51 protein-coding genes (2 of these 51 cut by a window edge) are annotated in these 57,671 nt (G+C 42.3%); 31 read left to right on the top strand and 20 right to left on the bottom strand.

All coding sequences use genetic code 11. The features are described 5' to 3' along the window. Together LDO51_RS10025 and yaaA are read right to left on the bottom strand one after the other, a co-directional pair. Positions 1 to 462, bottom strand: partial view of an aldo/keto reductase gene (locus LDO51_RS10025; protein WP_225574440.1) — the beginning only. It extends 534 nt beyond the left edge of the window; only the first 462 of its 996 coding nucleotides appear in the window; the start codon lies at positions 460 to 462; its stop codon lies beyond the left edge, outside the window. A 207-nt stretch (positions 463 to 669) separates the two neighbouring features. After that, positions 670 to 1,446, bottom strand: a complete 777-nt coding sequence (yaaA, locus tag LDO51_RS10030; protein ID WP_225574441.1) for a peroxide stress protein YaaA — start codon at positions 1,444 to 1,446, stop codon at positions 670 to 672. 489 nt (positions 1,447 to 1,935) lie between these two features. On the opposite strand from yaaA, the gene tal reads away from it, so the two are divergent. Beyond that, a complete protein-coding gene (tal, locus tag LDO51_RS10035; RefSeq protein WP_225574442.1) occupies positions 1,936 to 2,889 on the top strand; it encodes a transaldolase in 954 nt (317 codons plus the stop codon). A gap of 233 nt (positions 2,890 to 3,122) precedes the next feature. Beyond that, a complete protein-coding gene (gene mog, locus LDO51_RS10040; protein ID WP_225574443.1) occupies positions 3,123 to 3,707 on the top strand; it encodes a molybdopterin adenylyltransferase in 585 nt (194 codons plus the stop codon). A 74-nt stretch (positions 3,708 to 3,781) separates the two neighbouring features. Here the strand turns inward: mog and satP are convergent, their stop codons facing one another. After that, positions 3,782 to 4,348, bottom strand: coding sequence for an acetate uptake transporter (satP, locus tag LDO51_RS10045; RefSeq protein ID WP_225574444.1), 567 nt, complete (start codon positions 4,346 to 4,348; stop codon positions 3,782 to 3,784). 353 nt (positions 4,349 to 4,701) lie between these two features. Between satP and dnaK the strand changes: the two genes are divergently transcribed. Together dnaK and dnaJ are read left to right on the top strand one after the other, a co-directional pair. Then, positions 4,702 to 6,615, top strand: a complete 1,914-nt coding sequence (gene dnaK, locus LDO51_RS10050) for a molecular chaperone DnaK (protein WP_225574445.1) — start codon at positions 4,702 to 4,704, stop codon at positions 6,613 to 6,615. Between the two features lie 110 nt (positions 6,616 to 6,725). Further along, positions 6,726 to 7,874 carry a molecular chaperone DnaJ gene (gene dnaJ / locus LDO51_RS10055; protein WP_225574446.1) on the top strand — a complete coding sequence of 383 codons (1,149 nt, stop codon included), beginning with the start codon at positions 6,726 to 6,728 and terminating at the stop codon, positions 7,872 to 7,874. A 61-nt stretch (positions 7,875 to 7,935) separates the two neighbouring features. On the opposite strand, the gene LDO51_RS10060 is transcribed toward dnaJ, so the two are convergent. Both LDO51_RS10060 and LDO51_RS10065 read right to left on the bottom strand, forming a co-directional pair. Continuing rightward, positions 7,936 to 9,303 (bottom strand): amidohydrolase, encoded by a 1,368-nt coding sequence (locus tag LDO51_RS10060; protein ID WP_423810976.1) that lies wholly within the window; start codon positions 9,301 to 9,303, stop codon positions 7,936 to 7,938. Between the two features lie 137 nt (positions 9,304 to 9,440). Next, on the bottom strand, positions 9,441 to 10,289 hold the full coding sequence (locus LDO51_RS10065; RefSeq protein WP_225574448.1) for an EamA family transporter: 849 nt from the start codon (positions 10,287 to 10,289) through the stop codon (positions 9,441 to 9,443). Between the two features lie 392 nt (positions 10,290 to 10,681). On the opposite strand from LDO51_RS10065, the gene nhaA reads away from it, so the two are divergent. Both nhaA and nhaR read left to right on the top strand, forming a co-directional pair. Next, the gene (nhaA, locus tag LDO51_RS10070; RefSeq protein WP_225574449.1) at positions 10,682 to 11,869 is read left to right on the top strand and encodes a Na+/H+ antiporter NhaA; all 1,188 of its coding nucleotides are present in this window, start codon (positions 10,682 to 10,684) and stop codon (positions 11,867 to 11,869) included. Between the two features lie 190 nt (positions 11,870 to 12,059). Further along, entirely contained in the window at positions 12,060 to 12,983 is a 924-nt protein-coding gene (gene nhaR / locus LDO51_RS10075) for a transcriptional activator NhaR (RefSeq protein WP_225577254.1), read from the top strand. A gap of 82 nt (positions 12,984 to 13,065) precedes the next feature. Here nhaR and rpsT read toward each other — a convergent pair whose 3' ends face one another. Then, on the bottom strand, positions 13,066 to 13,326 hold the full coding sequence (gene rpsT / locus LDO51_RS10080) for a 30S ribosomal protein S20 (RefSeq protein ID WP_036950300.1): 261 nt from the start codon (positions 13,324 to 13,326) through the stop codon (positions 13,066 to 13,068). A 599-nt stretch (positions 13,327 to 13,925) separates the two neighbouring features. On the opposite strand from rpsT, the gene ribF reads away from it, so the two are divergent. The 6 genes from ribF (at position 13,926) to dapB (ending at position 20,759) form a co-directional block, all read left to right on the top strand. Beyond that, positions 13,926 to 14,864: a bifunctional riboflavin kinase/FAD synthetase gene (gene ribF, locus LDO51_RS10085; protein ID WP_225574450.1), complete on the top strand. Its 939-nt coding sequence runs from the start codon at positions 13,926 to 13,928 to the stop codon at positions 14,862 to 14,864. 28 nt (positions 14,865 to 14,892) lie between these two features. Continuing rightward, positions 14,893 to 17,703: an isoleucine--tRNA ligase gene (gene ileS, locus LDO51_RS10090; protein ID WP_225574451.1), complete on the top strand. Its 2,811-nt coding sequence runs from the start codon at positions 14,893 to 14,895 to the stop codon at positions 17,701 to 17,703. Further along, positions 17,703 to 18,206, top strand: coding sequence for a signal peptidase II (lspA, locus tag LDO51_RS10095; RefSeq protein WP_225574452.1), 504 nt, complete (start codon positions 17,703 to 17,705; stop codon positions 18,204 to 18,206). The genes ileS and lspA overlap by 1 nt, the downstream gene beginning before the upstream one ends. 102 nt (positions 18,207 to 18,308) lie before the next feature. Continuing rightward, positions 18,309 to 18,779 (top strand): FKBP-type peptidyl-prolyl cis-trans isomerase, encoded by a 471-nt coding sequence (gene fkpB / locus LDO51_RS10100; RefSeq protein ID WP_036950308.1) that lies wholly within the window; start codon positions 18,309 to 18,311, stop codon positions 18,777 to 18,779. Further along, positions 18,760 to 19,713 (top strand): 4-hydroxy-3-methylbut-2-enyl diphosphate reductase, encoded by a 954-nt coding sequence (gene ispH, locus LDO51_RS10105; RefSeq protein WP_225574453.1) that lies wholly within the window; start codon positions 18,760 to 18,762, stop codon positions 19,711 to 19,713. Before fkpB ends, ispH begins: the two co-directional genes overlap by 20 nt. Positions 19,714 to 19,937: 224 nt before the next feature. After that, complete coding sequence (gene dapB, locus LDO51_RS10110) at positions 19,938 to 20,759, top strand: 4-hydroxy-tetrahydrodipicolinate reductase (protein WP_225574454.1); 822 nt, start codon at positions 19,938 to 19,940, stop codon at positions 20,757 to 20,759. Between the two features lie 56 nt (positions 20,760 to 20,815). Here the strand turns inward: dapB and LDO51_RS19445 are convergent, their stop codons facing one another. Next, complete coding sequence (locus LDO51_RS19445) at positions 20,816 to 20,938, bottom strand: hypothetical protein (RefSeq protein ID WP_263869875.1); 123 nt, start codon at positions 20,936 to 20,938, stop codon at positions 20,816 to 20,818. Positions 20,939 to 21,206: 268 nt separating this feature from the next. On the opposite strand from LDO51_RS19445, the gene carA reads away from it, so the two are divergent. Beyond that, a complete protein-coding gene (gene carA, locus LDO51_RS10115; protein WP_225574455.1) occupies positions 21,207 to 22,370 on the top strand; it encodes a glutamine-hydrolyzing carbamoyl-phosphate synthase small subunit in 1,164 nt (387 codons plus the stop codon). A gap of 14 nt (positions 22,371 to 22,384) precedes the next feature. Continuing rightward, on the top strand, positions 22,385 to 25,606 hold the full coding sequence (gene carB / locus LDO51_RS10120; protein ID WP_225574456.1) for a carbamoyl-phosphate synthase large subunit: 3,222 nt from the start codon (positions 22,385 to 22,387) through the stop codon (positions 25,604 to 25,606). A gap of 93 nt (positions 25,607 to 25,699) precedes the next feature. On the opposite strand, the gene LDO51_RS10125 is transcribed toward carB, so the two are convergent. From LDO51_RS10125 to LDO51_RS10155, 7 genes are all read right to left on the bottom strand, one after another. Then, the gene (locus LDO51_RS10125; protein ID WP_225574457.1) at positions 25,700 to 26,317 is read right to left on the bottom strand and encodes a bifunctional 4-hydroxy-2-oxoglutarate aldolase/2-dehydro-3-deoxy-phosphogluconate aldolase; all 618 of its coding nucleotides are present in this window, start codon (positions 26,315 to 26,317) and stop codon (positions 25,700 to 25,702) included. Positions 26,318 to 26,340: 23 nt separating this feature from the next. After that, positions 26,341 to 27,273, bottom strand: a complete 933-nt coding sequence (locus LDO51_RS10130; protein ID WP_225574458.1) for a sugar kinase — start codon at positions 27,271 to 27,273, stop codon at positions 26,341 to 26,343. Positions 27,274 to 27,371: 98 nt separating this feature from the next. Then, on the bottom strand, positions 27,372 to 27,950 hold the full coding sequence (locus LDO51_RS10135; RefSeq protein WP_225574459.1) for a DJ-1/PfpI family protein: 579 nt from the start codon (positions 27,948 to 27,950) through the stop codon (positions 27,372 to 27,374). 47 nt (positions 27,951 to 27,997) lie between these two features. Next, positions 27,998 to 28,852, bottom strand: a complete 855-nt coding sequence (locus LDO51_RS10140) for a tagatose bisphosphate family class II aldolase (RefSeq protein ID WP_225574460.1) — start codon at positions 28,850 to 28,852, stop codon at positions 27,998 to 28,000. A gap of 113 nt (positions 28,853 to 28,965) precedes the next feature. Continuing rightward, positions 28,966 to 30,441: a DUF2264 domain-containing protein gene (locus LDO51_RS10145; protein ID WP_225574461.1), complete on the bottom strand. Its 1,476-nt coding sequence runs from the start codon at positions 30,439 to 30,441 to the stop codon at positions 28,966 to 28,968. 52 nt (positions 30,442 to 30,493) lie between these two features. Further along, a complete protein-coding gene (locus LDO51_RS10150) occupies positions 30,494 to 32,101 on the bottom strand; it encodes a sulfatase family protein (RefSeq protein WP_225574462.1) in 1,608 nt (535 codons plus the stop codon). A 24-nt stretch (positions 32,102 to 32,125) separates the two neighbouring features. Next, positions 32,126 to 33,361, bottom strand: coding sequence for an anaerobic sulfatase maturase (locus LDO51_RS10155; protein WP_225574463.1), 1,236 nt, complete (start codon positions 33,359 to 33,361; stop codon positions 32,126 to 32,128). A gap of 514 nt (positions 33,362 to 33,875) precedes the next feature. Between LDO51_RS10155 and agaR the strand changes: the two genes are divergently transcribed. The 11 genes from agaR to LDO51_RS10210 all read left to right on the top strand — a co-directional run bounded on the left by agaR (position 33,876) and on the right by LDO51_RS10210 (position 43,850). Then, positions 33,876 to 34,652: a transcriptional repressor AgaR gene (gene agaR, locus LDO51_RS10160; RefSeq protein WP_225574464.1), complete on the top strand. Its 777-nt coding sequence runs from the start codon at positions 33,876 to 33,878 to the stop codon at positions 34,650 to 34,652. Positions 34,653 to 34,703: 51 nt separating this feature from the next. Beyond that, positions 34,704 to 35,987: a tagatose-bisphosphate aldolase subunit KbaZ gene (gene kbaZ / locus LDO51_RS10165; RefSeq protein WP_225574465.1), complete on the top strand. Its 1,284-nt coding sequence runs from the start codon at positions 34,704 to 34,706 to the stop codon at positions 35,985 to 35,987. An 8-nt stretch (positions 35,988 to 35,995) separates the two neighbouring features. Then, positions 35,996 to 37,180, top strand: coding sequence for an SIS domain-containing protein (locus LDO51_RS10170; RefSeq protein WP_225574466.1), 1,185 nt, complete (start codon positions 35,996 to 35,998; stop codon positions 37,178 to 37,180). Positions 37,181 to 37,213: 33 nt separating this feature from the next. Further along, complete coding sequence (gene agaV / locus LDO51_RS10175) at positions 37,214 to 37,708, top strand: PTS N-acetylgalactosamine transporter subunit IIB (RefSeq protein WP_225574467.1); 495 nt, start codon at positions 37,214 to 37,216, stop codon at positions 37,706 to 37,708. 49 nt (positions 37,709 to 37,757) lie between these two features. Further along, entirely contained in the window at positions 37,758 to 38,528 is a 771-nt protein-coding gene (gene agaW / locus LDO51_RS10180) for a PTS N-acetylgalactosamine transporter subunit IIC (protein WP_225574468.1), read from the top strand. Continuing rightward, positions 38,518 to 39,405 (top strand): PTS system mannose/fructose/sorbose family transporter subunit IID, encoded by an 888-nt coding sequence (locus LDO51_RS10185; protein WP_225574469.1) that lies wholly within the window; start codon positions 38,518 to 38,520, stop codon positions 39,403 to 39,405. Before agaW ends, LDO51_RS10185 begins: the two co-directional genes overlap by 11 nt. A gap of 57 nt (positions 39,406 to 39,462) precedes the next feature. Further along, entirely contained in the window at positions 39,463 to 39,894 is a 432-nt protein-coding gene (agaF, locus tag LDO51_RS10190; RefSeq protein WP_225574470.1) for a PTS galactosamine/N-acetylgalactosamine transporter subunit IIA, read from the top strand. Then, positions 39,891 to 41,063 (top strand): N-acetylglucosamine-6-phosphate deacetylase, encoded by a 1,173-nt coding sequence (nagA, locus tag LDO51_RS10195; protein WP_225574471.1) that lies wholly within the window; start codon positions 39,891 to 39,893, stop codon positions 41,061 to 41,063. The genes agaF and nagA overlap by 4 nt, the downstream gene beginning before the upstream one ends. Positions 41,064 to 41,099: 36 nt before the next feature. Continuing rightward, positions 41,100 to 41,930, top strand: coding sequence for a 5-dehydro-4-deoxy-D-glucuronate isomerase (gene kduI / locus LDO51_RS10200; RefSeq protein WP_225574473.1), 831 nt, complete (start codon positions 41,100 to 41,102; stop codon positions 41,928 to 41,930). A 78-nt stretch (positions 41,931 to 42,008) separates the two neighbouring features. Next, positions 42,009 to 42,764 (top strand): 2-dehydro-3-deoxy-D-gluconate 5-dehydrogenase KduD, encoded by a 756-nt coding sequence (kduD, locus tag LDO51_RS10205; protein WP_225574474.1) that lies wholly within the window; start codon positions 42,009 to 42,011, stop codon positions 42,762 to 42,764. An 18-nt stretch (positions 42,765 to 42,782) separates the two neighbouring features. Further along, a complete protein-coding gene (locus LDO51_RS10210; RefSeq protein WP_225574476.1) occupies positions 42,783 to 43,850 on the top strand; it encodes a glycoside hydrolase family 88/105 protein in 1,068 nt (355 codons plus the stop codon). Between the two features lie 160 nt (positions 43,851 to 44,010). Here LDO51_RS10210 and LDO51_RS10215 read toward each other — a convergent pair whose 3' ends face one another. From LDO51_RS10215 to metC, 4 genes are all read right to left on the bottom strand, one after another. Next, the gene (locus LDO51_RS10215) at positions 44,011 to 44,730 is read right to left on the bottom strand and encodes an oligogalacturonate-specific porin KdgM family protein (protein WP_225574478.1); all 720 of its coding nucleotides are present in this window, start codon (positions 44,728 to 44,730) and stop codon (positions 44,011 to 44,013) included. Positions 44,731 to 44,846: 116 nt separating this feature from the next. Then, positions 44,847 to 46,406 (bottom strand): sulfatase-like hydrolase/transferase, encoded by a 1,560-nt coding sequence (locus tag LDO51_RS10220; protein WP_225574480.1) that lies wholly within the window; start codon positions 46,404 to 46,406, stop codon positions 44,847 to 44,849. Positions 46,407 to 46,839: 433 nt separating this feature from the next. After that, positions 46,840 to 47,514, bottom strand: a complete 675-nt coding sequence (locus tag LDO51_RS10225; protein ID WP_225574481.1) for a DedA family protein — start codon at positions 47,512 to 47,514, stop codon at positions 46,840 to 46,842. Positions 47,515 to 47,651: 137 nt separating this feature from the next. Then, entirely contained in the window at positions 47,652 to 48,836 is a 1,185-nt protein-coding gene (gene metC, locus LDO51_RS10230) for a cystathionine beta-lyase (RefSeq protein WP_225574482.1), read from the bottom strand. A gap of 363 nt (positions 48,837 to 49,199) precedes the next feature. Here metC and exbB point away from each other — a divergent pair, with 363 nt between their 5' ends. The 4 genes from exbB (at position 49,200) to yedF (ending at position 53,386) form a co-directional block, all read left to right on the top strand. Continuing rightward, complete coding sequence (gene exbB / locus LDO51_RS10235; protein WP_225574483.1) at positions 49,200 to 50,144, top strand: tonB-system energizer ExbB; 945 nt, start codon at positions 49,200 to 49,202, stop codon at positions 50,142 to 50,144. A 5-nt stretch (positions 50,145 to 50,149) separates the two neighbouring features. After that, positions 50,150 to 50,581 carry a TonB system transport protein ExbD gene (gene exbD, locus LDO51_RS10240; protein WP_225574484.1) on the top strand — a complete coding sequence of 144 codons (432 nt, stop codon included), beginning with the start codon at positions 50,150 to 50,152 and terminating at the stop codon, positions 50,579 to 50,581. A gap of 1,354 nt (positions 50,582 to 51,935) precedes the next feature. After that, positions 51,936 to 53,150 (top strand): selenium metabolism membrane protein YedE/FdhT, encoded by a 1,215-nt coding sequence (gene yedE, locus LDO51_RS10245; protein ID WP_225574485.1) that lies wholly within the window; start codon positions 51,936 to 51,938, stop codon positions 53,148 to 53,150. Continuing rightward, the gene (gene yedF, locus LDO51_RS10250) at positions 53,147 to 53,386 is read left to right on the top strand and encodes a sulfurtransferase-like selenium metabolism protein YedF (RefSeq protein WP_006657165.1); all 240 of its coding nucleotides are present in this window, start codon (positions 53,147 to 53,149) and stop codon (positions 53,384 to 53,386) included. The genes yedE and yedF overlap by 4 nt, the downstream gene beginning before the upstream one ends. 39 nt (positions 53,387 to 53,425) lie before the next feature. On the opposite strand, the gene LDO51_RS10255 is transcribed toward yedF, so the two are convergent. Further along, positions 53,426 to 53,941 (bottom strand): GNAT family N-acetyltransferase, encoded by a 516-nt coding sequence (locus LDO51_RS10255; protein ID WP_225574486.1) that lies wholly within the window; start codon positions 53,939 to 53,941, stop codon positions 53,426 to 53,428. A 236-nt stretch (positions 53,942 to 54,177) separates the two neighbouring features. Beyond that, a complete protein-coding gene (rdgC, locus tag LDO51_RS10260) occupies positions 54,178 to 55,083 on the bottom strand; it encodes a recombination-associated protein RdgC (protein ID WP_225574487.1) in 906 nt (301 codons plus the stop codon). A 176-nt stretch (positions 55,084 to 55,259) separates the two neighbouring features. Between rdgC and mak the strand changes: the two genes are divergently transcribed. Both mak and LDO51_RS10270 read left to right on the top strand, forming a co-directional pair. Beyond that, positions 55,260 to 56,165: a fructokinase gene (gene mak / locus LDO51_RS10265; protein WP_225574488.1), complete on the top strand. Its 906-nt coding sequence runs from the start codon at positions 55,260 to 55,262 to the stop codon at positions 56,163 to 56,165. Positions 56,166 to 56,807: 642 nt separating this feature from the next. Then, on the top strand, positions 56,808 to 57,671 hold the beginning of the coding sequence (locus tag LDO51_RS10270; RefSeq protein ID WP_225574489.1) for a bifunctional 2',3'-cyclic-nucleotide 2'-phosphodiesterase/3'-nucleotidase. The gene runs 1,086 nt beyond the window's last position; only the first 864 of its 1,950 coding nucleotides appear in the window; the start codon lies at positions 56,808 to 56,810; the stop codon falls past the right edge of the window.

The following is a 57,671-nucleotide window of genomic DNA, read 5'->3' on the forward strand; positions in this document are numbered from 1 at the left end:
ATCAAGGGCTGCCATGGTCTCTTCTAATGGAGTTTGAGGGTCAGGTCGATGGTGATAGAAAATATCCACATAATCGACCCCAATTCTTTTTAAACTTTGATTGAGGCTGGCAACTAAATATTTTTTACTGCCCCAATCACCATAAGGCCCTTCCCACATGGTGTAACCTGCTTTGGAGGAGATCACCATTTCATCGCGATAAGGACGAAAATCTTGTTGTAGGATGCGGCCAAATTGTTGTTCTGCGGAGCCTGGAGGAGGGCCATAATTGTTGGCGAGATCAAAATGGGTGATCCCATGATCAAAGGCATGTTTTAACATCGCTCGACAGTTATCAATTGGCTTGTTGTCACCAAAATTATGCCAAAGCCCTAAAGAGACAAGGGGGAGCTTTAATCCACTCCGACCGCACTGACGATATTCCATATCTGTGTAACGATGTGACGCAGCAGAATATGGCATGGCTCACCTCCAAAATAAATGGCAAAGATTTACTCGAATTTTGGCATAACGCTGTCGAGCTCACTGGTGAAAGAATGCTATACAGCTTAAGAAATGATTATTTTATCGCCAGATTGTGACGGGGATTTGAAATAAGATATCGTATATTGAGTATGAGGCTTATAGGGTGTGATGCATTCCCTATAAGCCAACAAAGTGAGTCTATGATTAAGCTTGCTCAGGTCGAGTAAAGACTAATTCATTACCTTTCGACTGCGCTTGATCAAATTGGTAGCCTTCTAAATTAAAGTCAGATAGCTGTTCGGATTTAGTCAGTTTATTTTGAATAATAAAACGGCTCATTAATCCGCGAGCTTTCTTTGCATAAAAACTGATGACTTTATATTTACCGTTTTTCTCATCTAAGAAAACGGGTTTAATAATTTCAGCGTCCAATTTTTTGGTATTCACAGACTTAAAATATTCATCAGAAGCTAAATTAACGAGGATATTATCCCCTTGCGCTGCCAGTGCTTTATTTAAATGCTGAGTGATGATATCTCCCCAAAATTCATATAAATCTTTGCCACGACTGTTTTTAAGGCGAATCCCCATTTCTAAGCGATAAGGCTGCATTAAGTCTAATGGACGCAGCACACCATACAGACCAGACAACATACGTAAATGTTGCTGAGCAAATTCAAAATCAGCGGGAGAAAACGTTTCGGCTTGCATGCCGGTATACACGTCCCCTTTGAAGGCGAGGATGGCTTGGCGTGCATTATCTGGGGAAAAGTTTGGTTGCCATTCACCAAAACGCGCCGCATTCAGCCCTGCAAGTTTATCGCTAATTTTCATTAAGCTTGCGATATCCGCTGGCGTGAGTTTTCGGCATGCTTTAATCAGTTTTTCAGACTCAGAGAGTAGCTCGGGTTGAGTAAAAGTGTCGATGGTGAGCGGGCTTTCGTAGTCTAATGTCTTGGCAGGTGAAATAGTAATCAGCATAACTTGACCCTTGTGAAAGTAGAATTATTGCCTACTGTAGCAAAAAATTAATTAGAATGGTGAATTGCTGCAATAAGTAGATTCCATTTTCATTGTTTGCTCTACTGGTTTAATAATTTATAGGAGCTAAATGGATTCAGTTTTAAATTCTGCTGCGAAAACGATTGCTGATCAAATAGTTGCTTTCCAAGAGATTTCCTCGCTTGCAGCAACGTAGATGCGTGATATTATCATGGGACGGTGCGGCGCTAGCCTCAATTCCTTAATAATACACAAAGTAGTTTAAGTTGCAGAAGTGTGGCTAATCAGTGTAGCCAACACCCCTACAACTCGAAGCATGGCGGGTTTACCCTAAATAATTCAAGTTGTAGGTAGGCGGCAAGAGAACGAATTCCTAGGAGCATACATAAGTATGTGACTAGGGTGAGTGAATGTAGCCAACACCCCTACAACTTGAAGTATGACGGGTATAACAACGAGATTAAAGAAATGACCGACAAACTAACCTCCTTACGTAGTCTGACAACTGTTGTTGCCGACACTGGCGACATCGAAGCGATGAAGCTGTACAAACCACAAGATGCGACGACTAACCCATCGCTGATTTTAAATGCTGCACAAATTCCTGAGTACCGTAAATTAATTGATGAAGCGGTAGAGTGGGCGCGTAAGCAAAGCGATAACCGTGAACAACAAGTTGTTGATGCATGTGACAAACTGGCTGTTAATATCGGTTTAGAAATTCTAAAATTAGTTCCAGGTCGTATTTCAACAGAAGTTGATGCACGTCTTTCTTATGATGAAGAAGCGTGTATTACTAAAGCTCGCCGTCTGATGAAAATGTACAACGAAGCTGGTATCAGCAACGATCGCATTTTGATCAAATTAGCCTCTACTTGGCAGGGTATCCGCGCGGCGGAAAAACTGGAAAAAGAAGGCATTAACTGTAACTTAACTTTATTATTCTCTTTTGCTCAAGCGCGTGCTTGTGCGGAAGCTGGTGTTTACCTGATCTCTCCATTCGTAGGTCGTATCCTTGACTGGTACAAAGCAAACACAGATAAAAAAGAGTTTGCTGCACATGAAGATCCAGGCGTGGTTTCTGTTACTGAAATCTACAACTTCTATAAAGCACATGGTTATAAAACCGTCGTGATGGGCGCAAGCTTCCGTAACGTGGGTGAAATCATTGAGCTGGCAGGTTGTGACCGTCTGACTATCTCTCCAGCACTGCTGAAAGAGCTGTCTGAATCACAAGGCGAACTGGTTTGTAAACTGAAAGATGAAGGTAAAACTCAAGAGCCAGGCGCTAAACTGACTGAGGCTGAGTTCTACTGGCAGCATAATCAAGATCCAATGGCGGTTGATAAACTGTCTGACGGTATCCGTAAGTTTGCTGTAGACCAAGAAAAACTGGAAAAAATGATTGCAGCGCTGCTGTAATTATCATTTGTCACCATTTTTCGTTAAAGGCCCAGTCAACTGACTGGGCTTTTTTTATGCTGTTTTTTCATTGATTAAACTCTCAATTCCACATTTCGACACAAACACGACGCTGTCAGGCATTCGACTTAATGGTATGATGCACCATGTTTATCATTATTGGCTTGGTATTAATTAAGTTAGTATTTCCTCGCCAAATGAACGAATTTAAATGATTAATTTTTGAGGTTTGTATGAATGAGTTGCGCATAGGTCTGGTGTCGGTTTCTGATCGTGCTTCAGGCGGTATCTATGAAGATAAAGGGATCCCAGCACTGGAGGAGTGGCTAACGAAAACCATCACCACCCCTTTTCGTTTAGAAACTCGCTTGATCCCTGATGAGCAAGTCATGATAGAGCAAACGTTGTGTGAGCTGGTGGATGAATTTTCCTGTCATTTAGTCCTGACCACAGGTGGTACGGGTCCTGCTCGCCGAGATGTCACTCCAGACGCAACCCTTGCGGTTGCTGATCGTGAAATGCCTGGGTTTGGTGAGCAGATGCGCCAAATTAGCCTGAAGTTCGTGCCGACAGCGATTTTGTCTCGTCAAGTTGGCGTGATCCGCAATCAGTCACTGATTTTAAACTTACCGGGACAGCCAAAGGCGATTGCTGAAACCTTAGAAGGGCTGAAAGATAAAGAAGGAAATGTATTGGTATCCGGCATTTTTGCGAGTGTGCCATACTGCATTCAATTACTTGATGGTCCATATATTGAAACAGACGAAAGCATCGTTAAAGCTTTCCGTCCAAAGTCTGCTATTCGCACTACCGAGTAATCTCGTCTAAAAAATCAGGCAGAACGTCACGTCTGCCTGATAATTTTCGTTACAACTTTTATCAATCTTAGAAATTAGCTACGTTGGCCAATTGGCAGGATGGTTTTGCCATATTGCTCATTTAAGATCTCAGCAACAGCCAAATAGAATGCGCTCGCACCGCAGATAATTCCTTCATAGCCCGCATATTGAAGCAGCGTGGCATTGTTGGTCAAATTACCTACTGCTAACATTGCAAACAGTACGGTTAAGCTGCCGAAGATAAATTGCAGCACGAAATTTGCTTTGAAGGTGCCTAAGAACATAAAGAAAGTAAAGATCCCCCATAAAAGCAGGAACACCCCTAAAAATGCAGGGTCAGTTGCTTCGGCTAATCCCATGGTCGGTAAAAACAGTAGACCGACTAACGCAAGCCAAAAGAAGCCGTAAGAGGTAAATGCAGTCGCACCGAACGTATTGCCTTTCTTATATTCAATAAGCCCAGCAATCACTTGCGCGATACCACCATAGAAAATTCCCATACTTAAAATTACAGATGAGAGAGGGAAAAAGCCTGCATTGTGAATATTCAGCAGGATTGTTGTCATACCAAAGCCCAATAAACCGAGTGGGCCTGGATTGGCAAGCGAACTAGATTGCATATAACCTCTGGTAAAGTATTTAAAAATCAAATAGATATGGTGAATATTTGTAGCCCCATAGAAGGGGGAGGCGCATAATACGCAGTTTTAATTGTCGAAACAATGATCAAGAGACGGGTTTTTTTGCATTAAATGTAAAACTTTTTTAGTTTTCCCCCTTGATGAATGAATTTGTGACCCCATCTTTAAGACATCAACAGTTATCAATCTAAATTATTGCGAATTGCAAAAAAAAATTAAGGTTGCAAAAAAAATTAAGGTTGAAGTAAAAACTCCCTTGAAAATGAAATATTGAGCCTTATATAGATTGATATCGAAATTAAATGAAAAGAATTCCTTTGGAGGCGTTTTAAATGGGTAAAATTATTGGTATCGATTTAGGTACAACTAACTCATGCGTTGCAATTATGGATGGCACTACTGCACGTGTTCTTGAGAACAGCGAGGGTGATAGAACTACTCCTTCCATCATTGCGTATACACAAGATGGTGAAATTTTAGTTGGTCAGCCAGCAAAACGTCAGGCTGTAACTAACCCAGAAAATACATTATTTGCGATCAAACGTTTGATCGGTCGTCGTTTCCAAGACGAAGAAGTTCAGCGCGACGTATCTATCATGCCATACAAAATTGTAGCGGCTGATAACGGTGATGCGTGGTTAGATGTGAAAGGCCAAAAAATGGCACCACCACAAGTTTCTGCTGAAGTGCTGAAAAAAATGAAGAAAACAGCGGAAGACTATCTGGGTGAACCAGTAACTGAAGCAGTTATCACTGTTCCAGCTTACTTTAACGATGCTCAGCGTCAAGCAACTAAAGATGCGGGTCGTATCGCTGGTTTAGAAGTAAAACGTATCATCAACGAACCAACAGCAGCAGCGCTGGCTTACGGTTTAGATAGAGAAGTTGGCAACCGTACTATCGCGGTTTACGACTTAGGTGGTGGTACATTCGACTTATCCATCATCGAAATCGATGAAGTTGATGGCGAAAAAACCTATGAAGTTCTGGCAACCAACGGTGACACTCACTTAGGTGGTGAAGACTTCGATACTCGTTTAATCAACTACTTAGTTGACGAGTTTAAGAAAGAGCAAGGTGTTGATCTGCGTAACGATCCACTGGCAATGCAACGTCTGAAAGAGTCTGCTGAAAAAGCAAAAATTGAGCTGTCTTCTGCTCAACAAACTGACGTTAACCTGCCATACATCACTGCGGATGCGACAGGTCCAAAACACATGAACATCAAAGTGACTCGTGCAAAACTGGAGTCACTGGTAGAAGATTTAGTTAAACGTTCTATGGAGCCAGTTAAAGTTGCTCTGCAAGACGCTGGTTTAAGCGTAGGTGACATCAACGACGTTATCTTAGTTGGTGGTCAGACTCGTATGCCAATGGTTCAGAAAGTTGTTGCTGATTTCTTTGGTAAAGAGCCACGTAAAGACGTGAACCCAGACGAAGCCGTTGCAATGGGTGCAGCAGTACAAGGTGGTGTATTAGCGGGTGATGTTAAAGACGTTCTGTTACTTGACGTAACTCCACTGTCTTTAGGTATCGAAACCATGGGTGGCGTGATGACTTCGTTAATTTCGAAGAACACCACAATCCCAACTAAACACAGCCAAGTGTTCTCTACTGCGGAAGATAACCAAGCAGCCGTGACCATTCACGTACTGCAAGGTGAGCGTAAACGTGCGAGTGATAACAAATCACTGGGTCAGTTTAACTTAGATGGTATTCAAGCTGCGCCACGCGGTATGCCACAAATCGAAGTGACTTTTGACATCGATGCGGATGGTATCCTGCACGTTTCTGCTAAAGACAAAAACAGCGGCCGTGAGCAAAACATCACCATTAAGGCGTCTTCTGGTCTGAACGACGAAGAAATCGAAAAAATGGTACGTGATGCAGAAGCTAACGCTGAAGCAGACCGTAAATTCGAAGAGTTAGTACAGACTCGTAACCAAGCTGACCAGCTGGTTCACGGTACTCGTAAACAAATCGAAGAAGCCGGTGACAAATTACCCGCTGAAGATAAAGCAAACATCGAAAAAGCGACATCTGAACTAGAAGCCGCAGCGAAAGGTGAAGATAAAGCAGATATCGAAGCGAAAATCCAAGCGCTGGTAACGGCATCTGCAAAACTTCTGGAAATTGCACAGCAACAAGCTCAAGCGGGCGCTGCGGGTGCAGGTGCAGAAGCGAAGAAAGATGACGATGTTGTTGACGCTGAATTCGAAGAAGTTAACGACAAAGACAAAAAATAAGGCCCTTAGCGGGCACAGTGACTATCGCAATAATGTTAAATAGTGACTGATACCGGACACGGGCGTCGAGGGAACTCTGCGCCCGTGTCTGCATGTTAAGGGAAAAATAAATGGCGAAAAGAGATTTTTATGAGGTTTTAGGCCTCGAAAAAAATGCTTCAGAAAAAGACATCAAGCGAGCGTACAAGCGCTTAGCAATGAAATACCATCCTGACCGCAATCAGGAAAACAAAGATGAATCTGAAGAGAAATTTAAAGAGATAAAAGAAGCTTACGAAGTCCTGTCCGATGAGCAAAAACGTGCCGCTTACGACCAATATGGTCATGCCGCGTTTGAACAAGGTGGTATGGGTGGCGGCGGTGGATTCGGCGGCTTTGGTGGCGGCGATTTCAACAGTGATATTTTTGGTGACATCTTCGGTGACATTTTTGGTGGCGGTCGTCGTCAACAGCGCCCAAGCCGTGGTTCTGATCTACAATACAACATGGAACTGACTCTTGAAGAAGCAGTCCGTGGAGTGACCAAAGAGATCCGTATCCCAACGCTCGAAAGCTGTGATGTGTGCCACGGTAGCGGTGCAAAACCAGGGACTAGCGCAGATACGTGCCAAACTTGTCACGGTATGGGCCAAGTACACATGCGCCAAGGTTTCTTCTCGGTACAACAGCCTTGCCCAACCTGTCATGGCCGTGGGAAAGTCATCAAAGACCCATGCAACAAATGTCATGGTCAAGGTCGCGTTGAGAAATACAAAACCTTATCCGTTAAGATCCCAGCAGGGGTTGATACGGGTGACCGCGTTCGTTTATCGGGTGAAGGTGAAGCCGGTGCGAATGGTGCACCAGCAGGGGATTTATTCGTTCAGATGCATGTTTTACCGCACGATATTTTTGAGCGTGATGGTAATAACTTACATTGCGAAGTGCCAATCAACTTTGCAGCAGCAGCACTGGGTGGCGAAATTGAAGTCCCAACCCTTGATGGTCGCGTTAAACTGAAAATTCCTGCGGAAACCCAAACGGGTAAAACATTCCGTATGAAAGGTAAGGGCGTGAAGTCAGTACGTGGTGGTATGCAAGGTGACTTAATGTGTCACATTGTTGTCGAAACCCCAGTCAAACTAAATGAGAAACAAAAAGAGTTACTCAAAGAGTTTGGTGAGTCATTAGGCGGCACCGGTGGGGAGAAAAATAGCCCACGTTCAAAACGCTTCTTAGATGGCGTGAAAAAATTCTTTGATGATTTAACCAATAAATAAGGGTTAATCTCTAAGTTAAGAATCATGGCTGATCCAGTGAAACACTGAATCAGCCATTTTTTTATTTCACTGTTTCACCGCTGGCTACCACGGTTTTACGAACTTGATCAGCAAATTGCAGAGCCTCTTTCACAATCGCATTCTCATCAACGGTGAGCACTTTGCGGTCTTCCATTAATAGATTTCCGTCCACAATGGTATGGCGCACATTGGAAGCATTCGCACCATAAACCAGTGCTGCATAAGGGCTATACATCGGTACCATATTTGGTGATTTTGTATCGACAACGATGATATCCGCTAATTTCCCCACTTCTAAAGAGCCTAGCTTATCTTCCATGTGAATGGCTTTCGCGGAGCCTTTGGTTGCTAATTCAACCACGGTAATTGGAGGCATTGCAGCTCTATCTTTATTTTCGAGCTTATGAATTTTACCCACTAAATTTAGCTCGTTCATGGTCGTTAAGGTATTGCTGGACATCGGGCCATCGGTTCCTAAACCCACACGAACCCCTTTCGCTAACATCGCAGTCACTGGAGCAACACCTTTGGCTGATTTGGTATTCGCACTGACATTATGTGCCACACCGACATCATACTGTTTGAGTAGGTCGATATCGTTTTCATCAACCATAATGGCATGAGCGGCAATCACGTTGTTATTCAGGGCACCGATATCCGCCATATATTGAACTGGGCTTTTTCCGCCAGTACGTTTAGCAATTTCCTCTTGTTCTCTGTCGGTTTCCGCTAAGTGGATCATCACTGGAACATTAAGTTCTTGAGAAAGCTTAGCGATTTTCTGTAGATGCTCAGTGGTGTTGGTATAAGGTGCGTGAGGAGCAAAAGCTGGCGTAATGCGAGGGTGGTCTTTGTATTGGTTGATAAAATTCACTGCATAAGCGATACCTTCATCTGCATTTTTAGCATCAGCAACCGGGAATTTGATCACAGATTCCCCAAGGATCGCTCGCATACCAATACTATCGACAGTTTTCGCAACCTCATCTTCGAAATAGTACATATCTACATAAGTCGTGACGCCGCCTTTGACCATCTCGACGTTAGCTAAGTTAGCGCCTACTCGCACCATCTCACGGGAAACCATCTTGCTCTCTAATGGGAAAATATAACGGTGTAAACGGTCGGGTACATCATCAGCAAGGGAACGAAATACGGTCATTGACGCGTGAGTATGGGTATTGATTAACCCAGGCATGACAATATCGCCATCAACATTTAGCTGTTTTTTGGCAGTATATTGCGTAGCAAGTTCAGGGCCACCAACTGCGATAATTTTATTTTTATCAATAACAACGGTCCCATTCTCAATAACTTGATTATTGGCATCCATGGTTAAAACGGTACCATCAACAATGATTAAATCCGCTGGAGTGGTGGCAAGTGCCGCGATAGGTGCTGCCATCATCGATATGGCAATGAGAGATCGGAGTAATGTCATTCTTACCTCATGACTCAATGAAAAATAGGGCTAAAAGTTATTGGTATCAAATATTATGGGTATCAAATATAGGATGTAAAACTCATATTCTAAGCACCACTATCTTAACTGGATAGTTTCGCCAGTAACACCCCAAGTAAGATGACAATACAGGCGAGAACTCGCATTCCATTGAATTTCTCTTTAAGGAATACAATGGAAAGAAACATAGCAAAAAGTACGCTAGTTTCACGAATAGCAGCAACGAGTACGATGGGGGCTTGGCTCATTGCCCAGATTGCGATGCCGTAACTAATGAGCTGCATTAACCCGCCAAGCAAGCCTGAGCGCCAATATTGCCTAAATCCGTGTAGTAGCGAACTTTTGTATTTCATCACTCCGGGGATAGCGAGTACTGCGCCATTTAATAAAAATAGCCATAGGGTATAAACAACGGGATCTTGGCTGGCTCTCGCACCATATCCATCCGAGAGGGTATAACAAGCCGTAAAAAAGGCGGTGCACAGTGCAAAAATAAGGGCTTTACCTTTGATGTTCAAAGAGAATTTTCGGCCAGCAAATGCAATGGCTACTACGCCTGAAATGATGAAAATAATCCCGACAAAACTCATAAGTGGTAAGGATTCATTGAATAAAACAATGCTTAATAACGCGGTGATTAAAGGGGCTGAGCCGCGAGAAATAGGGTAAATCTGGCTGAGATCGCCATGGTTATAAGCTTGGCTGAGAAAATAGATATAACCGATGTGAAATAATACTGACAACGCTAGCCATGGGACAGCATCGGGAGACGGTAGCCCAAACCAAAAGAGAGCTGGAATAGTTAAAATCCCAGAAAAAACGGCAATCATCACCAAACCAAAGAAGCGGTCATTACCAAATTTAACCAGAGCATTCCAACTTGCATGGCAAAACGCGGCAAATAGCACAGAAAGCAGAACGTAGAGAGACATAATATAGAGACAGTGATTGCCTAAGAGTGGCTCGAGTATCACATAAAGCGTCTTTTTTATGAAGCGGCACGCAAGAAAGAGAGGGTAGGGACTTTTATTTTTGCGAAGGGCTTCGAAAATAAAAAAATAAACGATTTTTTTGACTATCTGCAAAGGTCATTTTTCATTAATCTCTAAAAAAGTTGAATATTTAACGTGATTTATCCAGTAAATTTATTTTTGATTTTTAGAATAGTTGCCTATAGTTAAATTAACGATTTATTATCATTCGTTGTGATCTCAGTTGCTAAATATTCGGAAATTACGATCATTAATGGATAAATAAACGATTTTTTACGAATTAATGATTATCATAATATTAACATTCAAAAATATTTTTTGAGGTTATTCATATGACAGCAATTATTCGTAAATTTTTAAAGTTAGAAGCAGCAGGAGGGCTACTCCTAATTATTGCTGCCATTGTCGCTTTAATAATGGCTAATACGCCATTACAAGGAGCTTATCAGCAATTTTTAGATATTCCGGTAGCCATTAAAATCTCAACATTTGAATTAGATAAACCTCTGATTCTATGGATTAATGATTTCTTAATGGCCGTGTTTTTCCTGGTTGTTGGTTTAGAGGTAAAGCGCGAGTTATTAGAGGGATCTCTTGCGGGACGTGATAAAGCGATATTTCCAGCAATTGCGGCTGTGGGCGGAATGATTGCACCAGCGTTAGTTTACTTAGCGTTCAATGGTGCTGACGATATTACTCGTCAAGGTTGGGCTATCCCTGCTGCAACAGATATTGCGTTCGCGTTGGGTGTGATGGCGTTATTAGGTAAGCGTGTTCCTACGGAGCTCAAAGTATTTTTATTGGCATTAGCTATCATTGATGACCTTGGTGTCATTGTGATTATTGCCTTTTTCTACACTAGCTCAGTTTCTGTAATCGCATTGAGTTTAGCGGCACTGTGTGTGGCAATACTCTGTCTAATGAACTGGCGACGAGTTGAAAATACCGCAGCTTACTTGGTGATAGGCCTAGTCTTGTGGGTTTGTATTTTGAAATCAGGTGTTCATGCCACTCTGGCGGGAGTGATTGTTGGTTTCTTAATTCCATTAAGAGGGACTAATAATACAAAACCGTCGGAAGAATTAGAGCATGTGTTGCATCCTTGGGTTGTTTATCTCATATTGCCTATCTTTGCATTTGCAAATTCAGGCGTGCAGCTCAATGGTATCACCCTTGATGGCTTAATGAGCCCATTACCGCTTGGTGTTGCAGCGGGGTTGATACTGGGGAAACCTATCGGTATTTTCTTATTTAGTTGGATTTCGGTAAAAGTAGGGTTGGCTAAATTGCCAGCATCGATTAACTTGAAGCAAGTGTTTGCTGTTTCTGTGCTTTGTGGGATCGGTTTTACTATGTCTATTTTTATCACAGGCCTTGCTTTTGAAGGGCTTGATGAAGTGTATAGTACCTACTCGAGACTGGGTATTTTAATTGGTTCAACAACCGCTGCATTGTTAGGGTACTTTATGTTAAGGGTAGTGTTACCGAAACCAAAAGTTTCACACAGCGATGCAAAATAAACATAATAGACGTAATTATTAGTAAGAATTTTCGAGTTAATCTTCTATGATATGCCCGCGGTATGAGTTGCATACTGCGGGTATTTTAACTTATAACTCCCGATTACGGGGTACGGGTAAAGCGTATGGTCAGTATGTACTGAGGTCATTATGTACTGCGGTCATTATTGGCGATACAAAAGGAATCGATATGCGGGTTTCACATCTTAATTTTAACCACCTTTATTATTTCTGGCATGTTTGCAAAGAAGGCTCTGTTGTCGGTGCCGCTGAGGCTCTTTACCTGACTCCACAGACAATTACTGGGCAAATTAAAGCGCTTGAAGAACGGTTAGGTGGCAAATTATTTAAACGCCAAGGTCGAGGGCTAGTGCCTTCTGAACTGGGACAACTGATTTTTCGTTATGCTGACAAAATGTTTATGCTCAGCCAAGAAATGCTGGATATCGTCAACTATAGCCGAGAATCTAATCTGCTGTTTGATGTGGGTGTAGCTGACGCATTATCGAAACGTTTAGTCAGTCGTGTACTAGAAACGGCAGTTGTCGAACATGAGCAAATTCATTTACGTTGCTTTGAATCGACTCATGAGCTGTTACTGGAGCAATTAAGCCAGCACAAGTTGGACATGATTTTATCGGATTGCCCTGTGGACTCTTCACAGCAAGAGGGGCTGTTCTCTGTTAAATTAGGCGAATGCAGCGTCAGTTTTTTCTGCCGTCAGCCAGTACCGAAGAAACCATTCCCTGAATGTCTAGAAGAACGCAGGTTATTAATTCCGGGGCGTCGTTCGATGCTTGGCCGCCATTTATTAACATGGATCCGCAATAAAAACCTGCAAGTTGAAGTGCTTGGTGAATTTGATGATGCAGCATTAATGAAAGCATTCGGGATGTATCACAATGCCATTTTCGTGGCGCCATCTTTATATGCAAAAGATATTTTTTCCGATCATGAAGTGCAAGAAATTGGCCGCTTAGATAGCGTAAAAGAAGAGTATTACGTGATTTTTGCGGAAAGAATGATCCAGCACCCAGCGGTACAACGTGTCTGCAACAAAGATTTTTCTGAGTTATTTTCAGCGCCGTTCGATGGCTTAGAACAGAAAGTTTAGAGCGGAAAGTGGAAGTGTAAGGTAAGAAATTAGCAGACAAAAAAACCGGCCTAAGCCGGTTTTTTATAATCAAGAAGCGAAATTACATTGCTTTGATTTGAGCAACTAAGTTAGCTTTATGACGTGCTGCTTTGTTTTTGTGGATCAGGCCTTTGCTAGCGTGGCGATCAACAAGAGGTTGCATGTCATTGAATGCTTTCTGAGCTGCTTCTTTATCGCCTGCAGCGATAGCAAGGTAAACTTTCTTAATAAAAGTACGTACCATAGAGCGACGGCTAGCGTTGTGCTGGCGACGTTTCTCTGATTGAACGGCACGTTTCTTAGCTGATTTGATATTAGCCAAGGTCCAACTCCCAAATGTATTCTATTGAGGACAATTTAAAGGTCAAGGAATATGCCCTTTCGCCCTTCATTTGTCAATGGATTTGTGCAAATAAACATCGTGTACTTCGATGTCAATGCGTTGTGAATGGTGCAAGATTCTATCAGCAAATATCAGAAGAATACAGATCTTCGCGTGAAAAAAAGCATAATTGATAGAAGATATTTTAAATCATTTTTCAGAAAAAAATTTTTTAGTGATATCAAACGTTCGTCAAGATGAAATTACATTATAACTAGAGTGTTTTTTGTACACTTAGGTTGGTTATACAAAATGGATGATAAGAAAACTATAAAAATTAAATATTTTTAGAGATCTCAGCGTCAATTTGTTGTATTGATAATCTATTGGTTATCCAAACTTTTTTGATTTACTTATCGACAATGATCAGATTCAGCGGCGCGGTGTCGTGCAGAAAGATGCTTAGCAGTGTAAAATCATCTGATTAAATAGTGTAGTGATCAAAAAAATAGGGTTTAATGAAAGCTTTTACGAACTTAGGTTAACCTTATGCGTCGTACAAGGTATAATTCTGCAATTTCCTCGGTATTGAGCCAGTTATGGAGCTAATTCGCGGTATACAAAATATCCGGTCGTACCATCATGGTTGCGTACTGACTATTGGTAATTTTGATGGTGTTCATCGTGGGCACCAAGTATTACTTCAAAATTTGAAGCTCAAGGGTAAACAGTTAGGTTTACCAACTGTTGTGATGATATTTGAACCACAACCCCTTGAATTTTTTACGGGTGATAAGGCTCCTGCGCGTTTGACACGCCTAAGAGATAAAGTGAAGTATCTTGCTGATAGCGGGGTCGATTATCTATTATGTGTGGAATTTAACCAGCATTTTGCCTCATTAACGCCAGATGCTTTTGTGTCTGACTTATTAGTCGACAAACTCGGTGTGAAATACCTCGCCATTGGTGATGATTTCCGGTTCGGAAAAAATCGGATGGGGGATTTTTCTTTTTTACAGCAAGCCGGTCAAAAGTTTGGTTTTGAAGTCGCAGACACCGAAAGCTTTTGTGATTTAGGTGTGCGCGTCAGCAGCACGGCGATCCGTAAAGCGATACAAAACAATGATCTGACATTAGCTGAAAATTTATTAGGTCACACATACCGCATTAGTGGACGTGTAGTTCACGGTAATCAGCTAGGTCGTACGATAGGTTTTCCGACAGCAAACCTACCATTAAAACGTTTAGTCACACCGGTGACTGGCGTGTATGCTGTAGAAGTTCATGGTCTGGGCGATAAGCCTGTACCGGGCGTGGCAAACATTGGCACACGCCCAACGGTATCTGGAAAAGGTACCCAGTTAGAAGTCCATCTGATTGATGCACATATGGATTTATATGGGCGTCATATTGATGTTGTGTTACGTAAAAAATTACGTGACGAACAGCGGTTTGCTTCGTTGGACGCGCTGAAGGAGCAAATTGCTAATGATGTAGTTGCAGCCAGAGAATATCTCGCAGCAATTGGAATCAGATAATTTAGCGGAAAATTGGAACTGAGAATCGATGAGTGACTATAAAAATACCCTGAATCTACCAGAAACAGGGTTCCCAATGCGTGGCGATCTCGCTAAACGCGAACCACAGATGTTAGAGCGCTGGTACAAAGAAGGTTTGTATCAGGCAATCCGTAAAGCAAAATCGGGCAAGAAAACCTTTATTCTGCACGATGGTCCTCCGTATGCTAACGGTAGTATTCATATTGGTCACTCAGTAAACAAAATTCTCAAAGATATTATTATTAAATCCAAAGGGTTGGCGGGCTTTGATTCCCCATACATCCCTGGTTGGGATTGCCATGGCTTACCTATTGAACACAAAGTTGAACAAATCGTAGGTAAACCAGGGGAAAAAGTTTCCGCCGCTGAATTTCGTGCAAAATGCCGTGAATATGCCAAAGAGCAAATTGAAGGGCAAAAAGCTGATTTTATCCGTTTAGGCGTGTTGGGTGAGTGGGACAAACCTTACCTGACTATGGATTTTAAAACCGAAGCGAATATCATCCGTGCACTGGCGAAAACCGTTGCAAATGGTCACTTAGTGAAAGGTGCAAAACCTGTTCACTGGTGTACAGCATGTGGTTCTTCATTAGCTGAAGCGGAAGTTGAGTATTACGACAAAACATCTCCATCTATCTACGTTCGCTTCCCTGCGGTAGATAGCAAAGCCGTTTGCGAAAAGTTTGGTGTTGCTAGCGATAAAACACCATCTTTAGTGATCTGGACGACAACACCTTGGACTCTACCCGCTAACCGTGCAATCTCTCTGAACCCAGAGTTCAAATACTCTCTGGTGGATGCGAATGGCGATTTAGTCATTCTGGCAACTGACCTAGTTGAAGAAGTCATGAAGACTGTTGGTGTTGAGTCATGGACAGTATTAGGCGAGTGTGAAGGTAGCGCATTAGAGTTACTTCGTTTCGCTCATCCATTTATGGGCTTTGATGTCCCTGCAATTTTAGGCGACCACGTCACCTTAGATGCGGGTACTGGTGCGGTACATACAGCGCCAGGTCATGGTCCTGAAGACTATGTTGTTGGACAAAAATATGGTTTAGAAACGGCGAACCCAGTAGGGCCAGATGGCTGCTTCTTACCAAATACCTACCCAACATTAGACGGTTTATTTATTTTCAAAGCTAACGATGTGGTGCTGGAAATTTTAAATGAGAAAGGCTTACTGATGTACAAAAAAGCTATCTCTCACAGCTATCCATGTTGCTGGCGCCATAAAACCCCAGTTATTTTCCGTGCGACACCACAATGGTTTATCGGCATGGATAAAAACGGCCTGCGGAAACAATCTCTGAAAGAGATCGACATTGTTCAGTGGATCCCTGGCTGGGGTCGTGCACGTATCGAGTCAATGGTTGAAAACCGTCCTGACTGGTGTATTTCACGTCAACGTACTTGGGGTACCCCAATGTCGTTATTCGTGCACAAAGAGACTGAAGAACTGCATCCGCGTACTTTAGAGCTGATGGAAGAAGTCGCTAAGCGCGTTGAAGTTGATGGTATCCAAGCATGGTGGGATTTAGACCCTGCTGAATTGCTGGGCGCTGATGCTGAAACTTATCGTAAAGTACCAGACACATTAGACGTTTGGTTCGATTCAGGATCCACCCACTTTGCTGTCGTTGACGCCCGTCCTGAATTCCATGGTAACTCTGCGGATATGTATCTGGAAGGTTCTGACCAACATCGTGGTTGGTTCATGTCTTCTCTGATGCTGTCTACTGCGATGAAAGGCAAAGCACCTTACCGCCAAGTTCTGACCCACGGTTTTACCGTTGATGGTCAAGGTCGTAAGATGTCTAAATCGTTAGGTAATACAGTTAGTCCGCAAGATGTGATGAACAAGCTGGGTGCAGATATCCTGCGTCTATGGGTGGCATCAACCGACTATACGGGCGAAATCGCGGTATCTGATGAAATTTTAAAACGTGCAGCGGACTCTTATCGTCGTATCCGTAATACCGCGCGTTTCTTACTGGCCAACTTAAATGGTTTCAATCCAGAAACCGATATGGTGAAACCAGAAGATATGGTGGTGTTAGATCGCTGGGCAGTTGGTCGTGCATTAGAAGCACAAAAAGAGATTGCGAAAGCGTACGATGAGTATGATTTCTTAGGTGTTATCCAACGCTTAATGCATTTCTGCTCTATCGAAATGGGCTCGTTCTATCTGGATATTATCAAAGACCGCCAGTACACAGCGAAAAGTGATAGCGTTGCGCGTCGTAGTTGCCAAACTGCACTGTTCCATATCGTGGAAGCGTTGGTTCGTTGGATTGCACCTGTTCTGTCCTTCACCTCGGATGAAATTTGGAACGAATTACCGGGTAAACGTTCTCAGTTTGTTCTGACTGAAGAGTGGTATAACGGCTTATTTGGTTTAGACGAATCAGAAGCGATGAATGATAGTTTCTGGGCTGATCTGTTAGCTGTACGTGGCGAAGTGAACAAAGTTCTGGAGCAAGCGCGTACAGATAAGCACATTGGTGGCTCGTTAGAAGCTGCGGTAACTTTATATGCAGATAGCGCATTAGCCGCTAAGTTAAACAGCTTAGGCGATGAGTTGCGTTTTGCGCTGTTAACCTCTCAAGCGAGTGTGGCTGATATTGCAACGGCTCCAGCGGATGCTCAAGACAGTGAACTGAAAGGCCTGAAAATTGCCTTCAGTAAAGCGGCTGGGGAAAAATGCCCTCGTTGCTGGCATTATGCAAGTGATATTGGTGCAGTGGCAGAACAACCTGAAATCTGTGGTCGCTGTGTGACTAACGTAGCCGGAAACGGTGAATTACGTAAGTTTGCTTAATGAAGACACCTATTTGCTCTACTGGTTTGCGTTGGCTGTGGCTGACGGTTGTGATTATCGTTGCAGATTTAGCAATTAAGCAATTGGTCTTAAAAGAGCTGACTCTGTACGAACCACACCCTTTAATTCCGTACTTTAACCTTATGTACGCTCAAAACTTTGGTGCGGCATTTAGTTTTCTGGCGGATGAAGGCGGCTGGCAGCGCTGGTTCTTTGCTGGAATAGCTATTGCCATCTCCATTACGTTAATGGTGATGATGTATCGCCAAAGCGTGAAAAAACGCCTGAGCAATATTGCTTATGCGTTAATTATTGGTGGTGCGATCGGTAATTTATTTGACCGTTTAGTGCATGGCTTTGTAGTTGACTACATTGATTTTTATGTTGGAAACTGGCACTGGCCGACCTTCAACTTGGCGGATATGGCCATTTGTATCGGTGCGGCATTGGTGATTTTTGAAGGCTTTTTGCCGGATAAACCCAAACAGCAAGATACTAAATAGAACAGATAGCGCGATAGGTTGATAAAACCCAATATTGCATATTAATCATCTCAGCCCGACGATAGTCGGGCTGAACTTTATGATAAAAAACAGGTTTAGATTATGTCTACTCAAATACAGGCGCAGAGTTCTGTTTTACTGCATTTCACTCTGAAATTAGAAGATGGCTCCACGGCGGATTCTTCTCACGCACAAGGAAAGCCTGCGTTGTTTGCTCTCGGAAATGATTCACTGTCGCCAGAATTAGAAGCACAACTTATTGGGCTATCTGAAGGTGAAAAGAAAACATTTTCCTTAGCAGGGGATACGGTATTCGGGAAACATAATCCAGACTTAGTGCAATACTTTTCATTGCGTGATTTTATGGAAACAGGGATCCCTGAAATTGGCACCATCATGCTGTTTACGGGCATGAATGGGAGCGAAATGCCGGGCGTCGTGAAAGCTATCGAAGGGGAATCAATTACCGTTGATTTTAACCATCCTCTTGCTGAGCAACAAATTACCTTTGAAATTGAAGTGCTAGAAATAGACCCACAATTGGAGAGTCACCATGCAAATATTAATGGCTAATCCTCGTGGATTTTGTGCGGGTGTTGACCGTGCAATCAGTATTGTTGAACGCGCTTTAGAAATTTATGGCGCTCCGATTTATGTTCGCCATGAAGTGGTGCACAACCGCTATGTGGTTGATGATTTACGTCAGCGTGGCGCTATCTTCATTGAAGAAATCTCTGAAGTTCCTGATGGCTCTATTTTAATTTTTTCAGCCCATGGCGTTTCACAAGCCATTCGCCAAGAAGCCCGTTCCCGCGATTTAACCATGCTATTTGATGCCACCTGCCCATTAGTGACCAAAGTACATATGGAAGTGGCTCGTGCAAGCCGTAAAGGTAAAGAAGCGATTTTAATCGGTCACGCAGGGCACCCTGAAGTTGAAGGGACAATGGGGCAATACAACAATCCTGAAGGGGGAATGTATCTTGTTGAAAGCCCAGAAGACGTTTGGAATCTACAGGTAAAAGATGAAAACAACCTGAGTTTTATGACGCAAACGACGCTTTCAGTGGATGATACCTCCGATGTGATTGATGCACTCACTCGTCGATTCCCAAATATTGTGGGACCTCGTAAAGACGATATTTGCTATGCAACGACGAACCGCCAAGAAGCCGCGCGTGAGTTAGCGGAGAAAGCCGATATCGTGTTAGTCGTCGGTTCGAAAAATTCGTCAAACTCAAACCGTTTAGCTGAATTAGCTTCTCGGATGGGGAAAGCCGCATTTCTGATTGATGGCGCTGAAGATATTCAAACCAATTGGTTAAAAGATAAGAAAATTATCGGATTAACTGCAGGGGCATCCGCGCCGGATATTTTAGTCCGCCAAGTGATTGATAGGCTTAAAGAGTTGGGCGCAGACTCCGTGGTTGAACTACAAGGACGAGAAGAGAATATCGTTTTTGAAGTACCAAAAGAGTTGCGTGTGGACGTTAAAGAGATCAACTAACACATTGATTTTATTATTATAGTAGCGGCTGGTTTAGCCGCTGCTATTTTTTGTTTTTTCAGCATTCCATTCTATCTCAATACAATTTTTTCTGATAATCATCCCCCTCTCTACGGTTTTATTAATATCCCCAGATTAGTGCTGGCGTCCCGATTCAAGTTTCTTTAAGGTATAACCAAGATTTTATTTTGGTTTTCGCCTCAATATTTACGAAAGGATCAAAAATGGCAGATTCAACTGTACGCGTTGCAATTGTCGGTGCGGGTGGGCGCATGGGACGCCAATTAATTCAAGCAGCACAAGAACAAGACGGAATTCAACTTGGCGCAGCCATTGAACGTGAAGGCTCTTCGCTTCTTGGCACTGATGCGGGTGAACTGGCGGGAATAGGGAAAATTGGTGTGAAAGTCGTTGGTCACTTAGATTCTGTCGTTAATGATTTTGATGTACTGATTGATTTCACTCGTCCTGAAGGCACCTTGCAATACTTAGCGTTCTGTCAATCTCACCAAAAAGGCATGGTTATTGGAACCACTGGATTTGATGAGCAAGGAAAATTGGCTATTGCGGAAGCTGCAAAATCTATCCCAATTGTCTTCGCTGCCAACTTTAGCGTTGGTGTGAATCTGGTGCTGAAATTACTGGAAAAAGCGGCGAAAGTGATGGGAGATTACACCGATATTGAAATTATTGAAGCGCATCATCGTCATAAAGTGGATGCACCTTCAGGCACTGCGCTGGCGATGGGAGAATCTATCGCGGATGCATTAGGCAAAGATCTGAAAGAGTGCGCGGTGTATGCACGAGAAGGCTATACCGGAGAGCGTGAACCGGGCACGATTGGTTTTGCTACGGTACGTGCTGGCGATATTGTTGGTGAGCACACTGCGATGTTTGCTGATATTGGCGAGCGTGTAGAGATAAGCCACAAAGCTTCCAGCCGTATGACCTTTGCAAAAGGTGCAATAAAAGCATCATCTTGGGTTAATGGTAAAAAATATGGGTTATATAATATGAAAGACGTCCTTAACCTTGATGATTTATAGTTTTATTTAAATAATTTCTTGTTTAAAATCAGGTGGCTTCAAATGAAGTCTCTGATTTATTTGTCTGTTTTTTGAAAATTATATTCAAATTGTTTTTTATTGTCATTTTCTTGGTGTTTTTTCTCTTTTTTATTCAAAAATTGCACTTTGTATCCTGCCTTGTCTGCGCTATTATCCATTTTGCACTTTTCTTCGCTATTAACCGTTTGCGTTTTTAACTATGAATAGATATTTCATTAGTCTGCTATAGAAAAAATAGGTAAGAATGCAAAAAAGTAAGCTAAAAGTGAAAAAAATGCATTTTTTTCTAGACAAGACTCTATCCCATCATTAGAATGCGCGCAATTTGCCAAAAATTTGCTTAAAAACTCATTTTGGCATTGATTTAGATCGCAAAATCTGAATTAATATGCAAAAAATATGATTGATTATTCTCCGGAGGATGTTTTGATTAAGTCAGCTATATTGGTTCTGGAAGACGGAACCCAATTCCACGGGCGCGCCATTGGTGCTGAAGGGGCCGCTATTGGAGAAGTCGTTTTCAATACTTCAATGACCGGATATCAAGAAATAATTACTGACCCTTCCTATTCCCGCCAAATTGTTACTCTCACTTATCCCCATATTGGTAATGTCGGCACTAATGCTGATGACGAAGAATCTCCAAACGTACACGCTCAAGGCCTTATCATTCGCGACTTACCATTAATCTACAGTAACTTTCGTGGTCAGGAAGGCTTGTCTGAATATCTGAAACGTCACAATGTGGTGGCTATCGCCGATATCGACACACGTAAATTAACCCGCCTGCTAAGAGAAAAAGGCGCACAAAACGGTTGTATCATCGCAGGGGATAACCCAGATGCAGCGCTGGCTTTAGAAAAGGCACGCAGCTTCTCAGGTTTAAATGGCTTAGATTTAGCAAAAGAAGTTTGTACCAAAGAGATTTACAGCTGGACTCAACGCTCTTGGAACTTAGAAGAAGGGCAACCAACAGCAAGCAAAGAAGATGAGCTGCCATTACACGTCGTTGCTTACGATTTTGGCGCAAAGCGCAATATTCTGCGTATGTTAGTTGACCGCGGTTGCCGCTTAACCGTGGTGCCAGCAACAACACCAGCAGAAACGGTATTAGCGATGAACCCAGATGGAATTTTCTTATCAAACGGTCCTGGTGACCCAGCCCCTTGTGACTATGCTATCAATGCCATCCAAGAATTCTTAAAAACTGAGATTCCAGTATTTGGTATCTGCTTGGGGCACCAATTGCTGGCATTAGCAAGCGGCGCCAATACTGTGAAGATGAAGTTTGGTCACCATGGTGCTAACCACCCAGTTAAAGATTTAGACAAAGACGTGGTGATGATCACGGCTCAAAACCACGGTTTTGCGGTTGATGAATCTACACTACCCGACACATTGCGTGTGACACACAAATCGCTGTTTGATGGCACTTTACAAGGTATCCATCGCACAGACAAACCTGCATTCAGTTTCCAAGGTCACCCAGAAGCCAGTTCTGGTCCTCATGATGCTGCAGGTCTTTTTGACCACTTTATTGATTTAATCAACGAATACCGTCAAAACACACCACGTTCAAACGCAAAATAATCGGGAGCAAGAAAATGGCAAAACGTACAGATATTAAAAGCATTCTGATCCTCGGTGCGGGCCCGATTGTTATCGGCCAAGCGTGTGAGTTTGACTATTCAGGTGCGCAAGCATGTAAAGCACTGAGAGAAGAAGGCTACCGCGTTATTCTGGTGAACTCGAACCCAGCGACTATCATGACTGACCCTGAAATGGCAGATGCAACTTACATTGAACCAATTCACTGGGAAGTGGTACGTAAAATCATTGAAAAAGAGCGCCCAGATGCAGTATTACCCACCATGGGTGGACAAACCGCGCTGAACTGCGCCCTTGAACTTGAACGTCAAGGTGTACTCGCTGAATTTGGCGTGACTATGATTGGTGCGACTGCGGACGCGATTGATAAAGCAGAAGACCGTCAACGCTTTGATAAAGCAATGAAAAAAATCGGTTTAGGCACGGCGCGTTCAGGTATCGCACACACCATGGAAGAAGCCAACGCCGTTGCTGATGATGTTGGTTTCCCGTGTATTATTCGTCCATCTTTCACCATGGGTGGTTCCGGTGGCGGTATCGCGTATAACCGTGAAGAATTTGAAGAAATCTGTACTCGTGGTTTAGATTTATCCCCAACTAACGAACTGTTAATCGATGAGTCGTTAATTGGTTGGAAAGAGTACGAAATGGAAGTGGTCCGCGATAAGAAAGATAACTGTATTATCGTCTGCTCCATTGAAAACTTCGACGCAATGGGAATTCATACCGGTGACTCCATCACTGTCGCCCCTGCGCAAACGCTGACGGATAAAGAATACCAAATCATGCGTGATGCCTCGATGGCAGTACTGCGTGAAATCGGTGTTGAAACCGGGGGCTCTAACGTTCAGTTCGCGGTTAACCCGAAAGATGGCCGCTTAATCGTTATCGAGATGAACCCGCGTGTTTCTCGCTCATCCGCACTCGCGTCAAAAGCAACGGGCTTCCCAATTGCTAAAATCGCTGCCAAATTAGCGGTCGGTTATACTCTCGATGAGCTGATGAATGACATCACAGGCGGTCGTACCCCTGCGTCATTTGAGCCGTCAATCGACTATGTTGTGACCAAAATACCTCGCTTTAACTTCGAAAAATTTGCGGGAAGCAATGACCGTCTGACCACCCAAATGAAATCAGTGGGTGAGGTGATGGCTATCGGTCGCACATTCCAAGAATCTATGCAAAAAGCACTGCGTGGTCTGGAAGTGGGCGCAACGGGCTTCGACCCGAAAGTGAGCCAGGATGACCCAGAATCGTTAACTCGCATTCGCCGTGAGCTGAAAGATGCTGGCTCTGACCGTATTTGGTACATCGCCGATGCATTCCGCGCAGGCTTATCGGTAGACGGTATCTTCAACCTGACTAATATTGACCGCTGGTTCTTAGTGCAAATTGAAGAACTGGTGCGCTTAGAAAACGAAGTGGCAGAGTTAGGTATCAACGGTCTGACTAAAGATTTCTTACGCCAACTGAAGCGCAAAGGTTTTGCAGATGCGCGTCTGGCAAGTTTAGTGGGCGTGTCTGAAGCGGAATTACGTAAATTACGCCAAGGTTATGATTTACATCCAGTTTATAAGCGTGTAGATACTTGTGCGGCAGAGTTTGCGACCGACACGGCATATATGTACTCCACTTATGAAGATGAATGCGAATCGAATCCGAACAACGATAAGCCAAAAATTATGGTATTAGGTGGCGGTCCAAACCGTATCGGACAAGGTATCGAATTTGACTACTGCTGCGTACACGCCTCATTAGCGCTGCGTGAAGATGGTTATGAAACCATCATGGTCAACTGTAACCCAGAAACCGTTTCAACAGACTATGATACCTCTGACCGCCTCTATTTCGAGCCAGTGACACTGGAGGATGTATTAGAAATCGTCCGCATCGAACAGCCGAAAGGGGTGATTGTTCAGTACGGCGGTCAAACCCCACTGAAATTAGCGCGTGCATTAGAAGCTGCGGGTGTACCGGTTATTGGTACTAGCCCTGATGCGATTGACCGTGCAGAAGACCGTGAGCGTTTCCAGCAAGCCGTTAACCGCTTAAACCTGAAGCAACCACAAAATGCGACCGTAGCAACTATCGAGCAAGCTGTTGAAAAAGCGGCAGGCATCGGTTACCCGCTGGTGGTTCGTCCATCTTATGTACTGGGCGGTCGTGCGATGGAAATCGTCTATGACGAAATCGACCTGCGTCGCTACTTCCAAACGGCGGTGAGTGTGTCTAACGATGCGCCAGTCTTATTAGACCGCTTCCTTGATGATGCGATTGAAGTTGACGTAGATGCAATCTGCGACGGCGAAATGGTGCTGATTGGCGGTATTATGGAGCACATTGAGCAAGCGGGTGTTCACTCTGGTGACTCAGCATGCTCACTGCCAGCTTACACATTAAGCCAAGAAATTCAGGATGTGATGCGTGAACAAGTGCGCAGCCTGGCATTTGAATTGCGCGTTCGCGGTCTGATGAACGTCCAGTTCGCGGTGAAGAACAATGAAGTGTACTTGATTGAAGTGAACCCGCGTGCAGCAAGAACGGTGCCGTTTGTTTCTAAAGCAACAGGCGTACCACTAGCGAAAGTTGCCGCGCGTGTTATGGCGGGTCAAACACTGACTCAGCAAGGTGTGACTGAAGAAATCATTCCGCCTTACTACTCAGTCAAAGAAGTGGTTCTGCCATTCAACAAGTTCCAAGGTGTTGACCCAATCCTCGGGCCAGAAATGCGCTCAACGGGTGAAGTGATGGGTGTTGGTCGCACATTTGCTGAAGCATTTGCTAAAGCGATGTTAGGCAGTAACTCAACCATGAAGAAATCCGGTCGCGCACTGTTGTCTGTTCGTGAAGGTGATAAAACGAAAGTTGTTGATTTAGCAGCGAAACTGCTGAAACACGGTTTTGAGTTAGACGCAACTCACGGAACGGCGATTGTCCTGGGTGAAGCGGGTATCAACCCTCGTCTAGTGAACAAGGTTCACGAAGGTCGCCCACACATTCAAGACCGTATTAAGAATGGTGAGTATAACTACATCGTGAATACCACGGCGGGTCGCCAAGCGATTGAAGATTCAAAACTCATTCGTGGCAGCGCACTGCGTTACAAAGTTCACTATGATACAACCCTCAACGGTGGCTTTGCGACGGCGTTATCTCTGAGCGCAGACCCAACGGATAAAGTGATTTCTGTACAAGAGATGCACGCATTAATTAAATAATCATTAATTCGATGATTATTAACCCCAGTGGTGTTATTGCCACTGGGGTTTTTTATGAAAACTAAAAATGATTTTTTATCTTAATAAGGCTGACTAAATGCTTGCTGCTTCAGCGATAAGCTTACCGAGGTCTTCCCATTGTTCGTTATCGATCAAATTAGTCGGAACCATCCAAGACCCACCACATACAATGACCGAAGATAATGAATTATATTGGTGGATATTTTCTGTATTAATTCCTCCTGTAGGCATAAAACGAACGGGATAAACAGCCCCTAAAGCTTTGAGCATAGATATACCTCCAGAAGCTTCTGCTGGAAAGAATTTTAATGTGGTCAGATTAAATTCAAGAGCTTGTTCAACTAAGCTTGGATTATTCACACCAGGGATGATTGGGATATTTTTTTGTTGGCAGTAGCTGACAATTTTAGGATTAAACCCTGGACTAACAATAAAATTGACACCGGCATCAATAGCAAGATCAACTTGTTGGGGGGTTAAAACAGTACCTGCGGCAATCAGTAAATCTGGATAGGCAGCTCGCATATTTTTAATCGCATCAACGGCGGCATCAGTACGAAAGGTGACTTCGGCACAAGGTAAACCATTTTCCACTAATGCTTTGGCAATTTGAGCGCCGTGTTTGGCATGATTGATAGTGATCACGGGCACGACGCTGAGTGCGGTTAATTTTTCAATGAGTTGGTTCATTGGGTATCCTTTTTATCTTTTGCTCAGTCAATTGTTGGCATTGCATCTAGTGGAATGATAGCGCCCCGGTGTTGGATAACGGTTCCAGCTAATAAATGCCCCATTTTTGCTGCCTCTTCTGGGGATGCGCCGAGAATTCGACGGGCTAAATATCCTGCACTAAATGAGTCTCCCGCCGCGGTTGTATCTATGATGTGGTCAATTTGATTGGCAGCAATACTAATGCAGTAGTTATCAATGATGACGAAACAGTCATCTCCCCCGCGTTTAATCACAATTTCTGGTACCCCGTATTGTTGTGTACGAGCGATGGTGCCACTTTCATGTTCATCGCCGTATAACAGTTTTTCATCATCGAAGGTGAGAAATGCAATATCTGTGAGATTCAGTATCTGTTGATAAACTTGCTTGGCAGTCTCTGATGAAGACCAAAGTGTAGGGCGATAATTATTATCAAATACCACTTTAACCCCATGATTTTTGGCTTCTTTGAGTATGGAGAATAAGAGTTGGCGCGTCTCTTCGGGTAAAATGGCCAAGCTGATACCGCTTAGATAAATATAATTTTGCTGATTAAGCCGCTGCTGAGTTTGTTCTTGGGTTCGATCATTGAGCCAAAACTTCGCCGCAGAATTATCTCTCCAATAGAAAAAATGTCGCTCACCATCAGAGGATGTTTCAATCAAATACATCCCTGGTAGAGACTCTTCAGAAATAAAAACATCATCGGTATTTATCCCCTCTTTTTTCCAACTTTCAATCATCTGCTGACTGAATGGATCTTTACCTAATCCCGTTATATATCGGGTTGTGACGTCGTGATCTTTTGTTAGGCGGGATAGGTATAATGCTGTGTTGAGGGTATCCCCTCCAAAAGTTTGTTTGTAAAGTTCATCTGATTTTTGTAGCTCAACCATGCACTCGCCAATAACGGCAACCTGTAGATGTGTATTCATTTTTATCACCTGCGTGATTACATTTTTTGTTAATTTAAGGCAGATCATTAGGTAATAAGCAAAGACAACATATTGTCTTCACTTATTTTTTTGCAGGCTTAAAGGTAGGTCAGTGGCCAGTGTTTAAAATAAATGTGCTTAGCTTGCCAATCCACCTTTTCATGATTATCACTGAGTAAATGGTGTGCAACGGTAAATGCGAATTCAAAACTGACGCCTAACCCTTTTGCACTAATAAATTTTCCATCGACCACAACATCTTGATCAACATAGACCCCATCATCGAATTTATCTGCAAGTTTATCGCCAGTACTGTATTGGCGACCTTCGAGTAAATGATGTGCAGCAAGCACTTTAGCGCCAGAAGAACACAGTGCGCAAATGTATTTATCTTCGTGAATATGTCGACGAATAAAGTCAATAACATCATTATTAGTGCAAAGCCTATCAGTGCCTTTTGGGCCACCAGGCATCATGATAGCGTCATAAGTGTGAGATAATTTTTCACTTAGCCGGAAATCGGCACTAATTTTTGTTCCAAAATAGGTGTTTAAAACTAAGCTATTCATACACGAAAGGACATCAACATGGATATCCAATCGACGCATAATATCGATAAAAACAACGGCTTCTCCCTCTTCAAAGCCATCCGCGAGTAAAACAGCAACTTGTTTCATGGTATTCCTTGCATCGTGAGATGTATGTAACTTGATTATTGATGGAGCTAAAGTTTTCCCGCACTTTTACAGATACGAATTTTATCCATAACGACGGCTTTCATTGCCGCTTTGCCGGGAACAAGGTAGTGACGAGGGTCCGTTGCTTCTGGGTTTTCAAGGAAATAGTGTTTAATCGCATCAGAGAACGCAATTTTTAGTTCAGTAGCAACGTTGACTTTGCAGATCCCAAGATCAATACAGTGATGAACATCTGTATCAGGGATCCCCGATGCACCGTGAAGCACCAAGGGGATCTCGGTTTTTTGGCGAATTTTATGTAGACGATCAAAATCGAGGCGTGGCTCGCTTTTATACATTCCGTGGGCCGTCCCAATGGCAACAGCAAGAGAATCGATCCCTGTTTGTTGGATAAATTTTACTGCGGAATCAGGGTCAGTAAATAGGGTATCTGCGGCATCAACAACTAAGTCATCCTCTTGCCCTCCAAGACGACCCAGTTCAGCTTCGACAGTACAGTCCCATTGATGGCAGTAATCAACAACTTGTTTGACGATTTGAATATTTTCTTCAAAAGGAAAATGAGATGCATCAATCATGGCAGAGCGAACGCCAGCCCTGACTTTTTGGAAAATATCAGGGATATCTTCATGGTGGTCAAGGTGTAGGGCGACAGGCACTTTATAGCGCTCCGCAGCTTGCTGGCAAATGGCTATCAAATAGTCGCTTCCCGCATAGGAAAATGTACTTGGTGTACCCGCTAAAATAACCGGAGAAGCCATCTCCGCAGCGGTTTCCATCACAACTTGAATGGTTTCTAAATTATGAATATTAAATGCGGGTACTGCATAACCATCCCGTTGGGCTTGGTTTAACATATTACGGGTCGATACCAAGTACATAATCACCTCTTATCTTTCATTTGATTTCGATATATGATAATCGAAAGAAATAGAAAGTTAAAAGATCTAAATCACATTTATTCCTTTCTTTTCGAAAGTCAATGAAAGTTAAGCTAAAAATAATGCGACATTTTAGAGCTATAACTGGTGATACCTTTACGTAACAGATTGTTTTTCGGTCTTCTTGATTGACCTATCAAGCTCTCAATGACTTTTTGTGTACAAGATTGCAGTTCTAATCGACGTGTTAGCGGGTTTTGCTGATGGGTATATTCCTCACGAAATATCACTGTGACTTCTTGGGTTTCTTGGACACCAATCACTGAGGCTTTGATGGCTGGTATTTCGAAATGAAAGTCAAATTTTTCGATAGGCAGAGGATTGGCTAAAGCCTCCCAGAGATCGATTCGCTGACCACAATAGAACGCAATAATGACGGCTCTTAATGACCAAAAACTGCTAGCTGGGCCACTGTAATTATCGACTAACCGAGGGTCATCACTGAATAATCCTTGTGTTGGAGCTCCCGCTTGAAATGCCCCATGGTTAATGAAATAGCGTAGCGTATTTTCTAAGGCACTTTTTGCTTCTCCCACTGTGACGGATGAACAGCCTAAATCCACGCCAGCGATAAGCGGCGCGGAAACGGCCAGTCGGTAACATGCACTGCGTCCAAAAAAAGGAATACCAGTCGGCGTCATAAAATGCAGGTAATATTGATTAAATTGATTTAGTGATTGTTGAATAAAATCAGTATCAAAGTCAGGAGAAATTTGGTTAAGCCAATAGAGTGAGTAGTAAAAGCCCCAAGCGTTATAGTAATCAAAATTACCTTTTGCACCATCTCGGAACCAGCCATCTCCGACATAAAATGCTTTAATTCTATCGTAGCGCCATTTGGCAATATGGTCGATTCCAGTCAAGTCGCGAATAACAAATTGGACCAAGAGAGGGAACAAATGCCAATTATTATCGACAATCTCACAATGATTAACTTGCTCAAACCATGAGATGATTTGTTGCTGCAATCCGGCCTCTAGTTTATCCCAAACCCACTCTTTACTGAGCCATAATGTCAGTGCTAAATCGGCAGATTCACAAATTTTTTGGTCATAGTTTTCAAGTTTTCCCCAGTAGCCTTTGTGGGTTGGGTCGGTACCGTGAATAAAAGCTTGGCGGATCATATCGCTGATATGAATAGGCTGTAAATTTAAGCCATTCAGCCTTTCTTGACGGCTATGGATTAACCACGCCGCGAATAAAGGAAGTACTCGGCTTACTCCCTCTAATGCATCAGTACGGACGGTTTGCTGTCCAGGACGACCGGGATAATAGGCATGGGTATAGTCCCAAATTTGATAATGAGAAAAAGCTTCCGCAATGTAACGGACAAGAATTTCACAAAGAGATGAAAGTGATTGGTGGCTATCTTGAAAAACTTGCATAACAAACTCATCATGACGCCGATAAGCGGATTTACGAACGAATTTTCGGATGATGTTTTCTTTAAATAATTTCTTATAGAGATGAAAGTCTGGATGTTCGTAAGGCAGTTTTGGTCGTTCGGTTGGGATAAGTGATGTGGTCATATAGGTTCTCTACTCTATCAAGTACGCACATCCTTGTGCGTACGTTTTAGTATTATTTTGCTGAATCTACAAGGATTTGATAACGATCTTGTCCCCAAACTACAGGTTTAGGTTTATCTTTTACCCATCGGTAATAGGCAGATTTCAGTTGTTTAACTTTTTCAGGATATTTTGATGCTAAATCAACGGATTCAGATGGATCTTGTTTGTCATTGAATAATTTTGGTTGATTGGTGCCATCATCATAAAAATAGAGTACCCATTCGCCATCACGAACAGCCCATGAGCCTTTGGATAATTTTTCTAGATTCGGGTTCTTCGGGGCATCTTTACGTTGGTAGGTGATCCACTCATGGTAACCGTGCCAAAAATCCTGATTTTCTTCGCTGTAATGTTTGGTTCCCGGTCCTGTCCAATACAGGTATTCATGTGGTGATTTTTGGTTTTTTCCTTGTAGTAGTGGCATGATATTTTTACCTTCTACTTTCAGGCTATCAGGAATGGTGATGCCTGCACTTTGTAACGCGGTCGGTAGGATATCGATGGCAGAAATCATTGCATCACTCTGTTTACCTGCTGGAATATGTCCCGGCCAGTAAGCTACAAATGGTACTCGAACTCCACCATTAAACATTTGTCCTTTAAAGCCTCTATCCATTGCATTCATTGGCATTGGAGATTCATGAACAGCGCCATTATCCGAAATAAAGAAAATCAGGGTATTTTCGAGCTCACCATTTTCTTTCAAGGTGGTAATGATTTTGCCGATCCCTTCATCGGCTGCATTTAACGCAGCAAAATACTTATCTGCCTCGACATTGCCGGTATTAAATTTATCCATATATTTCGCAGGGGAAGATTCTTCTAACGGAATATGAGGAACGCTGTAAGATAAATTAATAAAGAAAGGTTTGTCTTTATGGCTATCGATAAATTTAATGGTTTCATCGGTTAATAAATGGGTGATATAACCCGGAGCCGGGACATTTTCACCATTACGCCAGATTGCTGGCGAGTTCCAAAGTGCTGCGCCAGATGCATAATAGCTATAGGCGTAATCGAATCCTCTTTCATGAGGTGCAAATCCCGGTTCCGGCGTGGAAATCATATTATCGTGATAATCGCGGGTTTGTTTATCTTCGGCAATTTTGGGTTTTTTCAGGACTTTGGCATTATGCCATTTACCTATGCTGGCTGTGGCATAGCCATCCTCTTGGAATAAAGCCGGCAGTAGTTTGATCTCTTCCGGGATCCCCAGCATCGCATCATCATTACTATAAGTGCCAAAGCTGGCAGGAGAACGCCCAGTGAAAATACCTGCTCGTGATGGACCGCATACAGGGTGAGCTACAAATGCATTGGTCATTTTGATGCCACCAGCCGCCATCTCTGAGACATTGGGCATCGCAATTCTTGCGGCTTCTATCATTTTATTAATATCGCCCTCATAACGCTGTGGTACAGGGCGTTTTGATAATTCGTTTACATCAAGGCTATCGAGCACAAAATCAAGCTGTCCAGTACCTAAGTCATCCATCACAATGAGTAAAACATTTGGCTTTTCAGGTGTTCCACCTGCATTAGCCGTAATGGGAGGAACGAGACAACTGGTGGCTATCAGCCCAGCAAGTAGGCTTTTTTTTACAGAAGGTAAATTCACAGAAGCTTCTCCAGATAGATAAAATTATTGCTTGTAGGCACGTTGCATTGCTGGGAGCGCATCACTCGCGATTGCTCCTTGAGAGATGGCTTGTTGCATGAGCCGCATACCTAAAGCTGTATGATTAAAAATCTTTTTATAAGAGCGGCAGAGATAGTTGTGGCGATACTTTTCGCCTTCAATAGAAATAATACGGTGCTTTGGACAGCCTCCATAACATAAGCTTTGTACTTCACATTTCTTACAAAGGTCAGTGAGTTTGTCGTATTTGTTTTGTCCAAAGCGTAACTGCTGTTTTGAGGTGACAATTTTTTCAAGGGTATTCTGATGGATATTACCGAGACGATTAGCAGGGTAAACATAGTGGTCACATGAGTAAACATCGCCATTAGATTCAATAATTAACGCCTGACCACAGGTTTTTGATTGAATACACGTTGAGGCAGGGTAGCCCATCCATGTACCTAATAAGCTATCAAAGAGACGAACGTAGATTTTTCCTATATCACCTTGGCGAATCCACTCATCAAATACATCCGCCATAAATTGCCCATATCCGTCAGCGGGCACAGAAAATGGTGCCATGGCCGCATTCGGTCCTGGAGCGTAGTGCCCACCTTGGGTATGAGGGAAACGTCTATCAACTTCAACAATAGGAATAAATTGGAAAAAAGTAGAGCCTAGTGCTTTTAGGGCCTGATAAGTCTCTTTGCCTTTGCGCCAGTTTTGGTCATTAACAACTGTCAGCGTATTAAACTCGACGCCATACTCAATGAGGAGTTGGATGGATTTTTTGACGCGTTCAAAAGTTGGATTACCGTTGACGGATATACGGTATTTATCGTGAACAGCCTCAAGCCCATCAATAGAAACGCCGAGTAAAAAATGGTTGTCAGCAAAGAATTTAGCCCACTGCCGATTGATGGCAATTGCGTTAGTTTGTACGCTGTTGGTGATAGCTTTTCCTTGAGCATATTGTTTTTGATATTCCACGACACGTTCAAAAAAAGGCAAACCCGCAAGTGTAGGCTCACCACCTTGCCATGAAAAATCCACTTGGTCACCAGAGTGTGACTGAATATAGTCTTTAATATAGCGACGTAATACGTTATCGGGCATCACATCGTGCTGACCATCTGGAGTCTCTTCATTGAAAACATTTTCTTTTTCAAGGTAAAAACAATACTCACATTTGATATTGCAGTGATAACTAGTAGGTTTAGCCATCATATGAAAATAAGCAGGTTGTTTTGAGGACATTGATTTCATCCGAAAGAGTCAGGTTATTTTTATAGCATTACGCAAATTACGAAAAATCAAAAGAGATTGAAATCACATATTTTAAAATTGAAAGCATTTGAAATTTATTGGTGTGGAATTTAACGAATGAGAAAGGTGGTTGGATACAATCAACGAAGCGGCGTCGTGCGGGCTTACGTCAATATTTTTCGAAGTAAAAATCGAAATTAGCACTTTTTACTAAATTTATATAGATTTAGTTCCTAATATTTCATAAATCTTGGCTTAGTGGCAATATGATTGATAATTGCTTAGTTAAAATACAGTATTTGGCGCTTTATTTATTGGTTACTTTTGTATTCGAAGCTATCATATTGGAAATGTGAAAATATCCGTAAGCTTACAACTTATAAATCGAAACTTTGTGAAAGAGATCAAAAGTTTTGTTTTTTTACGTTGTTGGTATTTTTTGGCGTAGTAAACTTAATTTGAAATCAAACGAAAGCTTTTTGTTTGATTTCGTAAGGAGATGAAAGTGAAAGCGGCAGTTGAGCGGCGCATGGAAATACTCGACATGATTAACTTGCAAGGTAAAGCGAGGGTCGAGGATCTAGCCGAAAAATTTAACGTCTCAAGTGTCACCATTCGTAGCGATTTAAGTTTTCTTGAGAAAAATGGTTATGTGGTTCGCTCTCATGGTGCAGCAATTCCGAATACCGGATTTATTGCTGAACTCAGTATCCACGAGAAACGTGGTCAGAATGCGGGCACAAAAACACTTATTGGGAAAGCTGCCGCCACGCTAATCAAGAATGGGGACACCGTCATTTTAGATTCGGGGACAACTACGCGGGAGATAGCGACACATTTGAAGTCGCGTGAAAACGTAGTGGTCATGACTAACGGTTTAGATGTTGCAATGGAGTTGGCGAATGCTGCTGGCGTAGAAGTATTAATGACTGGCGGCGCATTGCGAAAAAGTGCCTTATCGTTTTCTGGCTCTCAAGCAGAAAACAGCCTCAGAAATTATCGATTTGATAAAGTTTTTCTTGGGGTTGATGGATTCGATTTACGCGTTGGTATCACCACACACAATGAACAGGAAGCCAGTCTTAACCGTTTAATGTGTGAAATCTCGGAGACTGTGATTGCCGTTGCCGATTCTACGAAATTCGGGAAACGCAGCTGTCATATGATCCGTGAGTTTGGAGGTATAGACATATTGGTCACTGACTCGGGGATCCCTGAAGAGTATATCCAAGAGCTAAAAGACCATAAAATCGAGGTGATCGTCGTCGATAAGGAACAGTAACGCACTAACTCCATTAGCAACATGACCATGTTGATTGTGGAGTTAGTGTTAATGCATCCTTTAGAAAAAATTGTTCAGCAGAATAAATTAGGAAAACAATACGGTATTTATTCTGTTTGTTCCGCCCATCCCTTTGTGATCGAGGCCTCACTACAACAAGCACTAGTCAATGATTCCTTTCTTCTTATAGAAGCCACTTCAAATCAGGTCGACCAATTTGGTGGTTATACAGGAATGACTCCTGCGGACTTTTATCAGTATGTGACTGAAAAAGCGGAGCAAGCAGGTTTCCCTCTTCATCAATTAATCTTAGGCGGTGACCATTTAGGCCCCAACCGCTGGCAAGATCTCAGCGCTGAAGAAGCGATGAAAAATGCGGATGAACTGATAGCTCATTATGTTGCCGCAGGATTTAAAAAAATTCACCTTGATTGCAGCATGTCTTGTGCTGATGATCCCGTACCTCTCACCGATGAAATCGTTGCGGCTCGAGCGGCTCGCCTTGCTGTGATTGCCGAAAATACGGCAAAAGAAAAATTTGGTCACAGTGACATTGTGTATGTGATTGGAACTGAGGTCCCTGTGCCGGGTGGTGCAACCGAAGCCCTTGAAGGGGTTGAAGTGACAGCACCTGAAGCCGCTCGAAAAACATTAGATTGCCATGCAAAAGCATTCGAAGATGCAGGTGTGGGTGAGTGTTGGTCTCGGGTGATTGGTTTAGTGGTTCAGCCAGGAGTTGAATTTGACCATACTGGTGTAATTGATTATCAACCCGAAAAAGCGCAGTCGCTCAGTAAAGTTGTTGATGATTATCCTCACCTTGTTTTTGAAGCACATTCAACAGATTACCAAAATCCAGAAGCTTACAAACAGTTAGTTCGTGACCATTTTGCTATTTTGAAAGTGGGTCCTGCATTGACGTTTGCAATGCGTGAAGCGTTGTATTCGTTATGTGAAATTGAAAATGAAATGTTCCCATCAGAACAGTGTTCTCATTTGAAAGAGAAAATGGAACAACTGATGTGTAAAGAGCCGCACTTCTGGCAGAAATATTATCATGGGGATTCACACCAGCAGGCTTTTGCGCGTGTCTACAGCTTCAGTGACCGTATTCGTTACTATTGGCCAGATGAAGAAATCAGCCAATCCATTGATATGCTGATGAATAATCTATCTTCTAAGTCAATTCCATTGCCTCTATTAAGCCAATATTTGCCTCATCAATTCCAACAATACAGAGAAGGTATGTTGGATGGTTCTCCTAAGTCATTTGTTTTTGCAAAGATCCGCGATGTGTTATCGGTATACGCCGATGCGTGTAAATTAAGTCACTGAGGTTTAACATGGAATATTTAAGTTATCAAACGGCTGAACTGGAACAATTGAATGCGTTCTGGACAGCGAAAGAGATTGAGCAACAGCCTGATTGCTGGGAAAAAGTGAGTGCAACAGTAAAAGCTCGTCGAGCTGAAATTGATGCATTCTTAGCGAATGTTTTAGCGGCACCAGATGCTCGAATTATTATGACGGGAGCTGGGACATCAGCGTTTGCAGGACGAGCACTAGCACCTATCTTAACTGGGCATTTGAAACGACGAGTCGATGCGATTGCAACAACTGATTTAGTTTCTGACCCTAAAGAGTATTTAGCTGAAGATGTTCCGACGTTGCTGATTTCGTTTGCACGTTCTGGTAATAGTCCTGAGAGCGTGGCAGCACTGGATATAGCTGAAACATGTTTATCTAAAATCTATCATTTGGTTTTAACCTGTAACCGCGATGGTCAGCTGTATCGCTATTGCCAAAATAATATTAACGCGTTGGCATTATTAATGCCGGAAGAGTCGAATGACCGCTCTTTGGCAATGACCTCAAGTTTTTCATCAATGATGATGGCGGCATTATCTATTTTTCTGCCAGAAAATTTTTATAACAATGAAGTTAAGCCATTTTTCCAAGATTATCATCATACCTACCAGCAATTTAATCTCACAATTCGTGACGATTATGCAGGGAAATTCAAACGCGTTATTTATCTAGGTAGCGGTGGATTACAGGGGTTAGCACAAGAGGCGGCACTGAAAATGTTGGAGTTAACCGCAGGTAAAGTCGTGGCTAACTTTGATACACCGTTAGGCTTTCGCCATGGGCCGAAATCGATAGTTAATAAAGAAACACTGGTCGTGTTATTCCTTTCGAATGATAAATACATAAGGCAATACGAAAGTGATTTATTACGAGAGGTAATTCACGATAATGCATCCGCGATGGTGATCGCGGTCACTGCATCTCCATCTAATTCTTTTTCCAAAGAAAATTTTATTTATATTCCAAAAATGGCGCAATGCTCTGACGCAGCATTACTTTTTCCATATCTGATGTTGGCACAGGCATTTGCGTTTCATAGTTCGATTGCACTGGGGAATACACCGGACAACCCATCTCCAACAGGGGAAATTAACCGTGTTGTTCAAGGAGTTACTATTTACCCGTTCTCATATCAAAAAGATAGTGTCACGGCGTCTTAAAGATAAACACAATAAATTATAAGAGAGCAAGTTATGCACACACCTAATATTGTTTGGACCCGAATCGATGAGCGTTTGTTGCATGGGCAAATTCGCATTACTTGGGGTAAACACACTGAAGCAAACCTAATTCTTGTTGCAAACGATGACGCGGCTGAAGGTCCCAATGCCGCATTCATGCAAGCAGGAATGAAAGCGTCTGCGGGGGGAGAATATGCTGTTCGATTTTTCTCTATCCAGAAGACAATTGATGTCATTAGCAAGGCATCACCACGTCAAAAAATCTTCATTCTTTGTAATAACCCAACCGATGTCGCCCGTCTGGTGGAAGGCGGAGTTCCTATCACTCATTGTAATGTTGGCAACATGCATTTTCATGAAGGAAAGCGCCAAATCACCAAAACAGTGTCAGTGGATGAGCGTGACTTAGATGCATTTCGTCGCCTAGTCGATAAAGGCGTGACTTGCACCATTCAAAATACTCCAGACCAAACACCGGTGAATGTTTTAGCTCTAGCATCCGCATAATGTGGATTAAGACAAAAACTTAATTTTTAGGCGTTTAAGGAAAATTATTATGATCTTTGAAGCTTCGTTAGTGGCTTTATGGGCCTTCTTTTGCGGTATTGATAAGTATGACGTTGCATTAAATATTCACCGCCCTTTGATTACAGGCCCTGTTGTCGGGCTAATTATGGGGGATATGCAAATCGGGTTAATCGCAGGTGCAACACTTGAACTGGCTTGGCTGGGATTAGTCCCGAATGCGGGAGCTCAGCCACCAGATGTAACGTTGGGTACGATCGCGGCTGTTGCTTTTGCCGTAATGACTAAACAGCCTCCAGAAGTCGCTATGGGGATAGGGATGCCAATCGCAGTACTGATGCAGATGCTGATCATTGGTTTCTTCGCGATGACCGCATTTACCATGGGTAAAGCCGACCGCTACGCAGAAAACGCAGATGCAGGGGGGATTTCAAGGCTCTTAGTTATTACGATAACCATACGTTCCCTGCTTTATGCCATCGTGGCTTTCGTTACTGTCTATTTTGGTGAGCATGCCGCAGAGTGGATCGATCAAAACACACCAAAAGTACTGCTCGAAGGTTTAGGTATCGGCGCGAAAATGGTACCTGCGATAGGTTTCGCAATGCTCTTGAAAATTATGTGGTCGAAAGAAGTGGCTGGTGTGTTCTTCGTAGGCTTTGTGATGACAACCTACTTAAAACTGCCAATCATGGCCGTGGCTATCCTTGGGGCATCAGCCGCAGCGCTTTACTACTTTTTCAGTGGAAATGGTAACAAAAACAATTCACAGCCAAGCGAGGATTTTGAAGATGGTATCTGATAATAAAGCAGTGACAGAAACGAAAGACTTACCAACTCAATCTTACGTTGATGGTATCGATGAATATCAAGATACAACAGTACGCAAAGTCATTACGAAAAAGGATTTATGGCGTTGTGCATTCCGTGGATTATTCATGGAGGGGAACTTTAACTTTGAGCGTATGCAAGGTGGTGGGTTTGCTTTCTCTATCATTCCAGCACTGAAAAAAATTCACGGCAATAATAAACGTGACTATGCAACAGCATTGAAAAACCATCTGCAATTTTTTAATGCGAGTCCCAAGTTATTTACTTTCTTACTCGGCACCGCGGTTGCTATGGAAGAGAATAAAGAGAAACCTTCAACTGTGAACGTCATGAAAGTGGCGGGTATGGGGCCTACTGGTGGTATCGGTGATGCCATTGACCACATGACTTTAATGCCATTAACCCTTGCATTAGGGGCATCGATTGCAATGGAAGGCTCCATTGCCGGACCATTTGTTTTCTTCTTCCTTTACCAAATTGTTCATTTTTTTGTCTATTTTGGATTGATGTTCATGGGGTATCGCGCAGGTACAGCGGCGATGGTCAACATGAGTGACGCTACTGAAAAACTGGCAAAAGCGGCCAACATAATGGGTATTTTTGTTATTGGGGCACTCTCAGCTACCTTCATTAAGATACAAACCACGGCCTCCTTAGAACTTGGCGGAAAGGTGGTGGAATTACAAACCGCGCTATTCGATAAAATCATGCCTAACTTACTACCACTAGGTTTAGTGTTTCTCATGTTCAAAATGGTGAAAGGTACCGGTTTTTGGGCTAAACCTCCGGTTCTGATTTTCTCCACCTTAGCCTTCGGCGTGATTGGTCATGTACTGGGTGTACTGTAATTATTTGAATTAAATTGAATTTCAGCGGGTAGTTTCTTACCCGCTTAGGAGTTAAGAATGATTGGTTTGATTGTGTCTGGACACTTAAATTTCGCAAGTGGAATGGCATCAGCGGTAAAAGCTATTGCAGGGGAACAAGAGAATATGGTGTTTCTCGACTTTATCGAATCGATATCCCCCGATGAATTGGAACAACAAATGCGCTCTACGATTCAAGCCATGCCTTGTGAGCAAATTGTATTTCTAACTGATCTGCCCGGCGGAACGCCTTGTAACCGTGCGATGGTCATCATGATGGAAAATCCCTTGGTTGAAGTTCTTTCTGGTGTCAGCCTTCCTATGATTGTGAACGCGGCATTTGAACGAGAAGGCGTCACAGCAAAAGAGCTGATAGCCATTTTGCAAGAGATAGGGATAAGCAGTATCCAAGATGTACGCGAGCAATTGTCGGCAGTATCTGAATCTGAAGATGAAGAAGACGGACTATGAATCGACAATACGCAATTTTAGCTGACCGAATTTTTACACCTGACGGAATATTGCAGCAGAAATATGTACGAGTCAGTCATGGACGAGTCCAACAGATAACGGATATCGCCCCTGAAAATTGCTCAATTGTGCATTTAAAAGGGCGTTCATTGCTCCCAGGATTTGTCGACATTCATATTCATGGTCGAGCAGGCTCTGATGTGATGGATGCAAGCTTAGATGGATTGCAAATTATTGCGGATGATTTGGTCAAGACGGGGGTTGCGGCATGGGTAGGAACCACGGTTACGGCACCCATGGACGATATTAAACACGCGTTAATCCAAGTTCGTCAATTTATGGCTCATCAGCAAACATCAGGTGCACAACTGTTAGGAAGCTTTCTTGAAGGCCCTTATTTCACTGAACGTCATCGAGGTTCTCATCCAGTGAAATACCTCAAGGCTCCGACCGTCTGCGAACTTAAATCTTTGCAAGAGTGTGCTGGTGGTTCGTTATTACGGGTCGCGGTGGCACCTGAAGCTGATGGCGCTATTGATGCTATTGATTGGCTAGTTCAACAAAATATCAAAACCAGTGTTGCCCATACCGCAGCGGATTTTGCCCAAACCAGCGAGGCATTTTCTCACGGTGCTGATTGTGGCGTGCATCTTTATAACGGTATGACGGGATTACATCACCGTGAACCGGGTTGCTGTGGAGCAGTGCTCTATCACGATGTACTAGCCGAATTGATAGCGGATGGCATTCATGTTCATCCGGTCATGATGAACTTGGCATATCGCATGAAAGGTTATCAGCAAGTTGCCTTAATTACTGATTGTATGCGTGCTGGGGGATTACCGGACGGCGAGTATGCCTTGGGCGCTCAAATGGTTCAGGTGACTCAAGGGCAAGCGAGAACCGCAGACGGTTCTTTAGCCGGTAGCACCTGTAGCTTGGATGCGGCATTGCGCAATATGGTGAAACTCGCTCAAGTTCCTGAATGGGAAGCGGTACAAATGGCGACGGCGGTGCCTGCGGAGTATCTCGGCATTGGTCAGCAATATGGCTATATCCGCGAGGGAGCCGTTGCAAGTTTTGCGGTTGTCGATGACAACTTTTATTTAACTGACACATTCATCAGAGGTGAACACGTTCACTCTGTTAATGGGAAAGCCAACTCATGAGTTTGGTACTCCCCTGTAAATTATGAGGTATTTATAATGGAAATTCGTCAACCAATTCACAGTGAGCACGCTAAAACACTGGATACTGCTGGATTACGTAAACAATTCTTAATTGAAGGATTGTTTTGCGAAGGGGAAATGAATCTCACTTATAGTCACATTGACCGCATCATCGTAGGCGGTATTGTTCCAACACATAAGCCATTGGCATTGATGGCGGGAAAAGCGTTAGGTGTTGATTTCTTTCTAGAGCGTCGTGAATTGGGCGCTATCAATATTGGTGGTGCTGGTAAAGTGGTTGTTGATGGGGAAATATTTGAAATTGCTCCTCGTGAAGCAATTTACATTGGAATGGGGACACATGAAGTAGAATTTAGTAGTGTAGATGCCAATAATCCAGCTCGTTTTTATATGAACTGCGCCCCGGCTCATCATACCTACCCTAGCCGTAAAATTACCATTGACCAAGCATCTCCAGAGAAGCTGGGTAATGTTGAAAACTGTAACGTCCGCACAATCTATAAATTCTTACATCCATCAATCTTACCAACATGTCAGCTATCTATGGGGATGACGGTGTTAGAGCCAGGTAGCCTGTGGAATACCATGCCATGTCACACCCATGAGCGCCGCATGGAAGTTTATCTGTATTTTGATATGAAAGATGACAACGTAGTTTTCCATTATATGGGTGAACCAACTGAAACTCGTCATATTGTGGTACGTAATGAGCAAGCGGTGATTAGCCCGAGTTGGTCAATTCATTCAGGTGTCGGTACTGCGGCTTATACATTTATCTGGGGAATGGTGGGTGAAAATCAGGTATTCCACGACATGGATCATGTCGCAATGACAGATTTGAAATAACGCCCAATTAATCCTTTTTATTTTCTTACCTAATAAAGCGGTGTTGCTGAATTGGCGGCACCGTAAGAGAGGCATGCCATGAATTTATTTGATTTAACAGGAAAAGTAGCCATTGTCACTGGATGTAATACAGGTCTAGGCCAAGGTATGGCGATTGGATTAGCCCAAGCTGGGGCCGATATTGTTGGTGTTGGAATACAAGATGCACCAGAAACACGTGCCGAAGTCGAAAAGTTGGGGCGTAAATTCCACTATGTCATCATGAATTTAATGGAGCAAGATAAGTTGCAAGATCTCGTGGACGATGCAGTATCTGCCATGGGGCATGTTGATATTCTGGTAAATAATGCGGGAATCATTCGTCGTGAAGACTTATTAGAATTTAGTGAAAAAGATTGGGATGATGTCATTAACATTAACCAAAAAACACTCTTTTTCTTATCCCAGCGTGTTGCTCGTCAGTTTGTGAAGCAAGGTAATGGCGGAAAAATTATCAATATTGCTTCAATGTTGTCATTCCAAGGTGGCATCCGAGTGCCTTCTTATACTGCTAGTAAATCTGCGGTTATGGGATTAACTCGCGCATTAGCGACGGAGCTTTCTCAATATAATATTAATGTGAATGCTCTCGCACCGGGTTATATGGCCACAGATAATACCGCAGCACTAAGAGCCGATGCTGAGCGTAATGCAGCGATTTTAGAGCGAATTCCTGCGGGGCGTTGGGGACTGCCATCTGACTTAGCGGGACCTGCAATTTTCCTTGCTTCCAGTGCCAGCGATTATATCAATGGATATACGATTGCCGTTGATGGTGGTTGGCTCGCTCGCTAGTCCCTCAGGAGGATCCAAATGGAACAGGTATTATCATCTCAGTCATTACAGCGTGATGCTGTTTTGCAGGATATGAAACGTGTTTATCGTTTTCAATCAAAGCATCAGGTTCGTAGTGTGGTTCGTCGCAGTGGTAAAACTCGTTTTATCAAAGATACAGATTGGGAACGCGGTGTTCTGTGGTCGTGTGTTGCTGCCGCTTGGCAAGCAACTCAAGACTGTGAGTATCTTGACGGGGTATTAGAATATACGTTACATACCGGATTTCGTACGGGACCAAATCCCCGTTTTGCAGATGATCATGTGTGTACACAAGCCTATTTAGCTGTCAGTTCACAGTTTTCTCAACCAGAAGTTCTTGAACCGACAATAAAAGCATTTGATTTGATGTTGGATGAACCGAAATTAGGTCGAGAAGACTGGTGGTGGTGTGATGCTCTTTTTATGGCACCACCGGCTTTCGCCGCATTGTCAGCAAAAACGGCTAATCCCCGCTATCTCGCTTACATGCATCAGGCTTATTGGGATGCAGTGGCGCATTTACGAGATCCCGAAACTGGCTTGATTTACCGGGATTATCGTTATATTCCTGATGGAAAGGGGAGTGAATTACGTGAAGCCAATGGGGAAAAAGTTTTTTGGAGCCGAGGCATTGGCTGGGTGATAGCCTCAGTGCCGCGTATCTTGCAGCATTTACCAGCTGATTTTGCAGGAAGACAACAATATTTAGATTTATTTGTTGAGCTAATCGAGTCTGTTGTGGAATATCAACAAGAAGATGGTTTCTGGCGGACAAGCCTGTTGGATCCTCAAAACTTCCCAGCACCTGAAAGTAGCGCAACCTCGCTATTTTGTTATGGATTAGCTTGGGGGATAAACCAAGGTATATTAGATAAAACACGTTATCTGCCAATACTTGAAAAAGCATGGGGAGCACTTAATACCTGTATTCATGAAGATGGTATGTTGGGTTGGGTTCAATTGCCTGCATTTAATCCTAGGGATGTTAAATTTGAACATAATATGGATTATGGTGCTGGGGCTTATTTATTAGCGGGTAGTGAAGTAATTAAGTTATTAGATTAGTAATTATATAGATTAATACGTATCGTTTTTTCATTGCACTTGCTTTATCTTATCGGTCAAAATATTGGCCGATTTTTTTTTGGTTAATTTTTAAATAAAAAATGAACCCCGTAATTATTACGGGGTTCATTCGTATTGTTGGGTTTTATTTTTTCTGATATTACCAAGTATATTGAATACCAACACGGAAACGAGTTTGTCGGTCACTGGAGAATTTACTTTCTTTCACATTACCGACTTCAACAAATGGTCTCCATAAAGCACCATCATCAGTTTTTATATCATAACGAAGACGTACGTTGTGTTGATAATCGAATTTCTTATTATTATAAAGTGGCTGCGCGTTATCCGCCATTTCCCACATTAAATCTAATTGATATTGAAGATCTAGTTTACCCCATTTATAACCAATCCAGCTGTCGAACTCTTGAATTTTGGAGTGGTAGTTACTGCCATTTTCCCCGACTTGGCCGTAATCCCAAACTTTCCACTTATAACGGCCTTGTAAACGAATGCCGTTATCAAAGGTATAGTTCAGACGGACATAAGGAACATAGACAAGACCTTGTTTATCGAAGTCGAGTGAAGAGCCTACAAGCCCAACTAAATTTGGATTTAGTTTTGTATAATAAAATGCAGAAAATTCAGAACCATCAATTTTCATTGCATCGTATGCACCGTCTTTATTACCATAACGTGCATCTAATTCAAAACCGATATTTTTCCCTGTATCAAGATAGGCTTTAATTCTGTCACCGCTTTTCCCTGATGCATCTAAATATTGATGGCGATATTCAATGGTTGTTTTATAATTATTTGCATAGGTGTAGTTTGAAACCATTAAAAATAAAATGGTGCCAGGTATTAGTAATTTTTTCATTATCTTTATTCCAAAGCTATATGCTATTTAAGCAATTATTTGAGTTGTTCCCTGTTTTATTTGGGAATTGTTTTTTGTTTATAGAGTTGCCACCTAAAATTAGGTGGCAAGATGAATTACTTCACTTCACATTCGGTAATTTTTTTGTTTAATTTTTTGGTTGTTGCAGTAATGAATTCACTTGGTCTCCAAGAATCTCCTGTTTTTTCTAACCAAGGAATTAATTCTTCTTTCACTAATTTATCAATAAGCGGTTTATTCTCATCGGCAACATTTTTTATTTGATAAGGGTCTTTCACATTATCATAAAGGATATATTTCAATGGTTGCCCATCTTGGCGATCAATAACCAATGTATGTGTTTTGGTTCTTACACCCCGTTTACCAAAAGATGGCTCACCATAAGGAATAAATAAGTAAAGTTGAGAGGTGGCACTATCACCTTTTCCTGTTGCAACACGCTCGGCTAAGTTAGAACCCTCCACAGACCCTGGGATCCACTGCTCTAGCCCAAGTAGCCCCAAGATAGTTGGATAGATGTCTGGTGCAGACATCAATGCATCATCTTGTCCTGCTTGAATTTTGCCTGGCAAGCGGAACATCATTGGTACTCGCATTGATTCTTCATACGGGTTATTTTTGGTTGGCTGACCGTTAGCTCCGAGACAACAGCCATGATCGGAGAAGAATACAACGAGGGTATTATCATCAAGCCCTTGTTTTTCAAGCTCATTCATAATACGCCCAAACTGGTCATCCACACCATTGACCATGGCGAGATATTCTTTAAAGTATTGAGGGCCATAACCTTCCTGATACTCTGCATCCCACTGTACATTTGGTCGAGTATTCAATTCCTTCGATGTTTTTCCTTTATAGACATCAAGATATTTTTGTGGGACTTGATCGTAAGGTGAGTGTGGTGGGTTCATGGAAACGACTAATGCAAATGGCTTAGTTTCATCACGAAATTTACCATTTTCGTTTCGTAAAAATTTGATTGCCATATCTGCTTCGTGTTCAGGTCCCCACTGATCCACATAGATAGGCTTTTCTCGTGGTGTCTCGTTGCCCCAATACATTGGTTTCATATGTAAGTCATAGGTGCCATAAGAGTACCAAAAATCAAAGCCATGGCGACGATCAGGTGCTGCCCACTCATTCCAATAGCGTCCTTCCATTGGGTTATTATAACTTTCAATATAAGGTGCATAAGGTGCATCTAAATGCCATTTTCCGATGTAGCCCGTACTGTAATCTAATGATTGCAGTACATCTGACCAACATTTTGCATATGGGGATAAATCGATACCGACTTTTCCGCCATAATCATGGGTATTCCCAGTGATCCCATTTCGAACGGGATATTGCCCTGTCATAAACATTCCACGAAATGGCGAGCATAATGGATAATTAGATGCCATTTGTGTCATCACTTTCGCTTGTTTGGCAAATTTATTCAGATTAGGCGTAATTGAAGGGTCTTGTCCCATAAACTGCAATGCATGGGCGCGCATTTCATCAGGGAATACGATGAGTAAGTTGGGTGCATTCTCGGGTTTGGCTGGCATGCCATTAGAAGGCATTCCTCTGTTGGCTAAAACGGGACTAGAAACCGATATTGCTGCACCGCTGGCTGCTAGCCCTTTGATAAAGGTTCTACGCGAAACAGTCATTGCTTCATCCTCTTTTGTTTACGTTTTCTTTCGATTTATTTTTTGTTTCTTATTTATACTTTTACATAAGTAAAAAATGTAAGCTATCGAAAATTTTTAAATTGAAATGAAGATCACAAAAAGTCATCAAATAGACATGCTAAATAGTCGCTATAAGAAATTGAAAATTAATTGAATTTATTTAATTAGTTGATTTATATATATAAAACACAAATTTGTAATTTTTATAATAAAATTACATTTAAGTTAAATATAATATTCACATCATTTCATTTGCTTTCATTGATTGATGATGTGCATCACATTATTGTCTAAGGACGAAAATAAATAAGGTTTTTCTTCATAATAGGGGAAGCTGATAGGAAATTCTGAGAAAGGAGTAGATAAAAGGGGACCGAGCTTTGGTCCCTTGTTGCACAGCGAAACATTACGATTAATCTTTTTTAGTGCTACTCAAAACTTTACGGTGTTTCCAATACATCACAATGGAGCCAATCAAACCACTGACCAACAGCACTACAGGAATGATCATCAGTGCGGTGATAACGACTTGCTCATGTTCTTTAACGAAAGGAATTTGGTTAACAGCATAGCCCAAAGTCACAATAATACCGACCCACAATAACCCGCTAAGCCAGTTGAATAACTGGAAACGGCGATGGCTTAAATCGGATAATCCCGCTAACAATGGAAGTAATGTTCTTACGAATGCCAGAAAACGGCCAATCAGCAATGCGTATAAGCCTTGGCGGTTAAACATGTCATTGGCTTTTTTATGATATTCCTCAGGGAGTTGAGAAAGCCAGCGTTTAACTATCTTCGTTTCGCTTAGCCAACGCCCTTGAACAAATCCAAGCCAGCAGCCTAAACTTGCTGCGGTTGCCAACAGTAATATCGTGGGGATAAAGTGCAGAACGCCTTTGGCAATTAACGCGCCAGAAAGGAGTAAAAGGGTATCACCCGGTAAAAATGCGGCGGGGAGCACGCCATTTTCTAGCACAATCACCATAAAGAGTACGGTGTAAATCACCCAAAGAACTTCCGGGTTGGAGAGCTTCATAAAATCGTGTTGCCAAAGTGCCAGTACGATTTCGCGTAGGACTTCCATAATCGTTCCTGTATCTGCATAAAGCGAATTATTGGGCTCTATATTACAGGAAAAATTTCAGCCTAGTTTGATTTGTTTGGGTAATTATCTAAAAGGCAGTGATTAACTGCCTAATAGTAAGGAAGAAATGTTGATGTTTAAATACGCGAGAAAGCCCGTTGTAAATCATCAATGAGATCTTGCGGGTGTTCTAAGCCGACATGTAGACGGAAAAACGACCCGCTATCAGGCTGATAATCATATTGGCGCATACTGAGTAAATCTTCGGTTTGATAACCAAGAATCAGTGATTCAAACCCGCCCCATGAATACCCCATTTTAAAATGACTAAAGTGGTCGAGAAAATCACTAAACTGTTTAGGGGATAACCGCGAATTTAATTGAAATGAAAACAAACCGTTGCAGCCGCTAAAGTCCCGTTTAAAGAATTCATGCCCAGGGTGGCTTGGGAGTGCAGGGTGAAAAACACGCGCAACCGCAGGGTGCTCTGCTAACCAGTTTGCGACGGTTAAACTGTTCACTTCATGCTGCTTGAGGCGGGTTGGTAGGGTGTGAAGCCCTCGACCAGCCATGTAAACGGTATCAGGATCGGCAGTTTGCCCCAATAAATATGAGTTTTCTCGTAAGGTTTCGATGCAGCGTTGGTTGGCAACAGCGACCCCTAACATGCCATCCGAATGACCATTAATGTACTTTGTCGCGGATTGAATGGAGACATCAACATCAAATAGAAGCGGTTTGAGTAATACACCCGCAGCCCATGTATTATCGATCATGATAATGATTTCGGGGGATTTTTGACGGATGGCTTTTACGATAGCAGGAAGGTCGTGGACTTCCATGGTGATAGAACCCGGCGATTCCAAAAAGACAATTTTGGTATTCGGACGAATTAAATCGGCAATTTTTGCGCCAATTAATGGGTCAAAATAATTCGTTTCAATATTCAAATTAGTGAGGATTTTGTCGCAGAAATTTTGTGTCGGGTCATAGGCAGACCCCGTGACCAAAATATGATCCCCCGCACTGATAAATGACATGATGGCATTGGTGATTGCTGCTGCACCTGAAGGATAAAGAACACAGCCAGCACCGCATTCCAATTCGGTCATTGCTTCTTGGAAAGCAAAATGGGTTTGTGTGCCTCGGCGGCCATACATTAATACGCGATTCGCACAATTGCGCACGGCGTGTTTTTTATCTTCTACCGAATCAAAAATTACGGAAGAGGTTCGTTGAATGACGGGGTTTACCCCTTTTTGAGTGAATTTAGGGTTTCTACCAAGATGCACTAGCTGGGTTTCAGGTCTAATTTTTGCCATTAATCTATGCCTTATTTACTGATAGAAAATCAAATGATTGGCTAAGTTATCACCTGACGTTAAATGATTTTGGTTGTCCAAGGCAAGAACAAAAGTCGCTAGCTGAATTTTCTTCACTATAAAAAGAAAAATTATGATGAAGCGGTTTATTGCTATCAATCATAATGCAGATAGATTGAAAAAATTGCGAATACTAATGATAATTACTATCAATTCGTGGTGTGTTTGATATTATCTGACATCTTGACGAAAAGAGATGAATGCGTGAATCAAATTTCGCTTTTAATGGTTAGTCGATGAATGGCACAATCATCGATATAAATTTTTTTATACAACACAAAATAAGAGAGTAAAGGCCAACTGATGCGTAAATTAACAGCTTCTATTCTATTGGCGATCGGCTTAATGGGCTCGGCATCCGCAGAAACAACCCCCGCTGTCACTCCGACTACTACACCAGTAGCTAATCAAGGTTCAACAACAGCCCCTGCAAATACACCTTCCACAACTGAAGTGACGGCAACTCCAGCAGCAACACCGGAATCTGTTGTAACAAACACGGTTGTAACAAATACGGTGGAAACTGAAAATGTTGAGATTGCGACTGACGCTCATGGTGGCGGTTTTGATCAGGATTTATCGGTTTGGGGTATGTACCAAAACGCAGATGTTGTTGTAAAAACAGTGATGATTGGTCTGTTACTCGCATCCGTGATTACATGGGCGCTATTCTTATCCAAAGGAAGTGAGATTTTAATTGCACGTCGTCGTTTAAAAGATGAAGCAAAAGCAATTGCAGAAGTAAAATCTCTTGATGAAGCGGTATCTATCGCGGAAGGGTTTAAAGCGGGTAGTATTACGCGCATGTTATTAGCTGAAGCGACAACTGAAAGAGCGCTTTCGGCAAACAGCCAAGACCTTGCTGGCATTAAAGACCGTACTGGTTTCCGTTTAGAAAGAGCGGTTGCTGCAATCAGTCGTTATATGGGACGTGGAAATGGTTATTTAGCAACAATTGGTGCGATTTCTCCATTTGTTGGTCTATTCGGTACTGTGTGGGGGATCATGAACAGCTTCATTGGTATCGCTCACTCACAAACCACTAACTTAGCCATTGTTGCTCCAGGGATAGCTGAAGCACTGCTGGCTACGGCAATTGGTCTTATCGCCGCTATTCCTGCGGTGGTTATCTATAATATTTTTGCCCGTATGATCAATAACTATCGTGGTCAAGTAGGTGATGTTGCTGCACAAGCAGCGTTGTTACTGGGGCGTGACCTCGATCTGGCAAACAGCAAAGCAAGGTAATTATTATGGCAATGCGTTTAGGTGACGAACAAGACGATAGTGGTGAAATGCATGAGATCAACGTAACACCGTTTATCGATGTTATGTTGGTTCTGCTGATTATCTTTATGGTTGCAGCGCCACTGGCTACCGTTGATATTAAAGTCGACTTACCTGCTTCCACTGCGAAGCCTCAGCCTCGACCAGAAAAGCCAGTATTCTTAACTGTGAAATCAGATAGTCAGCTGTTTATTGGTGAGCAATCGGTCAGTAAAGAGCAATTAGGTTCAATCCTTGATCAAGCCACAAACACCAATAAAGAAACCACAATTTTCTTCCAAGCGGATAAAAGTGTGGATTATGAAACGATGATGGATGTAATGAATACATTGCGTCAATCGGGATATCTTAAGATTGGTTTAGTCGGAATGGAAGCAACAGCGGCTAACGCTAAATAGCTAAGTTGTTTCACGTAATCATGCGTTTTATCTCTGTATCGCGGGTGACATTTTCACGTTGATGCTTTGAGATAAAACGCATTTTTTTATGCCTATCAATTTTCATACATCACATCTTTTGCATATTCTTGCAACATTTCTGATAAAAAATGCGCTCTCTTTATAGTTTCACAAATAAAAGGTTTAATTTTATTCGGAATTTCTTCTAATTTTATTTTAGTTAGGGTGGTTTTAAATTCTGCTCATATAAAATCATGTTCAAAAAAGACTTGATAAGGTTAATTGAAAATAAACCATCCATATTGTGTGGAATTATTCATATACAGAGTAATTTCATTTTATACTCCAATTGAGAGTATTTGTTTTGGCGTGTTTGGAGTGTATTGCTATGGAACTTGCTGATTATTAGAATAATCATAAATAAATGTGACATCACCATTCAAAATAACAGTAGGTTTAGCCAGTTAAATGATGCTCAAACAGAAGGAGAGAACAATAAAAATTATTAATATATTTAACTCTAATTGAAATGATAAAAAAAGCGAGTAAATAATCTGAGTAATTCTATTAATATAAGTGTTATTAATAAAATTATTTTAAATGCACTTGAATAATGAAATATAAATATGTAATTACTGCTATAAATACAAAGCCAATGCTTTTATTCGTGAATTTTTAGTGTAACTTATTGTTATTTAATTGCTTTTAAATTAATTCCGAACGAGTCTTAAATAAGATAAAAAAACACTTGCGCAACATTTTATGAGCGCTATAATGCAGTCAATAACATTTAGAAATACTTTTTAATAACTTTTCATCTCGAGTTTTTTATTTTTTCAATTTACTAATGCTAGGGAATAAATAAAGTACTAGTTGATGTTTGATTAGGCTTTATATTAAAAATAAATATAATCATACTCGAGTGTACGATGTTTAGTTGTTAAAGGTAAGTTTGGATGTTATTACTGAAGTCAAATGGGCTGACTTTAGACGACACACAGCAAAATGATGTAATAAAAATATTTCATATTATACTCCTCTATAAATAAGATAAGACTATACTTCCATGCGCTATCATTATGATGGCGTTTTTTTGTATGTTTATTTATCTTTTGAACATCAACTGTACCATCAGAATTTATGTAAGGAATAGGTCATATGCTGTGTGAGGAAGCATGTGGCTAAATCAACCTTTCTGAGAATATTCATAATTTATTATTTAATGATAAAAAGTATCAGAGTATGATGTGCACCTCTTCGCTGTGGGGCATTTAGCTATACATCATTTAGCAACACATCATACAACAGCGAAATTCTTTGCCAGGTGCTGGCTTGAATCATTCTGGAAGTAAAAATGACTTGGTCTGAGTTTAAATCTCACTATCTCATCGGTTTTTGGAAACCGTTACCTGCGGTGATTGCAGCAGGTATCTTATCGACTTATTATTTTGGTTTAACGGGTACTTTTTGGGCTGTAACAGGTGAATTTACCCGCTGGGGCGGGCACATCATGCAGCTATTTGGTGCACATCCAGAAGAGTGGGGCTATTTTAAAGTTATTGGTTTTCAAGGATCACCATTAGATAGAATTGATGGTGTGATGATTATTGGTATGTTTGCTGGCTGTTTTGCCGCAGCACTTTGGGCGAATAATGTGAAAATTCGGATGCCGCAGCATCGGGTTCGAATTTTTCAAGCCATCCTTGGCGGGATTATTGCCGGATTCGGCGCTCGTTTAGCCATGGGATGTAACTTAGCAGCATTCTTTACGGGTATCCCACAATTCTCGTTACACGCTTGGTTCTTTGCTGTGGCGACAGCAGTTGGTTCCTACTTTGGTGCCAAATTCACTCTACTGCCAATGTTCCGTATCGCGGTAAAATTGAAGAAAGTCTCAACAGCATCGCCATTAACTCAAAATCAGAATACAGCTAAAAAACGCTTTAAGTTAGGCATGGCTATCTTTGCTGTCGCACTTGCATGGGGCTTTTATACACTACTAGATGCACCAGTCATGGGCTTTGCTATCTTATGTGGGATTGGTTTTGGTTTACTGATTGAACGTGCCCAAATTTGTTTTACCTCAGCGTTTCGTGATTTATGGATCACTGGCCGTACTCATATGGCGAAAGCGATTATCATTGGTATGGCGGTCAGTGCTATTGGTATTTTCAGTTATGTACAATTAGGCGCGGCACCTAAGATTATGTGGGCAGGTCCAAATGCCGTGATTGGCGGATTACTGTTCGGATTTGGTATTGTCTTGGCGGGTGGTTGTGAAACTGGCTGGATGTACCGTGCCGTTGAAGGTCAAGTTCATTACTGGTGGGTTGGTTTCGGTAACATTATCGGTGCGACTATCTTAGCGTATTACTGGGATGATTTAGGTCCATGGTTAGCCACAGACTTTGACAAAGTGAACTTGCTAGAGACATTTGGTCCGCAAGGTGGCTTGCTTGTCACATACGCTCTATTAGCCATTGCATTTATTTTGATGCTGGTATGGGAAAAACATTTCTTCCGTAAACGTGCCCAAAAACTGGCGAATACTTCCATGGAGGCCGCATGAGCCATAAAGAAATAGTACCGGATTATCGATTAGATATGGTGGGTGAACCTTGCCCATATCCTGCGGTTGCGACGTTAGAAGCGATGCCATCGTTAAAACCTGGAGAGATATTAGAAGTGGTGAGTGATTGCCCACAATCTATCAATAATATCCCTTTAGATGCAAAAAATTATGGTTATAAAGTGTTGGATATTCAACAAGATGGGCCGACTATTCGTTATTTAATTCAGAAATAGAAGCCTGAAAAAGGCGGGAACACCCGCCTTTTTCAGAACTTATTCTTCAATATCCTGCCAGTTCGCAATATCCAGCACAAGCTCACATTCATCATCGATATAGCTACCCGTCGGAATAAAGCCGAGTTTCCGGTAAAACTCAAATGGGCTCTCTTCGCCTTCACCACAGCTATTATATAGCCGTGGGTAACCTTTCTTTTTCAAGTAACGGATCACTTGAATTAATGCTTCACGACCAAATCCTAATTTTTGGTAAGGCTCGGCTATCATAAATCGCCATAACATAATGCCATCGTATTCAAGCTCATCATCATCTAACCCAGAATGCAGCATAATGAACCCTACAGGGACATCATCGGCATAAATGCCTCGGTACCAAGCACAGTCAGAGAATTGTGCCTCAACCATGGAATAGGCATTATCAGCTACCATGCTGCGTTGTGCTTCACTGAGTGTATGACTCAGTAAACAGATTTCCGAAAAGTTTTCAGCTGTTACCTTCTGCAAGGAGACAACGGAATTTTCATCCACTTCTGGCTCGATGAACTCTATCATAACCATTCCTTCGCTCGAATATTGACCAAAGCTTCACAAGGAAGCTGCTTGAGTTGTTATTATTGAATAATCAAAATTGCTACTGATTTGTTACATGGATGTAATTTAATCAACCAGAGATCGGAGAGCCAGTCAATGACTTAATTGTGGCTATGCAAGCGGGGTCTAAAAAGAAAATGGCAACTTGCGTAAATGCTCGTTGCCATCGTGAAGTTAGGATAAAAAGCTAAATAATATTAATGTTCAGCTTCACCGCCCAGAACATCAATTAAGCGAGCGATTAAAGCACTAAGTTCGCCAGTCATCAGAATATAGTCCGCATCAAATTTCTGAGCGAAATCGTCTTTAGGAATATCGTCATTTTGTTCTTTTAGTTTTTCACTGAATTTCAGTTTCTTCAGAGAGCCATCATCAGACAGCATAAACTGAACGCGTTCTTCCCAATCTAACGATAATTTAGTGACTAATTTGCCAGCTTCAATATGGGTGGCAATTTCGTCAGAAATTAAGTCTTGTTTTTTACAACGGATGATCCCGCCTTCTTCTAAAATAGCTTTTAGCTCCGCTTCATCCATCGCTGCAAAGCCCTGAGGTAATGCACCAGAACGTACCCATTCAGTCAGCGTTAATTCAATCGGGTCTTTAAAGGTAAGGGGAACTACAGGGAGCGAGCCTAAGCTTTTGCGTAATAACGCTAAATTATCTTCGGCACGTTTAGCGCTAGCGGCATCGACAATAATCAGCTGGTTAACGGTATCAATCCAAATATAGGTTTTGCTGAATTTACTGAATGCGCGCGGAAGCAAGTCATGGACCACTTCATCCTTTAGCGAGGCTTTTTCAGTTTTTTTCAGTTGGCGACCTTGGTCTGCTTCTAATTTTTCAATTTTCTCTTGTAATGCTTGCTTGATCACGGGTGATGGCAGCATTTTATCTTCTTTTTTGGCACAAATAAGAATTTGGTTATTTGCAGCATGGGTGAGTGCATCTGCGCCACGCATTGGCGGAACCCAGCCAGTTTTCATCATGTCTTGGCTTCCACAAGGGGTATAAGCTAGCGGCGCAAGTTGTCTTTCCAGATCATCCGCGGAGAGTGCCAAATCCCGATTCAGGCGATAGACCAATATATTCTTGAACCACATGAAAAACCTACCTTTGTCATTAAAAACATGTTTAGCAAGGCGGACATGATAGCGAATTGTCTGTTATTAAGCGAAAAAAAATGCCCGCCATTTTGCGGTGTTTTACTTTCTACAAAGGTCGCCTAATAATGTAAACAGGTAATTAAATGAAAAATCGATAATAAGCGAGTGCCATTATGAGAATAGGGGTTGATTTAGGCGGTACAAAAATTGAAGTGATCGCATTGGATGATGACGGCAATACTCTATTTCGTCAGCGTATGCCAACGCCTCGAGGCGATTATCAAGGCACTCTCCATGTTATTAAGCAGTTAGTCAATGAGGCCGAAGCGGCAACAGGGCAAATTGGGAGTGTGGGGGTAGGGATCCCAGGAACACTTTCGCCAGTGACGGGAAAAGTCAAAAATGCCAATTCCACATGGTTAAACGGACAACCATTCGATAAAGACCTCGCCCAATGTTTAGGGCGCCCGGTTAAAATGGCGAATGATGCCAATTGCCTTGCAGTTTCAGAAGCGGTGGATGGTGCAGGGGCAGGCGCTAAAGTGGTATTTGCTGTGATCATTGGAACAGGCTGCGGTGCAGGGATCGCCATTAATGGGCAAGTTCATTCTGGCGGAAATGGTGTCGCAGGTGAATGGGGACACAACCCTTTACCATGGCAAAATGACCAAGACAGACTATTTTTGGCTGACGAAACATGTTATTGCGGGCTCAGTGGCTGTACAGAGCAATTTGTTTCCGGAACAGGATTTATGGCGGATTACAAAAAATTGGCCGGAGAATCCAAAACAGGTATCGAAATTATTCAATTAGCGCAAAATGGCAACAAACACGCGATAAAAGCTTTTGAACATTACCAAAATCGCCTAGCAAAAGCATTAGCACAAGCCGTCAACATGCTAGACCCAGACGTCATAGTACTAGGGGGCGGAATGAGCAATATCGATGAGCTTTATGAAAATCTGCCAGGAAAGATTCGCCACTGGGTGTTTGGCCGAGAGTTTGATACGCCAATCAGGAAAGCGGAGCATGGGGATTCGAGTGGGGTGCGTGGGGCCGCCTGGCTATGCTCTTCCTAATTTGCCCCATGACGTTGTTAGCTGCTCTCGCTAGCCCTAGTCACATACTTGTGTATTCTTCTAGGGATTAGCCTCTCTTGCCGCCTTGCTCGTCATACTTCACGCCGTAGCTGCGTTGGCTACGCTTACTAGCCCTAGTCACATACTAATGTATGCTCCTAGGGACTAGTTTCACTTGCCGCCTTGCCACAACGCGAATTATTTAGAGCATGTTCTAGAGTTAAAAAGGCAAAAGATAAAAAGCAAAAGATAGAAAGCAAAAGATAAAAGGCAAAAGATAAAAAGCAAAAGAAGGGCAAGAGAGGAAAGCAAGCTGGTGGATTTGACTACTTATAAAATGAGTATTAGTGGGTTATTTGGGGAATAGCGGGTTTTATCGATAACTCAAATAATAGCGGTGATTTTTATCGGATAAATCTATTTTTGTGAGCTATATAAAAGTCGGGATTCATAAATGGACTAAAACCGTGATTTAGTCACAAAAAGTAGTTACTGTTTGCAGGCATTATCATTAAAACTTGATACCTAACACACAGTGACAGGCTCAATTTCAGGTATCGTTGGGTTTTTGCTCAATAACCATGAAATGAATCTGGACTTTATGAGAGGCATTCTCTCAAAAGGCAACAAAGGGGATTTAACGTGAAAAAGGCTCTAAAACTTTCATCTTTGGCACTGCTGGTGGCATTTAATGCACACGCTGCCACGGTTGACCTGCGTGTCATGGAAACATCGGATGTACACAGCAACCTCATTGACTTCGACTACTACAAAGACAAATCTACCGAACAATTTGGTCTGGTACGTACTGCAACATTAATCAAAGCCGCGAAAAATGAAGCTACCAACGCTATCCTCGTGGATAACGGTGACTTAATCCAAGGTAGTCCACTGGCTGACTATATGGCGAACAAAGGCTTGAAAGAGGGGGAATCTCATCCTGCTCATAGCCTAATGAACACCATGGGCTACACCGTCGGTAACTTTGGTAACCACGAATTTAATTTTGGTTTAGATTACCTGAAAAAAGCCATTGCAGGTGCGGAATTCCCTTACGTTAATGCCAATATCGTTGATGCTAAAACCGGTGAAAACTACTTTAAACCGTACATCATTGTTGATACCCCAGTAAAAGACCGTGATGGTAAAACGCACACCATTAAAGTCGGTTATATCGGCTTTGTTCCGCCACAAATCATGATTTGGGATAAACCAAACTTAGAAGGCAAAGTGAAAGTTAATGACATCACTGAAACCGCTAAAAAGTTTGTACCGCAAATGAAAAAAGAGGGTGCAGACCTGATTGTTGCAATTCCTCACTCAGGATTCTCACAAGAGCCATACAAAGCGATGGCAGAAAACTCTGTATACTATCTGAGTGAAGTTCCGGGCATCAACGCCATTATGTTTGGCCACTCTCACGGTGTGTTCCCTAGCAAAGAATTTGCCGACATTAAAGGCGTCGATGTTGCAAAAGGCACAGTCAACGGCATTCCAGCAGTTATG

Source organism: Providencia alcalifaciens, assembly GCF_020271745.1.
GTDB lineage: Bacteria > Pseudomonadota > Gammaproteobacteria > Enterobacterales > Enterobacteriaceae > Providencia > Providencia alcalifaciens_B.

What these genes read in the sequence shown, in the direction of transcription:
- kbaZ (WP_225574465.1), top strand. Translation starts at nt 34,704, where the DNA reads ATGCATCCTTTAGAAAAAATTGTTCAGCAGAATAAATTAGGAAAACAA.
- mog (WP_225574443.1), top strand. Translation starts at nt 3,123, where the DNA reads ATGAATGAGTTGCGCATAGGTCTGGTGTCGGTTTCTGATCGTGCTTCA.
- LDO51_RS10225 (WP_225574481.1), bottom strand. Translation starts at nt 47,514, where the DNA reads ATGGAAGTCCTACGCGAAATCGTACTGGCACTTTGGCAACACGATTTT.
- rdgC (WP_225574487.1), bottom strand. Translation starts at nt 55,083, where the DNA reads ATGTGGTTCAAGAATATATTGGTCTATCGCCTGAATCGGGATTTGGCA.
- dnaK (WP_225574445.1), top strand. Translation starts at nt 4,702, where the DNA reads ATGGGTAAAATTATTGGTATCGATTTAGGTACAACTAACTCATGCGTT.
- LDO51_RS10065 (WP_225574448.1), bottom strand. Translation starts at nt 10,289, where the DNA reads ATGTCTCTCTACGTTCTGCTTTCTGTGCTATTTGCCGCGTTTTGCCAT.
- yedE (WP_225574485.1), top strand. Translation starts at nt 51,936, where the DNA reads ATGACTTGGTCTGAGTTTAAATCTCACTATCTCATCGGTTTTTGGAAA.
- LDO51_RS10155 (WP_225574463.1), bottom strand. Translation starts at nt 33,361, where the DNA reads ATGTCCTCAAAACAACCTGCTTATTTTCATATGATGGCTAAACCTACT.
- LDO51_RS10210 (WP_225574476.1), top strand. Translation starts at nt 42,783, where the DNA reads ATGGAACAGGTATTATCATCTCAGTCATTACAGCGTGATGCTGTTTTG.
- nagA (WP_225574471.1), top strand. Translation starts at nt 39,891, where the DNA reads ATGAATCGACAATACGCAATTTTAGCTGACCGAATTTTTACACCTGAC.
- satP (WP_225574444.1), bottom strand. Translation starts at nt 4,348, where the DNA reads ATGCAATCTAGTTCGCTTGCCAATCCAGGCCCACTCGGTTTATTGGGC.
- nhaA (WP_225574449.1), top strand. Translation starts at nt 10,682, where the DNA reads ATGACAGCAATTATTCGTAAATTTTTAAAGTTAGAAGCAGCAGGAGGG.
- LDO51_RS10170 (WP_225574466.1), top strand. Translation starts at nt 35,996, where the DNA reads ATGGAATATTTAAGTTATCAAACGGCTGAACTGGAACAATTGAATGCG.
- yaaA (WP_225574441.1), bottom strand. Translation starts at nt 1,446, where the DNA reads ATGCTGATTACTATTTCACCTGCCAAGACATTAGACTACGAAAGCCCG.
- nhaR (WP_225577254.1), top strand. Translation starts at nt 12,060, where the DNA reads ATGCGGGTTTCACATCTTAATTTTAACCACCTTTATTATTTCTGGCAT.
- LDO51_RS10185 (WP_225574469.1), top strand. Translation starts at nt 38,518, where the DNA reads ATGGTATCTGATAATAAAGCAGTGACAGAAACGAAAGACTTACCAACT.
- mak (WP_225574488.1), top strand. Translation starts at nt 55,260, where the DNA reads ATGAGAATAGGGGTTGATTTAGGCGGTACAAAAATTGAAGTGATCGCA.
- agaV (WP_225574467.1), top strand. Translation starts at nt 37,214, where the DNA reads ATGCACACACCTAATATTGTTTGGACCCGAATCGATGAGCGTTTGTTG.
- fkpB (WP_036950308.1), top strand. Translation starts at nt 18,309, where the DNA reads ATGTCTACTCAAATACAGGCGCAGAGTTCTGTTTTACTGCATTTCACT.
- kduD (WP_225574474.1), top strand. Translation starts at nt 42,009, where the DNA reads ATGAATTTATTTGATTTAACAGGAAAAGTAGCCATTGTCACTGGATGT.
- LDO51_RS10125 (WP_225574457.1), bottom strand. Translation starts at nt 26,317, where the DNA reads ATGAACCAACTCATTGAAAAATTAACCGCACTCAGCGTCGTGCCCGTG.
- LDO51_RS10255 (WP_225574486.1), bottom strand. Translation starts at nt 53,941, where the DNA reads ATGATAGAGTTCATCGAGCCAGAAGTGGATGAAAATTCCGTTGTCTCC.
- agaF (WP_225574470.1), top strand. Translation starts at nt 39,463, where the DNA reads ATGATTGGTTTGATTGTGTCTGGACACTTAAATTTCGCAAGTGGAATG.
- ileS (WP_225574451.1), top strand. Translation starts at nt 14,893, where the DNA reads ATGAGTGACTATAAAAATACCCTGAATCTACCAGAAACAGGGTTCCCA.
- LDO51_RS10145 (WP_225574461.1), bottom strand. Translation starts at nt 30,441, where the DNA reads ATGACCACATCACTTATCCCAACCGAACGACCAAAACTGCCTTACGAA.
- LDO51_RS10060 (WP_423810976.1), bottom strand. Translation starts at nt 9,303, where the DNA reads ATGATGGCAGCACCTATCGCGGCACTTGCCACCACTCCAGCGGATTTA.
- ispH (WP_225574453.1), top strand. Translation starts at nt 18,760, where the DNA reads ATGCAAATATTAATGGCTAATCCTCGTGGATTTTGTGCGGGTGTTGAC.
- tal (WP_225574442.1), top strand. Translation starts at nt 1,936, where the DNA reads ATGACCGACAAACTAACCTCCTTACGTAGTCTGACAACTGTTGTTGCC.
- dapB (WP_225574454.1), top strand. Translation starts at nt 19,938, where the DNA reads ATGGCAGATTCAACTGTACGCGTTGCAATTGTCGGTGCGGGTGGGCGC.
- ribF (WP_225574450.1), top strand. Translation starts at nt 13,926, where the DNA reads ATGGAGCTAATTCGCGGTATACAAAATATCCGGTCGTACCATCATGGT.
- LDO51_RS10220 (WP_225574480.1), bottom strand. Translation starts at nt 46,406, where the DNA reads ATGACTGTTTCGCGTAGAACCTTTATCAAAGGGCTAGCAGCCAGCGGT.
- exbB (WP_225574483.1), top strand. Translation starts at nt 49,200, where the DNA reads ATGCGTAAATTAACAGCTTCTATTCTATTGGCGATCGGCTTAATGGGC.
- lspA (WP_225574452.1), top strand. Translation starts at nt 17,703, where the DNA reads ATGAAGACACCTATTTGCTCTACTGGTTTGCGTTGGCTGTGGCTGACG.
- carB (WP_225574456.1), top strand. Translation starts at nt 22,385, where the DNA reads ATGGCAAAACGTACAGATATTAAAAGCATTCTGATCCTCGGTGCGGGC.
- LDO51_RS10135 (WP_225574459.1), bottom strand. Translation starts at nt 27,950, where the DNA reads ATGAAACAAGTTGCTGTTTTACTCGCGGATGGCTTTGAAGAGGGAGAA.
- LDO51_RS19445 (WP_263869875.1), bottom strand. Translation starts at nt 20,938, where the DNA reads ATGGATAATAGCGCAGACAAGGCAGGATACAAAGTGCAATTTTTGAAT.
- LDO51_RS10215 (WP_225574478.1), bottom strand. Translation starts at nt 44,730, where the DNA reads ATGAAAAAATTACTAATACCTGGCACCATTTTATTTTTAATGGTTTCA.
- agaW (WP_225574468.1), top strand. Translation starts at nt 37,758, where the DNA reads ATGATCTTTGAAGCTTCGTTAGTGGCTTTATGGGCCTTCTTTTGCGGT.
- exbD (WP_225574484.1), top strand. Translation starts at nt 50,150, where the DNA reads ATGGCAATGCGTTTAGGTGACGAACAAGACGATAGTGGTGAAATGCAT.
- metC (WP_225574482.1), bottom strand. Translation starts at nt 48,836, where the DNA reads ATGGCAAAAATTAGACCTGAAACCCAGCTAGTGCATCTTGGTAGAAAC.
- kduI (WP_225574473.1), top strand. Translation starts at nt 41,100, where the DNA reads ATGGAAATTCGTCAACCAATTCACAGTGAGCACGCTAAAACACTGGAT.
- LDO51_RS10140 (WP_225574460.1), bottom strand. Translation starts at nt 28,852, where the DNA reads ATGTACTTGGTATCGACCCGTAATATGTTAAACCAAGCCCAACGGGAT.
- LDO51_RS10130 (WP_225574458.1), bottom strand. Translation starts at nt 27,273, where the DNA reads ATGAATACACATCTACAGGTTGCCGTTATTGGCGAGTGCATGGTTGAG.
- yedF (WP_006657165.1), top strand. Translation starts at nt 53,147, where the DNA reads ATGAGCCATAAAGAAATAGTACCGGATTATCGATTAGATATGGTGGGT.
- dnaJ (WP_225574446.1), top strand. Translation starts at nt 6,726, where the DNA reads ATGGCGAAAAGAGATTTTTATGAGGTTTTAGGCCTCGAAAAAAATGCT.